Source organism: Pseudomonas sp. FG47 (assembly GCF_057809115.1).
Genome location: NZ_JBMDJI010000010.1, coordinates 54,940 through 110,460 on the forward strand (window position 1 = coordinate 54,940; position 55,521 = coordinate 110,460).

Annotated in this window: 55 protein-coding genes (2 of these 55 cut by a window edge); 26 read left to right on the plus strand and 29 right to left on the minus strand. The window is 64.3% G+C overall.

Annotated features, from left to right (window positions below):
- A protein-coding gene (locus ACODS5_RS10710) for an EAL domain-containing protein (protein WP_489108633.1) crosses the window boundary here: on the minus strand, positions 1-1,153 show its 5' portion. The gene continues 434 nt to the left of window position 1, outside the view; 1,153 of the gene's 1,587 nt are visible here — the first part of the coding sequence; it begins with the start codon at positions 1,151-1,153; the stop codon falls past the left edge of the window.
- Positions 1,154-1,467: 314 nt separating this feature from the next.
- On the opposite strand from ACODS5_RS10710, the gene hppD reads away from it, so the two are divergent.
- A complete protein-coding gene (hppD, locus tag ACODS5_RS10715) occupies positions 1,468-2,544 on the plus strand; it encodes a 4-hydroxyphenylpyruvate dioxygenase (protein ID WP_489108634.1) in 1,077 nt (358 codons plus the stop codon).
- An 87-nt stretch (positions 2,545-2,631) separates the two neighbouring features.
- Here the strand turns inward: hppD and ACODS5_RS10720 are convergent, their stop codons facing one another.
- Positions 2,632-3,318, minus strand: a complete 687-nt coding sequence (locus ACODS5_RS10720; protein ID WP_489108635.1) for a type 1 glutamine amidotransferase domain-containing protein — start codon at positions 3,316-3,318, stop codon at positions 2,632-2,634.
- A gap of 126 nt (positions 3,319-3,444) precedes the next feature.
- On the opposite strand from ACODS5_RS10720, the gene ACODS5_RS10725 reads away from it, so the two are divergent.
- A complete protein-coding gene (locus ACODS5_RS10725) occupies positions 3,445-3,894 on the plus strand; it encodes a nucleoside deaminase (protein ID WP_134691999.1) in 450 nt (149 codons plus the stop codon).
- Positions 3,884-5,935 (plus strand): hybrid sensor histidine kinase/response regulator, encoded by a 2,052-nt coding sequence (locus ACODS5_RS10730; RefSeq protein ID WP_489108636.1) that lies wholly within the window; start codon positions 3,884-3,886, stop codon positions 5,933-5,935. Before ACODS5_RS10725 ends, ACODS5_RS10730 begins: the two co-directional genes overlap by 11 nt.
- Before the next feature lie 12 nt (positions 5,936-5,947).
- On the opposite strand, the gene ACODS5_RS10735 is transcribed toward ACODS5_RS10730, so the two are convergent.
- The 6 genes from ACODS5_RS10735 to ACODS5_RS10760 all read right to left on the minus strand — a co-directional run bounded on the left by ACODS5_RS10735 (position 5,948) and on the right by ACODS5_RS10760 (position 14,408).
- Positions 5,948-7,003 carry a tetratricopeptide repeat protein gene (locus ACODS5_RS10735; RefSeq protein WP_134692000.1) on the minus strand — a complete coding sequence of 352 codons (1,056 nt, stop codon included), beginning with the start codon at positions 7,001-7,003 and terminating at the stop codon, positions 5,948-5,950.
- Between the two features lie 243 nt (positions 7,004-7,246).
- Entirely contained in the window at positions 7,247-8,662 is a 1,416-nt protein-coding gene (locus tag ACODS5_RS10740) for an efflux transporter outer membrane subunit (RefSeq protein ID WP_489108637.1), read from the minus strand.
- Entirely contained in the window at positions 8,659-11,838 is a 3,180-nt protein-coding gene (locus ACODS5_RS10745) for an efflux RND transporter permease subunit (RefSeq protein ID WP_489108638.1), read from the minus strand. Before ACODS5_RS10745 ends, ACODS5_RS10740 begins: the two co-directional genes overlap by 4 nt.
- Before the next feature lie 12 nt (positions 11,839-11,850).
- On the minus strand, positions 11,851-13,092 hold the full coding sequence (mexE, locus tag ACODS5_RS10750; RefSeq protein ID WP_134692003.1) for a multidrug efflux RND transporter periplasmic adaptor subunit MexE: 1,242 nt from the start codon (positions 13,090-13,092) through the stop codon (positions 11,851-11,853).
- Positions 13,093-13,264: 172 nt separating this feature from the next.
- A complete protein-coding gene (locus ACODS5_RS10755; RefSeq protein WP_489108639.1) occupies positions 13,265-13,858 on the minus strand; it encodes an eCIS core domain-containing protein in 594 nt (197 codons plus the stop codon).
- On the minus strand, positions 13,845-14,408 hold the full coding sequence (locus ACODS5_RS10760) for a TetR/AcrR family transcriptional regulator (protein WP_489108640.1): 564 nt from the start codon (positions 14,406-14,408) through the stop codon (positions 13,845-13,847). The genes ACODS5_RS10755 and ACODS5_RS10760 overlap by 14 nt, the downstream gene beginning before the upstream one ends.
- Before the next feature lie 89 nt (positions 14,409-14,497).
- Between ACODS5_RS10760 and ACODS5_RS10765 the strand changes: the two genes are divergently transcribed.
- Both ACODS5_RS10765 and ACODS5_RS10770 read left to right on the plus strand, forming a co-directional pair.
- On the plus strand, positions 14,498-15,229 hold the full coding sequence (locus tag ACODS5_RS10765; protein ID WP_489108641.1) for an SDR family oxidoreductase: 732 nt from the start codon (positions 14,498-14,500) through the stop codon (positions 15,227-15,229).
- Positions 15,230-15,253: 24 nt separating this feature from the next.
- Entirely contained in the window at positions 15,254-15,853 is a 600-nt protein-coding gene (locus ACODS5_RS10770; protein ID WP_134692007.1) for a 2-hydroxychromene-2-carboxylate isomerase, read from the plus strand.
- Between the two features lie 33 nt (positions 15,854-15,886).
- Here the strand turns inward: ACODS5_RS10770 and ACODS5_RS10775 are convergent, their stop codons facing one another.
- From ACODS5_RS10775 to ACODS5_RS10795, 5 genes are all read right to left on the minus strand, one after another.
- Positions 15,887-16,174 (minus strand): DUF7693 family protein, encoded by a 288-nt coding sequence (locus tag ACODS5_RS10775; RefSeq protein ID WP_134692008.1) that lies wholly within the window; start codon positions 16,172-16,174, stop codon positions 15,887-15,889.
- A gap of 7 nt (positions 16,175-16,181) precedes the next feature.
- A complete protein-coding gene (locus ACODS5_RS10780) occupies positions 16,182-16,727 on the minus strand; it encodes a cupin domain-containing protein (protein ID WP_134692009.1) in 546 nt (181 codons plus the stop codon).
- Positions 16,728-16,806: 79 nt separating this feature from the next.
- Entirely contained in the window at positions 16,807-18,012 is a 1,206-nt protein-coding gene (locus tag ACODS5_RS10785; RefSeq protein WP_489108642.1) for an MFS transporter, read from the minus strand.
- 78 nt (positions 18,013-18,090) lie between these two features.
- Positions 18,091-18,624: a cytochrome b gene (locus ACODS5_RS10790; RefSeq protein WP_489108643.1), complete on the minus strand. Its 534-nt coding sequence runs from the start codon at positions 18,622-18,624 to the stop codon at positions 18,091-18,093.
- Complete coding sequence (locus ACODS5_RS10795) at positions 18,621-19,667, minus strand: catalase family peroxidase (protein WP_489108644.1); 1,047 nt, start codon at positions 19,665-19,667, stop codon at positions 18,621-18,623. Before ACODS5_RS10795 ends, ACODS5_RS10790 begins: the two co-directional genes overlap by 4 nt.
- Positions 19,668-19,907: 240 nt before the next feature.
- On the opposite strand from ACODS5_RS10795, the gene ACODS5_RS10800 reads away from it, so the two are divergent.
- Positions 19,908-20,426, plus strand: a complete 519-nt coding sequence (locus ACODS5_RS10800) for a sigma-70 family RNA polymerase sigma factor (protein ID WP_134692013.1) — start codon at positions 19,908-19,910, stop codon at positions 20,424-20,426.
- Positions 20,423-21,175, plus strand: a complete 753-nt coding sequence (locus ACODS5_RS10805; RefSeq protein WP_489108645.1) for an anti-sigma factor family protein — start codon at positions 20,423-20,425, stop codon at positions 21,173-21,175. Before ACODS5_RS10800 ends, ACODS5_RS10805 begins: the two co-directional genes overlap by 4 nt.
- A gap of 12 nt (positions 21,176-21,187) precedes the next feature.
- On the opposite strand, the gene ACODS5_RS10810 is transcribed toward ACODS5_RS10805, so the two are convergent.
- Positions 21,188-23,623, minus strand: coding sequence for a hypothetical protein (locus tag ACODS5_RS10810; protein WP_489108646.1), 2,436 nt, complete (start codon positions 23,621-23,623; stop codon positions 21,188-21,190).
- A gap of 107 nt (positions 23,624-23,730) precedes the next feature.
- Positions 23,731-24,543 (minus strand): exodeoxyribonuclease III, encoded by an 813-nt coding sequence (xthA, locus tag ACODS5_RS10815; protein WP_489108647.1) that lies wholly within the window; start codon positions 24,541-24,543, stop codon positions 23,731-23,733.
- A gap of 166 nt (positions 24,544-24,709) precedes the next feature.
- On the opposite strand from xthA, the gene ACODS5_RS10820 reads away from it, so the two are divergent.
- The 3 genes from ACODS5_RS10820 to ACODS5_RS10830 are packed head-to-tail and all read left to right on the plus strand — an operon-like array spanning position 24,710 to position 30,827.
- Positions 24,710-25,360: a GNAT family N-acetyltransferase gene (locus ACODS5_RS10820; RefSeq protein WP_134692017.1), complete on the plus strand. Its 651-nt coding sequence runs from the start codon at positions 24,710-24,712 to the stop codon at positions 25,358-25,360.
- Positions 25,361-25,413: 53 nt separating this feature from the next.
- Positions 25,414-27,156 (plus strand): autotransporter assembly complex protein TamA, encoded by a 1,743-nt coding sequence (locus tag ACODS5_RS10825; RefSeq protein ID WP_489108648.1) that lies wholly within the window; start codon positions 25,414-25,416, stop codon positions 27,154-27,156.
- A complete protein-coding gene (locus ACODS5_RS10830; RefSeq protein ID WP_489108649.1) occupies positions 27,153-30,827 on the plus strand; it encodes a translocation/assembly module TamB domain-containing protein in 3,675 nt (1,224 codons plus the stop codon). The genes ACODS5_RS10825 and ACODS5_RS10830 overlap by 4 nt, the downstream gene beginning before the upstream one ends.
- 122 nt (positions 30,828-30,949) lie before the next feature.
- Here ACODS5_RS10830 and ACODS5_RS10835 read toward each other — a convergent pair whose 3' ends face one another.
- Positions 30,950-31,330, minus strand: a complete 381-nt coding sequence (locus ACODS5_RS10835; RefSeq protein ID WP_134692020.1) for a Mor transcription activator family protein — start codon at positions 31,328-31,330, stop codon at positions 30,950-30,952.
- Between the two features lie 396 nt (positions 31,331-31,726).
- Here ACODS5_RS10835 and ACODS5_RS10840 point away from each other — a divergent pair, with 396 nt between their 5' ends.
- Entirely contained in the window at positions 31,727-31,915 is a 189-nt protein-coding gene (locus tag ACODS5_RS10840) for a hypothetical protein (RefSeq protein ID WP_011533313.1), read from the plus strand.
- Between the two features lie 35 nt (positions 31,916-31,950).
- On the opposite strand, the gene ACODS5_RS10845 is transcribed toward ACODS5_RS10840, so the two are convergent.
- Positions 31,951-32,313 (minus strand): fe2+ zn2+ uptake regulation protein, encoded by a 363-nt coding sequence (locus tag ACODS5_RS10845; protein ID WP_134692021.1) that lies wholly within the window; start codon positions 32,311-32,313, stop codon positions 31,951-31,953.
- Positions 32,314-32,512: 199 nt separating this feature from the next.
- Here ACODS5_RS10845 and pvdQ point away from each other — a divergent pair, with 199 nt between their 5' ends.
- Entirely contained in the window at positions 32,513-34,819 is a 2,307-nt protein-coding gene (gene pvdQ, locus ACODS5_RS10850; RefSeq protein WP_489108650.1) for a bifunctional acylase PvdQ, read from the plus strand.
- 140 nt (positions 34,820-34,959) lie between these two features.
- Here the strand turns inward: pvdQ and ACODS5_RS10855 are convergent, their stop codons facing one another.
- Positions 34,960-35,682, minus strand: a complete 723-nt coding sequence (locus tag ACODS5_RS10855; RefSeq protein WP_489108651.1) for a UDP-2,3-diacylglucosamine diphosphatase — start codon at positions 35,680-35,682, stop codon at positions 34,960-34,962.
- A complete protein-coding gene (locus tag ACODS5_RS10860) occupies positions 35,679-36,179 on the minus strand; it encodes a peptidylprolyl isomerase (RefSeq protein ID WP_489108652.1) in 501 nt (166 codons plus the stop codon). Before ACODS5_RS10860 ends, ACODS5_RS10855 begins: the two co-directional genes overlap by 4 nt.
- A 248-nt stretch (positions 36,180-36,427) precedes the next feature.
- Between ACODS5_RS10860 and ACODS5_RS10865 the strand changes: the two genes are divergently transcribed.
- Together ACODS5_RS10865 and cysS are read left to right on the plus strand one after the other, a co-directional pair.
- Positions 36,428-38,131, plus strand: coding sequence for a glutamine--tRNA ligase/YqeY domain fusion protein (locus tag ACODS5_RS10865; RefSeq protein WP_489108653.1), 1,704 nt, complete (start codon positions 36,428-36,430; stop codon positions 38,129-38,131).
- A gap of 9 nt (positions 38,132-38,140) precedes the next feature.
- The gene (gene cysS / locus ACODS5_RS10870) at positions 38,141-39,523 is read left to right on the plus strand and encodes a cysteine--tRNA ligase (protein ID WP_489108654.1); all 1,383 of its coding nucleotides are present in this window, start codon (positions 38,141-38,143) and stop codon (positions 39,521-39,523) included.
- Positions 39,524-39,587: 64 nt separating this feature from the next.
- Here cysS and ACODS5_RS10875 read toward each other — a convergent pair whose 3' ends face one another.
- From ACODS5_RS10875 to ACODS5_RS10915, 9 genes are all read right to left on the minus strand, one after another.
- Positions 39,588-40,979, minus strand: a complete 1,392-nt coding sequence (locus ACODS5_RS10875; protein WP_489108655.1) for a sensor histidine kinase — start codon at positions 40,977-40,979, stop codon at positions 39,588-39,590.
- On the minus strand, positions 40,957-41,637 hold the full coding sequence (locus tag ACODS5_RS10880) for a response regulator transcription factor (protein WP_134692028.1): 681 nt from the start codon (positions 41,635-41,637) through the stop codon (positions 40,957-40,959). The genes ACODS5_RS10875 and ACODS5_RS10880 overlap by 23 nt, the downstream gene beginning before the upstream one ends.
- A gap of 159 nt (positions 41,638-41,796) precedes the next feature.
- Positions 41,797-42,816, minus strand: a complete 1,020-nt coding sequence (locus ACODS5_RS10885) for a branched-chain amino acid aminotransferase (RefSeq protein WP_134692029.1) — start codon at positions 42,814-42,816, stop codon at positions 41,797-41,799.
- A gap of 125 nt (positions 42,817-42,941) precedes the next feature.
- A complete protein-coding gene (locus ACODS5_RS10890) occupies positions 42,942-43,184 on the minus strand; it encodes a hypothetical protein (RefSeq protein WP_134692030.1) in 243 nt (80 codons plus the stop codon).
- Positions 43,181-43,660, minus strand: coding sequence for a hypothetical protein (locus tag ACODS5_RS10895; RefSeq protein WP_489108656.1), 480 nt, complete (start codon positions 43,658-43,660; stop codon positions 43,181-43,183). Before ACODS5_RS10895 ends, ACODS5_RS10890 begins: the two co-directional genes overlap by 4 nt.
- 135 nt (positions 43,661-43,795) lie before the next feature.
- Complete coding sequence (locus tag ACODS5_RS10900; RefSeq protein WP_489108657.1) at positions 43,796-44,146, minus strand: hypothetical protein; 351 nt, start codon at positions 44,144-44,146, stop codon at positions 43,796-43,798.
- Positions 44,146-44,511: a glyoxalase superfamily protein gene (locus ACODS5_RS10905; protein WP_134692033.1), complete on the minus strand. Its 366-nt coding sequence runs from the start codon at positions 44,509-44,511 to the stop codon at positions 44,146-44,148. Before ACODS5_RS10905 ends, ACODS5_RS10900 begins: the two co-directional genes overlap by 1 nt.
- A gap of 8 nt (positions 44,512-44,519) precedes the next feature.
- Positions 44,520-45,107, minus strand: coding sequence for an HD domain-containing protein (locus ACODS5_RS10910; protein WP_489108658.1), 588 nt, complete (start codon positions 45,105-45,107; stop codon positions 44,520-44,522).
- 80 nt (positions 45,108-45,187) lie between these two features.
- A complete protein-coding gene (locus tag ACODS5_RS10915; RefSeq protein WP_489108659.1) occupies positions 45,188-45,751 on the minus strand; it encodes a helix-turn-helix domain-containing protein in 564 nt (187 codons plus the stop codon).
- A 235-nt stretch (positions 45,752-45,986) separates the two neighbouring features.
- Between ACODS5_RS10915 and ACODS5_RS10920 the strand changes: the two genes are divergently transcribed.
- From ACODS5_RS10920 to ACODS5_RS10975, 12 genes are all read left to right on the plus strand, one after another.
- Positions 45,987-46,820 (plus strand): urease accessory protein UreD, encoded by an 834-nt coding sequence (locus tag ACODS5_RS10920; RefSeq protein ID WP_134692036.1) that lies wholly within the window; start codon positions 45,987-45,989, stop codon positions 46,818-46,820.
- 10 nt (positions 46,821-46,830) lie between these two features.
- The gene (locus ACODS5_RS10925) at positions 46,831-47,133 is read left to right on the plus strand and encodes an urease subunit gamma (RefSeq protein ID WP_011533326.1); all 303 of its coding nucleotides are present in this window, start codon (positions 46,831-46,833) and stop codon (positions 47,131-47,133) included.
- Between the two features lie 10 nt (positions 47,134-47,143).
- A complete protein-coding gene (locus ACODS5_RS10930) occupies positions 47,144-47,461 on the plus strand; it encodes an urease subunit beta (protein WP_134692103.1) in 318 nt (105 codons plus the stop codon).
- The gene (gene ureC, locus ACODS5_RS10935) at positions 47,458-49,161 is read left to right on the plus strand and encodes an urease subunit alpha (protein ID WP_489108660.1); all 1,704 of its coding nucleotides are present in this window, start codon (positions 47,458-47,460) and stop codon (positions 49,159-49,161) included. The genes ACODS5_RS10930 and ureC overlap by 4 nt, the downstream gene beginning before the upstream one ends.
- 52 nt (positions 49,162-49,213) lie before the next feature.
- A complete protein-coding gene (gene ureE / locus ACODS5_RS10940) occupies positions 49,214-49,687 on the plus strand; it encodes an urease accessory protein UreE (protein WP_489108661.1) in 474 nt (157 codons plus the stop codon).
- Positions 49,688-49,702: 15 nt separating this feature from the next.
- Complete coding sequence (locus ACODS5_RS10945) at positions 49,703-50,248, plus strand: HupE/UreJ family protein (RefSeq protein ID WP_489108662.1); 546 nt, start codon at positions 49,703-49,705, stop codon at positions 50,246-50,248.
- Positions 50,248-50,922: an urease accessory protein UreF gene (locus ACODS5_RS10950; RefSeq protein ID WP_489108663.1), complete on the plus strand. Its 675-nt coding sequence runs from the start codon at positions 50,248-50,250 to the stop codon at positions 50,920-50,922. Before ACODS5_RS10945 ends, ACODS5_RS10950 begins: the two co-directional genes overlap by 1 nt.
- 10 nt (positions 50,923-50,932) lie before the next feature.
- Positions 50,933-51,574: an urease accessory protein UreG gene (gene ureG, locus ACODS5_RS10955; protein WP_134692041.1), complete on the plus strand. Its 642-nt coding sequence runs from the start codon at positions 50,933-50,935 to the stop codon at positions 51,572-51,574.
- Positions 51,575-51,726: 152 nt separating this feature from the next.
- The gene (locus ACODS5_RS10960) at positions 51,727-51,966 is read left to right on the plus strand and encodes a hypothetical protein (protein WP_489108664.1); all 240 of its coding nucleotides are present in this window, start codon (positions 51,727-51,729) and stop codon (positions 51,964-51,966) included.
- 829 nt (positions 51,967-52,795) lie between these two features.
- Positions 52,796-53,701 (plus strand): LysR family transcriptional regulator, encoded by a 906-nt coding sequence (locus tag ACODS5_RS10965; protein ID WP_134692043.1) that lies wholly within the window; start codon positions 52,796-52,798, stop codon positions 53,699-53,701.
- A gap of 42 nt (positions 53,702-53,743) precedes the next feature.
- Positions 53,744-54,679: a DNA-3-methyladenine glycosylase family protein gene (locus ACODS5_RS10970; protein WP_489108665.1), complete on the plus strand. Its 936-nt coding sequence runs from the start codon at positions 53,744-53,746 to the stop codon at positions 54,677-54,679.
- A gap of 175 nt (positions 54,680-54,854) precedes the next feature.
- Positions 54,855-55,115: a DUF1652 domain-containing protein gene (locus ACODS5_RS10975; RefSeq protein ID WP_489108666.1), complete on the plus strand. Its 261-nt coding sequence runs from the start codon at positions 54,855-54,857 to the stop codon at positions 55,113-55,115.
- 15 nt (positions 55,116-55,130) lie between these two features.
- Here ACODS5_RS10975 and ACODS5_RS10980 read toward each other — a convergent pair whose 3' ends face one another.
- On the minus strand, positions 55,131-55,521 hold the 3' portion of the coding sequence (locus tag ACODS5_RS10980) for a Yip1 family protein (RefSeq protein ID WP_489108667.1). The gene runs 224 nt beyond the window's last position; the window shows 391 of its 615 coding nt (coding positions 225-615); its start codon lies off the right edge, out of view; the stop codon is at positions 55,131-55,133.

Consider the following 55,521-nt stretch of genomic DNA (forward strand, 5'->3'; position numbering starts at 1 on the left):
GCTCCAGGGTCAGCACCACCCGCCCTGGGGGAAAGTGCTGGAGAAAGGTCTGGCAGTCGTCGAGCAGGCTCAGGTCGCGGCAATGGTCGGCGGTGATGTTGACGCCGACATGAAAGCCGTCCTCCAACAGTATGACGTGAGGGGCCAGGGCCTGGGCAGTGGCCAGCATCAGGCTACGGGTCATGGCGACGATCTGGCCACTGTGCTCGGCATAGGGAATGAACAGGTCGGGGCGTACCAGGCCTTCGCGTGGGTGTTGCCAGCGCATCAGTACTTCGATGCCGGCCCAATGGTAGTCGCCGTTGCGCACCACGGGCTGGAAGTAGGGCACGAACTCGTTGGCCTCCAGCGCCCGCTCCAGTTCGGCGCGTGGGGAGCTGGCCCTACGCAGTTGCCAGCGGCAGGCAGCGCCGGCGACCACGCCCAGCACCAGCAGCAGGCTCAGCAGCGCCGGGTAGCGCGCGCGCATCACCTCGCCAGGTTTGCTGGCGGCATAGCCGCCGTGCACGCTGAACGGATAGCGGGTGGAGGAGAAGGTCACCGCAGCGCTGGCGGCTATCGGCGGGGTACCTGGTAGAACCTTGCCATTTGCGCCCATCCAGTGGTTGCCTACCTGCACTTGCAGTTCGTCGTCCTCGCCGATCAGGCGCAGGGCGGTGAGCAGGTGGCCGCCGTCCACGGTGCTGATTGCCCCGCGGCCATCCTCGCTCACCCGGTAGACCAGCAGTGGGTGGCCCGGGGTGACTGAATTGCCGTCCATCAGCCACAGTTGCCCGCCGGTATAGTCACGGACATCCACCGGCTCGTCGAAATCGCCGAACAAGGACGAGCAATAAAGGGTGTCGCGGTCGAACAGGTTGGTCGAGCGCACGAAGGCGTTGCGGGTGACCTCCACGCGCAGCGCCAATTGCACCTGTTCGCAGGGCAGGCCGGCCATGGGCAGCAGGTGGTTGGCGGCGCTGGAGAGGCTGTCGAGGATCTGCTCGATATGCCCGACCACCTCTTTGGCGGTGGTCTGGCTGCTGACGCGCAGGTCGTGTTCGGTCTGCCAGCGCATCACCAATAGCCCGCAGAGCAGCGGTAGCACGCCCACCACCCATGGCAGCAACGAGCGCCAGTTCCAGCGGGCAGGGCGTTTGGCGGTCAGTGGCATGGGCAGGTAAACCTTGTGGTTCGCGGGCGTGATGAAGCGAAGGATAGCCGTTTGTCGACACAGGCTGCGAACTAAAGCGCGACAAAGCTATTTACGCCCTGTAGAATCGGTTTACGAATAAAACAATAAGGTTCTCCGCTTTCCGGGGAATCAAGCCCGCTGAGAATGGGTCCATATGACATACCATGGGTTCAAGCTGATCATTGGTGACTTCCTTGCCCGTAGCGTGCGCGGCATTCCCTGTTCACCTCCACTGCTGTTCGACATCCAAAGCAACTAATCAACCGTTATTCGCTGCAGATGAGGACACGAACATGGCAGATATCTTCGAAAACCCGATGGGCCTGGAAGGCTTCGAATTCATCGAGCTCGCCTCGCCGACCCCAGGCGTGCTGGAGCCGGTGTTCCAGATACTCGGTTTCACCAAGGTGGCGAGCCACCGTTCCAAGGATGTGCACCTGTACCGCCAGGGCGGCATAAACCTGATTCTCAACAACGAACCCAACAGCATCGCCTCGTACTTCGCCGCCGAGCACGGCCCGTCGGTGTGCGGCATGGCGTTCCGCGTGCGCAACGCCCATGAGGCCTACGCCCGCGCCCTGGAGCTGGGTGCTCAGCCGGTAGAGATCGAAACCGGCCCGATGGAGCTGCGCCTGCCGGCAATCAAGGGCATCGGTGGCGCGCCGCTGTACCTGATCGACCGTTATGAAGAAGGCAGCTCGATCTACGACATCGACTTCAAGTTCATCGAAGGCGTCGACCGCAACCCGGTCGGTGCTGGCCTGAAGATCATCGACCACCTGACCCACAACGTCTATCGCGGGCGCATGGCCTATTGGGCCGGTTTCTACGAGAAGCTGTTCAACTTCCGCGAAATCCGTTACTTCGACATCAAGGGCGAGTATACCGGCCTGACCTCCAAGGCCATGACCGCCCCGGATGGCATGATCCGCATCCCGCTGAACGAGGAATCGTCCAAGGGCGCTGGGCAGATCGAAGAGTTCCTGATGCAGTTCAACGGTGAAGGCATCCAGCATGTGGCCTTCCTCACCGACGACCTGCTCAAGACCTGGGATGCCCTCAAGGCGTGCGGCATGCGCTTCATGACCGCGCCACCGCAAACCTACTACGAAATGCTCGAAGAGCGCCTGCCCGGTCACGGTGAGCCGGTTGACCAGCTGCAAGCCCGCGGCATCCTGCTGGATGGCGCGTCCGAGGCCAACGACAAGCGTCTGCTGCTGCAGATCTTCTCGGAAACCCTGTTGGGCCCAGTCTTCTTCGAGTTCATCCAGCGCAAGGGTGACGATGGCTTCGGTGAAGGCAACTTCAAGGCGCTGTTCGAGTCGATCGAGCGCGACCAGGTGCGCCGTGGCGTGCTGAGCGTCGAGTAAGCCGTTTCAGGCCACAAGCTATCACGGGGCAAGCCCGCTCCCACATTCACGTGGGAGCGGGCTTGCCCCGTGATGCTTTTGTGCTGGTTATCGGTTGTCCAGGAAGCGCATGACGGCGTCAGCGACCTGGCTGGTTGAGGCGGGGTTCTGCCCGGTAATCAGGCTGCCATCCTCCACCACAAAGGGTGCCCAGGGGTCATCGGCCTTGCTGTACTCACCGCCGCGGGCAATGAGCTCGTTTTCGGTCAGAAACGGCACCACCTTATCCAGCTCGGCCAGTTTCTCTTCAGTGTTGGAGAAGCCGGTTACCTTGCGCCCCTTGAGCAGTAGGCTGTTGTCGCTGAGCTTGATGTTGAGCAGCCCGGCCACGCCATGGCACACCGCCGCCACCGCGCCGCCCCGTTCATGGATACGCCGCGCCAGGTCCTGCAAGGGTTGGTTGTCGGGGAAGTCCCACATCACCCCATGCCCGCCGGTGTAGTAGATCGCACTGTAGTGCTCGGCCTTGGCCTGGCCTGGGTTCAGGGTGGCACCCAGGCGGTTCATGAAGGCCCTGTCGTTGTACCACTGCCAGTCCAGCTCCGGCGCCATCTGCAAACTGTGCGGGTCGATCGGCACGTAGCCACCGGCCGGGCTGACATAGTCGACGCTATAGCCGGCTTGCTGCACCTTGTCGACGAAGTGCACGGCTTCACCCAGCCACAGCCCTGTGGCGCGCTTCAATTCTGGATATTTGGCGGTGTTGGTCAGCACGACCAGGATCTTCTTGTTCATGTGTGCATACCCGTCGAACCCATGGGAAACGGATGGCCAAGCCAGCGAGAGCCTATAGAGCATAGCCGTGCTGCGGCGAGTGTTGTGCTAGTCTGCTGCAAAACAATTGCACCCCAGGGAAAGACCATGGACCAGGCAACTTGTGCCTTCATGCAGGCCGCTATCGACGAGGCCCGCAAAGGGTTGGAAGAGGGCGGTATACCGATCGGATCGGTGCTGGTGCACGATGGCAAGATCATCGGTCGCGGACACAATCGACGAGTACAGCAAGGCAGCGCCATCCTGCATGGTGAAATGGATGCCCTGGAAAATGCCGGGCGCCAGCCCGCAAGCGTCTACCAGCAGGCCACGCTGTATACCACCCTGTCGCCCTGCGCCATGTGCAGCGGGGCCATCCTCTTGTACGGCATCAAGCAGGTGGTTATCGGCGAGCATGACACCTTCATGGGTGAAGAGCAGTTGCTGAGCGGCCGTGGGGTGACGCTCGAGATACGCCATGACCAGACCTGCAAGACGCTGATGCGCGAGTTCATCGCCAGCAAGCCTGAGCTTTGGGACGAAGACATTGGCCGCTGAGCAGGACCCATTTGCCGAGCCAGTCATCCAATTGCGGCGCTCTGCGGCGACGGTGGCCGGGCCGAACGAAGTAGTCACCGGTTTCGACTGGGGCACTACCCCCCTAGGGCCCCTGGTACTGTGGCCTGCGGCCTTGCGTATCGCCGTCGACATGCTGTTGTTGTCGCCGTTTCCCTGCGCGTTGATATGGGGGCCGGAGCTGACCTTGGTTCACAACCAGGGTTACAAGCTACTGCTGGGCGAAGTCGCGGACATTCAGGGCCAGCGCTTCGATCAGCTGTGGGCGCATGCCTGGGAGAGCCTGGGTCCATCGGTGTTCATGGCCCTCGAAGGGCGCGGCAGCCTGCTGGCGGATGCGCCGTTGCCGATCGAGCGCCAAGGCGGCGCGGCAACGGTCTGGGTCACGGGTAGTTTTTCACCTTTGCATGATGACCGCCAAGAGATAGCCGGATTCCTGCATACCTTGATCGAGACCACCGCCAGTGTCGAAACGACCCGGCAGTGGCGGGAACTGGCGCAGTCCTTCGAGGCCCGGCTGGCGCATCACCTGGCCAACCCCACGCCAACTTGGCCTTGGTCTGGCGACTTGATGCTGTTGCTCGATGCCGACTTCAGGATCCGCATGGCCAATCCGGCTTGGCAGCGTTTGTTGGGTTGGTCCGAGGACGAGTCGCGGGTGTTCGGGTTGCCGGAGCTGTTCCACCCCGCTGATCGTACTGAGGCCATGCTCGGGCTGAGCGCACTGCGCCAGGGCGCCGAAATGGACCACTTCGATGGCCGGGTGCGTCATCGCGACGGTCATTACCTGTGGTTTCGCTGGCGGGGTGCCTGCGACCAAGGTTTGCCCGCCCTGGTCGGGCGCAACCTCACCGAAGAGCGGCAATCCGTGCAACGCCTGGCCCAGGCCACGGTGCTCGACAGCCAGCGGATGGAGCCGCTGGTCAAGGTGGCCGCAGGCATGGGCCACGAGATGAACAACGTGCTTTCCGGGGTCAGCAGTAGCCTCGAGCTGCTGGACCGGCGTCTGGCCCAGGGCCGCTCGGAGAACCTGGACGCTTACGTGGCAATGGCCCGCGAGGCTGCCGAGCGGGCCATAGGCCTGACCCGCAACCTGTTGGCATTTGCCCGCAGCCAGCCGCTTTGCCCCAGGGCACTGGACATCAAGCGCGTGCTAGGTTCGATGGAACCATTGTTGCAACAGACGCTGGGTAGCGGCATACAACTGCGCTGGCAAGTGGACATGGCCCCCTGGACACTGAAACTTGATCCGGACCTGTTTCGCAACGCGTTGCTGCACCTTTGCAGTAACGCCCATGACGCCTGCCTCGGCCAGGGTAACGTGACGATCCGCATCGCCAATGAGCGGGTCGAGCAGGGCAATACCGGCCACGCCGAGTTGCTGGCAGGCGATTACGTCATGCTGCAGATCGAGGACGATGGGCAGGGCATGTCGGCGCAAGACGTGCAGCGTGCGTTCGACCCCTTCTTTACCAGTAAATCCCTCGGACAAGGGGCCGGCCTGGGTTTACCGATGGTTCATGGTTTTGTGCGTCAGTCGGGAGGGCAGGTCTGGCTTGACTCGAAGCTTGAGCAAGGTACGCGGGTCGTCCTGATGCTCCCGCGTTGTCTCGACAGCGTGCCCGAGCCGGAACTGCCCATAGATGCCCAGGTCACGGGCGCGCGGCTGCTGCTGGTGGATGACGAAGCCGGCCTGCGGCGGGTGATGACGGAAATACTGACCGATCGAGGCTTCGAGGTTTGCAGCGTTGCTGACGCCAACAGCGCCTTGGCTGAGTATCGACACCATGGCCCGTTCGACCTGGTGGTGACCGACATTGGATTACCGGGCGGTTTCAGCGGCCGGCAAGTCGCCAAGGCCTTGCGCTTGACGGATGCGGATCAGAAAATCCTGTTCATCACTGGTTTCAATGACGATCCAGTAGAACAGGCACTGCTCGATGAGCCAGGTATCGATCTATTGCTCAAGCCCTTTTCGCTGGCGACATTGGTTGAGCGGGTTCAGCGCTTGCTGCAGGCGTGAGCGTCTGTTCTGTCAAAGCCCTTGTTGCAGGTAAGGATCATCGGGGTTCTGGCGCTCCAGCTCGGCGAGCAGTACCTGAACATTCTGCAATTGCCCGGTTTCTTTCCAGTATTGGATCAGTAGCACCCGTGCCCGCCTATTGGCGGGCTCGCGGCTGAGCACTGTCTCCAGTTGCTTCTGCGCGGCATCCACTTGTTCGAGCTGGTGCAGGGTGGTGGCGAGGGTGTAGCGGTATTCGTTGTTCTCCGGCTCCAGCTCCACGGCGCGCGCGAGGGCCAGCAGGGCGTATTCCTGTTGCTGGTGGCGGCTTAACCACAACCCCAGTTCATATTGCAGGAACGCCGAATCCGGGCGCAGGGCCAAGGCCTTGGCCAGTACCGCGCGCGAAGCGTCGTGCTGCCCCTGGCGCTCCAACAGGCGCACCTGGGTGGCCAGGGCAGCGAGATTGTCGGGTGCCACCGCAAGACTGCGTTCCAGGGCCCGGGCAGCGGCATCGAACGCTTGCTCGTGCATGTACAGCCTGGCCAGGTGCACCTGCGCCGCGGCGTCATCGGGTTGTTGCTCCAAGGTTTGCTCGTATTGCTCCAGGTTGTCCTGCAAGGGCCCGAAGTACAGGCCGATGGCATCGGGATCGAGGCCGAGCAGGGCGTCCACTACGGCGAAGCGCACGCTTTGGTCGTCGTCTTCGAGCAAGGGACCGATCACCAGGCTTCGCTGGACGGCCGGCAACAGGCGACGGACGGCGGCGATTGCGGCGCGGCGCACCATAGGCTCATCGTGCTCGAGGTCCTGCTTGGCCAGTTTCAAGGCTTGTGGCGAGGGATAGTTGGGTAGCTCGGCGTACAGGGCGGCGCGGCGGATCGGCGCCAGGTCATCGCGCTGTAGCTGTTGGTACAACACTCGCGCGGCACCTGGCTGGCCATCATGGGCCTGGCGCAGGGCCTTGGCATAGCTGTGCGGGGGCAGGTTGGGCACGCTGGGTTGCGGGTCGCGCCACAGGTAGCCGAGCACGACGGGCACCAGTACCGCGAACAGCAGGGCGAGCAGGTAGCGGTGGCGTCTGGGCATCGTGCGCGGTGGTCCTTGGCGGGGGAAGGCAGAGCTTGGGGCAGAATGGCCTGTGCTGCAAGCGACACGCTAGCTGCCAGGCGCCACGGCGGCAGGCATCGGCCACACCGGTATCTCGGGGCAAGTCCGCTCCGACGTCCTGGCAGGTACTGGTTCATCCAAAAAAAGCCCCGCGGGCCAAGGCCAGCGGGGCAAACGGTTGGGGGAGGAACCAACCAAAGGAGTCTTTACATCACAAGCTAATCACTGCGTGGTGGCGACCACCTCCGGCTGCCAGCCGCCGCCGAGGGCCTTGTAGATCGCCACGATGCCGCTGTACAACTCGACCTCGCCCTGGGCCTGGGCGTCTTCGGCGCTCAGGCGCTCGCGTTCGGCGTCGAGCAGCACCAGGTAGTCCACCGTGCCTTCGCGGTAGCGCACCGAGGCCAGGTCCGCCGCCTTGCGGCTGGCGTCGCTCTGGCGCATCAGCGCCAGCAGGCGCTGCTGGCGCTTGCCGTAGTCGCTGAAGGCGTTGGAAGACTCTTCCAGGGCCAGCAGCACTTGCTGTTCGTAGTTGGCCAACGCCCCTTCGGCATCGGCCTTGGCGCCGCGCAGGCGGGCGCGCACGCTGCCCAGGTCGAAGGCCGCCCAGGTGATGCTCGGGCCCAGCGCCCAGGCATTGGCTGCCGAGGAGCCGATCTGCGAACCGCGGGCGGCGGTGAAACCGAGGAAACCACTGAGGCTGACCCGTGGGAACAGGTCGGCGGTGGCCACCCCAACCTTGGCCGTGGCCGCGGCCAGCTGGCGCTCGGCGCTGCGGATGTCCGGACGGCGGCGCAGCAACTCGCCGGGATCGCCCACCGGCAAGGCCTTGGCGATCGCCGGCAGGGCCTTGGGCGAGAGATCCACGGTCATGGCGTCAGGGCGCTGGCCGAGCAGGGTGGCGATGCGGTTCTTGGCCCGTACCTGTTCGGCCTGCAATTGCGGCACGCTGGCTTCGACACCCGCCAGGCGGGCGTCGGCGCGGACCACGTCGAGCTCGTTGCCGACCCCGGTGTCGCGCAGGGTCACGGTGATGTCCCGAGACTGCTGCTGAGTCTTGAGGTTGGCCAGGGCGATCTGCTCGCGCAGCTGCGCACCGCGCAATTGACCGTAGGCATCGACCAGCTCGGCGATCAGGCTTACCTGCAGCTGTTGCAGGTCGGCCTCGGCGGCTGCCTCCTGGGCTTCGCTGGCTTCGATCTGGCGCTGGATGCGGCCGAACAGGTCAAGCTCCCAGGCCATGTCCAGGCCCAGGTCATAACGCTCGCTGTTGACCCGGCGCTCGATCTGGCCGGGCACCTGGCCCTTGCCCAGGTCGCTGCTGGCGCGGCTGGTGACCACGGGGAGCTGGTCGTTGGACACGTCCTCGCGAATTGACCGCGCCGCTTTAAGGCGGGCAAAGGCCACGCGCAGGTCGCGGTTGCCGTCCAGCGATCCCTGTACCAGCTGGTTCAGCACCGGGTCGTCGAACTGTTTCCACCACAGGCTCTCGAAGCGGCTGCGGTCATAGGCTTTGGCTGCAAGGCCGGCGTCCAGCTTGGCCGGTTCGGTCCGCGGGGCCTGGTAGTCCGGGCCCACCGCGCAGGCCGCCAAGGCCAGTGCCAGCAGGCTCGGGGTCAGGGGTTTGAGCAACTTCATGCATGGTTCTCCAGTGCCACGACGTGTTCGGCCTTGCGGGCCTGGCGACGCTCGACGAAACGGCGGATCAGGAAGAAGAACACCGGGGTCAGGAACAGGCCGAACACGGTCACCCCGATCATCCCCGAGAACACCGCCACACCCATGGCGTGACGCATCTCGGCACCGGCGCCAGAGGAGAACACTAGCGGCACCACACCCATGATGAAGGCGATCGAGGTCATCAGGATCGGCCGCAGGCGCAGGCGGCAGGCTTCCAGTACCGCGGCCAGCGGGTCGAGGCCCTTGGCTTGTTCATCCTTGGCGAACTCGACGATCAGGATCGCGTTCTTGCACGCCAGGCCCACCAGTACGATCAGGCCGATCTGGGTGAAGATGTTGTTGTCGCCACCGGAGATGATCACCCCGGTGATGGCCGACAGCAGGGTCATCGGCACGATCAGGATCACCGCCAGCGGCAGGCTCCAGCTTTCGTACTGGGCGGCCAGCACCAGGAAGGCCAGCAGCACGCACAGCGGGAACACGAACAGTGCGGTATTGCCCGAAAGGATCTGCTGGTAGGTCAGGTCGGTCCACTCGAAGGTCATGCCGTTGGGCAGTTCCTCTTTCAGCAGTTTCTCTATGGCCGCCTCGGCCTGGCCGGAGCTGTAGCCGGGGGCTGCGGCGCCGTTGATTTCAGCGGTGATGAAGCCGTTGTAGTGCATCACGCGGTCAGGCCCCGAGGTGTCGCTGACCTTGAGGAAGGTCGCCAGCGGGATCATCTCGCCCAGGTTGTTGCGCACCTTCAGCTGGCCGATCTGTTCGGCATCGAGGCGGAACTGCTGCTCGGCCTGGACGTTGACCTGGTAGGTACGGCCAAAGCGGTTGAAGTCGTTGGTGTACAGCGAGCCCAGGTAGACCTGCAGGGTGTCGAAGATATCGTTGATCGCCACGCCGTGGGTCTTGGCCTTTTCCCGGTCGATGGCAGCATCGACCTGGGGCACGTTGACCTGGTAGCTGGTGAACAGACCGGCCAGCTCCGGCACGTTGTGGCTCTTGGCGATGATGTTCTGGGTTTCCTTGTACAGCGCCTCGTAACCCAGGTTGCCACGGTCCTCGATCTGCAGGCGGAAGCCGCCGATGGTGCCCAGCCCTTGGACCGGCGGTGGTGGGAAGATCGCGATGTAGGCGTCCTGAATGTCGGCGAACTGCGCGTTCAGCGCGGCGGCGATGGCACCGGCCGACTGGCTGGGGTCCTTGCGCTGGTCGAACGGCTTGAGCGGGGTGAACACGATGCCGCTGTTCGGGCTGTTGGTGAAACCGTTGATCGACAGGCCCGGGAAGGCCACCGAGTCGGCCACGCCCGGTTGTTTCAGGGCAATTTCGCTCATGCGCTTGATCACTGCCTCGGTACGGTCGAGGCTGGCGGCGTCAGGCAGTTGGGCGAAGGCCACCAGGTACTGCTTGTCCTGGGCCGGAACGAAGCCGGTCGGGGTGGACGAGAAGCCCAGGTAGGTCAGGCCCATCAGGCCGGCATAGACGAACAGGGCGATGCCGCTGGAGCGGATGACCCGGCGCACGCCGCCGACGTAGCGATGGCTGGCGCGGTCGAAGAAGCGGTTGAATGGCGCGAACAGCCAGTTGCCCAACAGCTTTTCCAGGATCCGCGAGAAACGGTCCTTGGGTGCGTGATGGTCCTTGAGCAGCACCGCGGCCAGAGCCGGCGACAGGGTCAGCGAGTTGAACGCCGAGATCACGGTGGAGATGGCGATGGTCAGGGCGAACTGCTTGTAGAACTGGCCGGTCAGGCCAGAGATGAATGCCGCCGGCACGAATACCGCGCACAGCACCAGGGCGGTGGCGATGATCGGCCCGGTCACCTCGCTCATGGCTTTTTGCGTGGCCTCGAGCGGCTTCAGGCCCAGGCCGATGTTGCGTTCGACGTTCTCCACCACGACGATGGCGTCGTCGACCACGATACCGATGGCCAGCACCAGGCCGAACAGCGACAGCGCGTTGAGCGAGAAGCCGAACAGGTGCATGACCGCGAAGGTGCCGATCAGCGACACCGGCACCGCCATCAGCGGGATGATCGAGGCGCGCCAGGTCTGCAGGAACAGGATCACCACCAGCACCACCAGGATCAACGCTTCGAACAGCGTGTGCACCACTGCCTCGATGGAGCCGCGGACGAACACGGTCGGGTCATAGACGATGCTGTAGTCCATGCCTTCGGGGAAGTCCTTCTTCAGTTCGGCCATTTTCGCCCGGACCTGGTCGGAGATCTCGATGGCGTTCGAACCTGGACGCTGGAAGATCGGCAGGGCTACCGCCGGCTGGTTGTTCAGCAGCGAGCGCAGGGCGTACTGGCTGGAGCCGAGCTCTACCCGGGCGATGTCCTTCAGGCGGGTGATCTCGCCGTCGGCACCGGCGCGGATGATGATGTTCTCGAACTCTTCCTCGTTGACCAGGCGGCCCTGGGTGTTGATCGACAGCTGGAAGCTGGTCGAGCCCGGGGCGGGCGGGGCGCCCAGCTGGCCGGCGGCGACCTGGCGGTTCTGCTCGCGGATCGCTGCCACTACGTCGCTGGCGGTGAGGTTGCGCGAGGCGGTCTTGTTCGGGTCGAGCCACACCCGCAGCGAGTAGTCGCCCATGCCGAACAGTTGCACATCGCCCACGCCGCCCAGGCGCGCCAGCTCGTCCTTGATGTTGAGAATGGCGTAGTTGGACAGGTAGAGCATGTCGTAGCGGTTATCCGGCGACGTCAGGTGCACGACCATGGTCAGGTCGGGCGAGGCCTTGTCGACGGTGATGCCGATGCGCGTCACTTCTTCGGGCAGCTTGGGCTGGGTGCGGGTCACGCGGTTCTGTACCTGCACCTGAGCGTTGTCCAGGTCGGTGCCCAGGGCGAAGGTGATGGTCAGGGTCAGCTTGCCGTCGGCGGTGGACTGCGAGGACATGTACAGCATGTTCTCGACACCAGTGATGGCCTGTTCAAGCGGCGCGGCGACGGTTTCGCCGATCACCTTGGGGTTGGCGCCGGGGAAGTTGGCGCGCACCACCACGGTGGGCGGCACCACTTCGGGGTATTCGCTGATCGGCAGCTGGAACAGCGAGATCGAACCCGCGATCAGCAGCACCAGCGACAGCACCGCGGCGAAGATCGGCCGGGTAATGAAGAATTTCGAAAAGTTCATCGGTGTGGTCCCTTAACCGCGCGGCGCTTGGGCGCTGGCGACTTTTACATTGGCCCCGGCCACTTTCGGCGTCGGGTTGCTGGCCTCCAGGGCCTGGCGCTGCTGGGCGAGGGCGGCGAGGGTCTGCTCGCTGGCCATTGGCGTTTCCTCCGGGGTGACCGGCGAGCCAGGGCGCACGCGTTGCAGGCCCTTGACCACGATGCGGTCGTCCTTGGCCAGGCCGCTGCGCACGATACGCAGGCCTTCGAGCTTGGGGCCCAGTTCCACGGCGCGGTAGGCGGCCTTGTTGTCCTTGTCCATGACCAGCACGAACTTCTTGCCAAGGTCGGTGCCGACCGCTTCGTCGTTGATCAGCACGGCGTCGTACTGGGCGCTGCCGACCAGCTTCAGGCGCGCATACAGGCCGGGGGTGAACTGGCCGTCGCGGTTGTCGAACACGGCGCGGCCACGGATGGTGCCGGTGCGCGGGTTGACCTGGTTGTCGACGAAGTTCATCTGGCCCAGGTGCGGGTTGCCGGTTTCGCTGGTCAGCCCCAGGTACACCGGGGTGCTCTGGCCGCGCTGGCCTTCGCGGGCCAGCTGGGTGTACTTGAGGTACACACGCTCGTCGGCGTCGAAGTAGGCGTAGACCTTGTCGGTGGAGACCACGCTGGTCAACGGGGTGACGTCGGCGGTGACGATGTTGCCGGCGGTGAACTGGGCACGGCTGACACGGCCGCTGATCGGCGCGCTGACCCGGGTGAAGCTCAGGTTCAAGCGAGCCAGGTCCAGTTGTGCCTGGATCGCATCGACCCCCGCGCGGGCTTCGGCGGCGCTGCTGCTGCGCGATTCGGCCAGTTCCGCGGAAATCGCATTGCTGTCACGCAGGCGCTCGCCACGGCGGGCCTCGTTGGCGCTGCGAATGGCGGTGGCCTTGGCTTGTTGCAGTTGGGCTTCGAGGCGGCGTACTTCGGCTTGGAACGGACGTGGGTCGATCTGGAACAGCAGGTCGCCTTTCTTTACCTGGGCACCCTCGGTGAAAGCCACCAGGTCGATCTGGCCGGACACGCGTGGGCGTATCTCTACGGTTTCCGGTGCTTCGAGGCGGCCGGTGAACTCGTCCCATTCATTGATCGGCTGTTCGATGACCTTGGCAACGCTGACTTTGGGCGCAGCGGGAGCCTGCACGGCGTCGGGTGTGCGGCCACAAGCGCTGAGCACCACCACTGCCAGGGCAGCGAGGGGAAAGCGCAAGGGTTTGAGTGAGTGGTCCATGGAGAACTCCGCCAAAGTATTAGTAGTGGGCGGAGTTTGAGTGTCTTGCGCGTGACGCACGAATCGAATGCAGCGAAGGTTATTATCACGGGCAATGATATGTCGGGTGCGATCATCGATCGTTACGCATGATTCCAGCACGGCTCCCACAGGGGGCGGTGTGGTACGGCAGTCAGCGTGGCCCGCCGGATGCCTTTTCGCGCAACGCCTTGGCCACCTGCGCCTCGATCTCGTAGGCCGGCCCTTCCAGCGCCTGATAGTCGCGGGTGTAGCGCCTGGCGAACTCCTCCACTCCCAGCTCCTGATACTGCTGCACGTGCTTGAGCTCATGGGCCCACAATGCCACGTTGTCCTCGGCATCGCCGGGGCGGCGGAAGATGACCGTGTCGATCAGGGTCACGGCGTTGACGTCCGGGTTCTGCAGTAGAGCGTTGGCGGCGCTGATCTGCTGTTCGCTACCGACCCGGTAACGTGCCGCGTCGAGCACGGCGAAGTCGTACCAGGGTTCGAGCTGGGCGCGGATATGCAGGGGAATCGGCTGCGTGCCGTTGGCGGTGGCTTCGTCGCGTGCCTGGCGCAGGGCGAACACCAGGCTGCCGCTGGCCATGCGCTCGACATCCTGCAGCACCTGGCCTCCTTGGTTGGGGTCGATGGGCGCGCAGAAGCACACCACCAGGCAGACCTGGTACTGCCCGGTCGGGCAGCTGTCTTGGGCGAGGGCGGGCAAGGCCAGCAGCAAGCCCAGCAGCGTGCTAGCGAACTTCATCGAAAACCCGCTCGACCAGCTTGCGGCTGGCGTCCAGCACCTGTGCCTGCACCGGTTCGCTGGCCAGCATGCGACCCACCACCAGCGCGCCGACACACTGGCTGAGCAAGGCCCAGGCCAGCTCCGGGTCGTCGAGCGTCTCGCCCCACGCCTGGTGCAGTGCCACCAGCCAGTGCTCGGCCTGCTCGCGCACCGGTTGCTCGGCGCGGGCGATCTCCACCCCCAGTGGCGGCAGCGGGCAGCCGCCTTCGGCGTTGTGCAGGTGGGCCAGGCTCAGGTACTGCTCGAGCAGGCGCTTGAGGCGCGCGCGGTCGACGCCATGCTCGGCCTGCCGGCCCAGGGGGCTGTTGCTCAGTTCGCGACGGACGATTTCGCTGAACAGGTCGTCCTTGGACGGGAAGTGGTTGTAGAAGGCCCCGCCGGTCAGGCCGATGGCCTTCATCAGCCCGGCCACGCCGGTGGCGGCGAAACCGCCGCGCTTGGCCAGCGCGCCGCTGCTGATCAGCAGTTTTTCGCGAGTCTGTTGTTTATGGTCGGTGGCGTAGCGCATGCGCGAAACCTCGTGGCGCGGGCTTGACGATGAGGGGATCGTAGCATAGCGTTCGTTTACTAAACGATCATTTACCAATGGGGAGATCCATGGCAGAACAACAAAAGGTCGTGCTGGTGATTGGTGCGGGCGACGCTACCGGTGGCGAGATCGCCAAGCGTTTTGCCCGTGAGGGCTACATCGCGTGTGTGACCCGGCGCCAGGCCGAGAAGCTGCAACCTTTGCTCGACCAGATCCGTGCCGAAGGCGGGCAGGCCCATGGCTTTGGCTCTGATGCACGCAAGGAAGAGGAGGTGGCCGAACTGGTGGAAACCATCGAGCGTGACATCGGCCCGATCGAGGCCCTTGTCTTCAACATTGGCGCCAATGTGCCCTGCAGCATCCTTGAGGAAACCCCGCGCAAGTACTTCAAGATCTGGGAGATGGCCTGCTTCGCCGGCTTTCTCACCGCCCAGGCGGTGGCCCGGCGCATGGTCACCCGCGAGCGCGGCACCATTCTGTTCACCGGCGCCACCGCCGGCACCCGTGGCGCGTCAGGGTTCGCGGCCTTCGCCGGGGCCAAGCACGGCCTGCGCGCCTTGGCCCAGAGCATGGCGCGGGAACTGGGGCCACGTAACATCCATGTCGCCCATGTGGTGGTCGATGGCGCCATCGACACCGCGTTCATCCGCGACAGCTTTCCTGAACGCTATGCGCTCAAGGACCAGGACGGCATCCTCGATCCTGCGCATATCGCCGACAGCTACTGGTTCCTGCACGCCCAGCCACGGGATGCCTGGACCTTCGAACTTGACCTGCGCCCGTGGCTGGAGCGCTGGTAAGCCCCCTCATACAAGGATCGAATCATGAGCAAGACCGTCGAGTTCTACCTGGACCTGGGCAGCCCGGCCACCTACCTGGCCTGGACCCAACTACCTGCCCTGTGCGCGCGCCACGCAGCGCAACTGGTGTACAAGCCGATTCTGCTGGGTGGTGTGTTCCAGGCTACTGGCAATGTTTCGCCGATCACGGTGCCGGCCAAGGGGCGTTACGTGTTCATCGACCTCGCGCGCTACGCCTCTCGCTACGGCGTGCCGCTGACCCTGCCACCAGGCTTTCCGGTCAACACCCTGACCCTGATGCGTGGGCTGACCGGCGTCCAGTTGTTTGCCAAAGAGCGTTTCGAGGCGCTGCTGAAGGTGCTGTTCACAGGGCTGTTCGAGCATGGACGCAATCTGGCAGATCCTGTGGTTTTGGAGCAAACCCTGGCTGACGGTGGCTTCGAGGCCGAGGAATTCCACGAGCTGGCCGCCCGGCCCGAGGTCAAGGACGCCTTGCGCAAAGCCACCGAGGAGGCGGTCGAGCGCGGCTTGTTCGGGGCGCCGACGTTCTTCGTCGACGGGCAGATGTTCTTCGGCCAGGACCGGCTGGATTTCGTCGAACAGGCGTTGGCTCGGCAGGCATGATGTCTGGGTCATGACAACCCCTGTAGGAGCGGGTCAGGCCAGCAGGCGTTCTACCTGACCTCGCTCCCAAATGCTCAGGTGATCGACCGGATTGGTGCCATAACGCTGCCAATCGTCCAGCGTGCCTTGGCGTCCATCCGGGCTCTGGCAGTGGCTGCAAAGGGCCAGGCCTTCGCTGTCACGCACCAGGGTCAGTCGCCAGCCTTCGATCAGCACGTCGATTTGCCCGCCGTTCAGGTGGGCGACGGTTACCAGTGGCCGGACGCCGAGGGCGGCGTCACGCAGGCACTGGTACGCCTCGCGGCTGGCGACGCTGGGCATGGGCAGGTTAGAAGTTCGCCGGGGTATTGGCGCTGATGATCTCGGCCTCGTCGGGGCCGATGTTCTTGAAGCTGTGAGGCAGGGTGGTGGGGATGTAGTAACCATCGCCGGCGTTGAGCACGCTGACCTGGCCGTCGACCCACAGCTCCAGGGTACCCCGGGTGACCAGGCCGCATTCCTCGCCTTCGGCATGCACGATCGGCTCGCCGGAATCGGCGCCGGGGGCATACAGTTCACGCAACATACGCATCTGCCGGCCTTCGACACTGGCGCCGACCAGCAGCATGCGCAGGCCGTTACGGCCCAGGTCCGGCTGTTCGCCGCCACGGAACACATAGCGCTCTTCGCGCACCGGCTCGTCGAAGCTGAAAAATTCCGCCAGGGACATGGGGATCCCTTCGAGCAATTTCTTCAGGGAACTGACCGAAGGGCTGACCCGGTTCTGCTCGATCTGTGAGATCGTCGAGTTGGTCAGGCCGCTGCGGCGGGCCAGTTCCCGCTGGGAGAGGTTGTTGCGTTCACGCACCAGTTTGAGTCGTGTCCCCGTGTCCATAGCCGCCTTGTTTGCAGAGGTGTCAAAAATAATGGGCGACGCATTAAAACACACTCTGCACGCTTGCGTGCTGTGTGCATCAGTGGCGTTGGTCGGCGACTGTCGGCCATAGCCCGACCACCAGCAACAGCAGGCCCACCGCCAGAAACGGCAAGCGCGGATCGAGGGCATAGACCAGGGTGCCGGCCAGTGGCCCGACCACCGCGCCCATGCCCTGCGCCGCGCCGATCGAACCTGCGGTGGCGCCTTGTTCGCTAGCCTGCATGGCATTGGCGGCCAGGGCAGAGAATGCCGGGAAGACGAAGCCCATGCCGAAGGCGGCGACGAAGAATGCGCCCCACAGCCAGGAAGCGTGGGTGGCCAGTGCCGCGGCAGCGAAACCCAGCCCGGAAACGCTGGCGCCGATGCGGATCATTTTTGCCGGTGGCCACTCCAGCTTGCGCAGGAACACCTGGGCCAGCATCAGCGCCACGCCCACGCAGGTCAGGGCGATACCGGCAGCCTGGGCGGCGGCTCCTGCCTCCAATTGCAAGCGGTCGAGGGCGAAGAAACCCACGGCGATTTGTGACACGGTGATGCTGAGCATGGCACTGAACGCCACCAGCAATGGGCGACGCAAGCGTGGATCGGACAACCGCACAGGATTAGGCGCATGGGTCTGCGCCAGTGGTTGTGGCTTGAGCTTGAACAGCAGCACCAGAAACGCCGTGGCCGGCAGCAGCGACATGGCATAGAACGGCAGGCTCAGGCTGTAGCGCGACAGCAGCGCGGCCAGCGCCGGGCCTACCACCAGGCCGACGGCGTTGGCCACGCCCAACGATGCCATTGCCCGGGCCCGGCGTTGCGGTTCCACATGGTCGGCGATCAACGCATTGCCGCCGACCGGCAGGGCGGCATAGAAAGCGCCGATCATACCGCGGGCCAGCATCAGGCCAAGGAACGCCAGGGTCGCTCCCGGCAGCCAACGCAATGCGCCGTCGATGAACAGGCACAGCACCCAGTAGGCCAGGGTGAAACCACCGCTGCCGAGCAGCAGCACGCGGCGCCGGCCATAACGGTCGGCCAGGCGGCCCCAAGGCCGCGCCAGGATCACCCAGACCACGCCGGCCACGGTCACCGCCGCGCCGGCCTGCCAGGTGGCCATGCCCAGCAGGCGGGCGATGGGGCCGATCAGGGCGACGAAGGCCATCATCGACATGGTACAGGCCATGTTGACCAGCATCAGCGGACGCAAGTCCAGGGTGCTGGCTGGGGTGAATGCGGCAGGGTCCTTTGCGACGTTCATGGGGCAGTCCGGAGCAGTTCGACAAAATGAGCGCCGATGTTAGTAATAATTATTTACGCTTGTCGACCCCGGTAGTGCTCATTCACCACCACGCAACGGGCCTGGCCACATGCTACGCAAGACGCCGTCGCGGTGCACCAGGGCGTGCAGCAATGCCGCGCCCAAATGCAGCAGCACGGTGGCGAACAGCAGGTAGCCGGCCCAACCGTGGGCCTGGCGCAGCACGGCATACAACTGTAGATCGTGTGGCGCGATGGCAGGCAATTGCAGCGGGCGTGGATAGCCGCCGGCCGAGAGCATGGCCCAGCCCAACAGCGGCATACCCAGCATCAGGGCGTAGAGCAACAGGTGCGATGCCCCGGCGGCCAGGCGCTGCGCGGTCGGCAGTTGGCGTGGCAGCGGTGGGTGCGCCAGGGTCAGGCGCAGGGCGATGCGCAGGATCACCAGCACCAGCAGGGCCAGGCCAGTGGCCTTGTGCAGTTCGACCAGCAGCGGGTGGCGGGGCGAGAGGTCGGCAACCATGTAGACGCCGATGAACAACATGGCCAGGATCAGCAGCGCCATCAGCCAGTGCAGCAGGCGCGCCAGGGAGTGGAAGGTGGTGACGCTCATGGCTGGGCTCCTTCGCTCAGCGATTCGTGGCTGCGGCGGTTGAATGACACTGAATAGGCGGCTGAGCGGGCCGCGAGGATCGGGTCGGCAGAGGGCTCGATACCCTGGGGCAGGATCAGTGGATCGAAGTTAAGGTCGCGGCAAGCGCCTTGTTCGGGGCCATCGACCTGTTCCAGGACCAGGGTGCCGGCATCCAGGCTGCGACGTTCGGCAGGCCAGGGACGTGCCGGGTCGTCCACCGGGTCACCGGGCTCTGCCAGGGTCAGGCGCAGGGTCCAGCGCAAGGGACCTTGGGCTAGCCGTTGCTGCAGGTCGTGCTGGAGGAATTGCTTGTCGTCGATTTGGGCGGGCAGGGCGGCGAAGGGGGCCTGAGGCTCCAGGGCCCAACGCACCGGTTGTGCCTTGCCATCGGCGGCAATCAGGCGAAAGGCGTTGATGCTGTGGTAGGCGGTGTTGGCGAAGCTGTCGCTGGGCGTGTAGCTGGCCGCCCACTGGCGAAATGCCGCGCTCTCGGGATGGCTGGCGAAGAAGGCTTGCAGTTTTGCCGGGTCGGGCTTGCCGGTGGCCGAGTCGGGGGCGCCGGCCAGAACCTGGGCGTAGAACCCTTCGGGTGTGCTGACCGCCAGTACCGGTGGGTTGTTCATACCGGTGCGCCAGATCTGGCCATCGTCGCTGGTCAGCTGCAGCGCCAGGCTGCGCACCGGTATCGCGGTATCGGGTGCGAACTGGTTGGCGCCGCCGATGGCGAAGCGGCCGATCACCGGCACCCGCTGTTGGCTGAAGACCCGCGCGCTGGAAAGCGCCGCGGCCTGGCCGCTGCTCTGGAAGTAGCCGCTGACGCACAGCCCCTTGGCGTGGTTCTTGCGAAAGCCTGGGTGATGGCCGGCCTGGGCCTCGAAGGTGTCGATGATGCGTTGCGGTGTCAGTTTGGCGCTGCCGATCCAGCCGGCGGCATAGGCGAAGCCTGCGCCCAGCGCCGCGAGGGTGGCGCCGATGGCGGCCAGGCGCAAGGCTCTGGCGGGGCCGGGCAAGGGGGTATTCATGGGGCGGTCCCTGTTGTTGGAATGAGCCAGTACGACGCGCGAGGCAATGATTTATTCCTCGGTTGTGCTGGGCGTCGGCTTGTCGACGAACAGCGGCAAGGCCGGTGTCATCCACCGCGGCGCCTGGTTCGCCAGCAAGGCTGGCTCTTACGCTTGGGATTGCTCGATGACAGGGAATAAATTTCATGCGAGTGCGTCAGCCTCTTACACTGACCGCCCACAGGGGCCCGGAACCCGACCATGCACGACCTGGATGAGCAACAATGGCGCGAACTGCTGCAACGCCTACGGCGCTTCGCTCTGTGGCTGACCCGTGAGCCCGGCAGCGCCGACGACCTGGTCCAGGCCACGGTCGAACGAGCCCTGAGCCGCCGTGGCCAGCAGCGCGAACGCGAAGGCCTGCGGCCTTGGCTGTTCACCATCCTGTACCGCTTGTTTCTGGACACCAAGCGCCGCGAGCGCCTGCATGCGCGCTGGTTGTCCTGGTTTGGCCAGGGCCTTGCCGAGGACACGGCAAACGACGAAACCGAGCGCATCGTCCTGGCCCAGGCCGACCTGCAAGCGTTCGCGCGCCTGCCCACCGAGCAGCGGGCCTTGCTGTTGCTGGTCAGCGTCGAGGGCCTGAGCTACAAGCAAACCGCCGAAACCCTTGGTATCCCCATCGGCACCGTGATGTCGCGGCTGTCGCGGGCCCGCGCCGCCCTGCGTCAACTGACCGAGGACGACCCTGCGCCCTCGGTCTTGCGGAGACTCAAATGACACGCCTGATCCCCACCGAACACGAACTGCACGCCTATATCGACGAGCGCCTGGCCCCTACGCGCCGGGCCGAGGTCGAGGCCTGGCTGGCGGCCAACCCGCAGGAGGCGGCGCGGATCGAGGCCTGGCAAGTGGATGCCAGGCGCTTGCGCGCGGCCCTGGCGGGGTTTGGCGAGCGGCCGCTCGACCCGGCTCTGGAATTGGCGCCATTGCGCAAGCGCTTGCGCCAACGCCGGCAACGGCGCCTGGCCGCGGCGGCCGTGCTGCTGCTGGCCGTGGGCCTGGGCGGGCTAGGGGGCTGGCAGGCGCGGGAGGCGACGCTGTTCGCCGGCATGTTGCCGATGGCCGATGCCGTGCAAGCCCACCGGATGTTCGCCCAGGCCAGCGCACTGGATATCCAGGCCAGTGATCCGGCGCGTTTGCAAGCGTGGCTGGGCCGCCACTTCAACCGGGTCGGCCAGTTGCCGGACCTGGCCGGCTTCGGTTTCCAGCCGGTGGGCGCGCGCTTGCTGAGCAACGAAGCGGGGCCTGCGGCCTTGCTGGTGTTCGAGGACGGCCAGGGTCAACGCATCAGCCTGTTCCTGCGCTCGCCCGGCGAGCATTTCGAACGCATGCCCACCGGCCAGCGTACCGAGGGCCAGCTGGCGGCGCGGTACTGGTCGCATGGCGACTACAACTTTGCCTTGGTCAGCGCCGCCGATGATGCGCGCGTCGAACCGCTGCGCAAGGCGTTGGGCGTCAGCCTGTAGGTCGGGCAGCGTTCATTCGGTCTTGCGCGCCAGGCCCGAAATGATCGCCGCGGCCAACAGGCCGATGCCCCAGCCGATCAAGGTCTGCAGCCAGATCACCAGACGCACGGCATGTTGCGCCGTGAGCGCCTGGAACTCCTGGCTGGGATCGGCCTTGGGCGTGGGAACCAGCGGCGCCCAGTCGGTTTCCTGCTTGAGGTCGACAAAAGGCATCAGCACATCCAGCGAATAGGCCAGGGGGCTGAACCCTGTGTACTCGGCGGGTAGCTCGGCGCACAGGTACCAGTTTTCCTTGAGCCTTGGTTTGATCGGCGGCCAGGCCTCGCTACTGTTGGGACGGCAGGCCTGATAGGCAGGGTTCTGATAGATGCGTGGGTCGGTTGGGGCGAAGATCCCCACCAGCGCGGCGGCCCAGTAGATCGCTGCACACGCCAGCCAAGTGCCCACGAAGTAGTGCAGCAGCTTGATAGGCCGGTAACCGTAGTCGGTGAATTGCCCGTACGCCCAATGCAGGCAACGGCTCACCAGGCGGCTGACCAGGCCTCGATGTTGGTGCTCGGGATCGAGCGGTTGGTCGATAAGGCCGAGTTTGCGTCTTTCCTTTTCCAACTCGATGCCAACCCGCCGTGCCTCGGCAAAATGCGCAGAGTCCTCAAGCACTTGCTTGAGTTGCCACCAGGGTTGAGGACGAAAATCCTCGGCCCGCCGCGCATTGAAGCGGCATACCCCCGGCCAGCGCTTGTGCAGCCAGCACTTGAACCGTTGGGACCAGCTTGATGGTTTGGCTGGAGGGGGCGCAGCCAGTAGCGCGACCTGCGATTGCAACCACTTGAGTCGCCTGGCCAGGCTCAACGGCGGATTGGCGGCCAGTGCGTCGTACTTGAAACCATTGAGGACAATCCGTTCTCCCCAGGTGCCTTCATCGTCATCCAGGCGCCCTACCTGGGCATGTTCGAACGAGGCCCTGCTCAATGGCCTGGCGAACTTGAGAAGCGAGAGCGTGCCCTGGATCCGGGCCTTTTTCAGGCTGAGGGTTTCAGTCGCGTCGGTGGCGAATGTACTGCGATCGCAGCGCAACTCTCCTTCGATGCAGGCATCGTTGAATGCAACACTGCCATTGGCCTGAATATTAAGTACGACCTTGCCTAGGATTTTCGATTGGTTGGCATTGAGCGATCGACTGCCAGCATCGCCCTCGAACCGTGCATGGTTGAAGATCAAGTCGCCTTCGAACGTCGTGCACAGCAGTCTTACGGTGCCTTTGGCGTAGAAATCGGCAATGAAATGCGCATCTCTGCCGATGGTCGCGGCATCGGCGCTCAGGGCAGTGCCATTGTCTCCATGCAGCCGAGCCGCTGAGCAGACCAATTGTCCACTGATTCGGGTTGTTATCAGCCGCACCTCGCCAAACACCTCGATTTGAGCCAGATTGAGGCTGCCGTCAATCGTTGCCCCATCGAACGTGATGGCTTGTCCGCTCGCTTCGAAGCGACCTTCTAACATGACGTTGTCTTTGATTTGCGCTTTGCTGAATCTGACCAGGCCTTTGGCGTTGAAACCTTTGCGCAGGTACAGCCCACCTTGGAGAGTGCAGCCATTGGCGTTAATTGCCGCTCGGCTTCCCCCATCGAATGTGCCGTGGAGGTCGAGGGTGGCACCGATCTGTGCTCTATCGAGCTTGAGTTGGCCTTGCACCTGCGCTTCATGCATTTGCAGGCTGTGCGTTACCCGGCTCCCAAACAAGTCAAGCGCCAACCCCTCATGGCTCATGAATGTGGAGTTGGAAAAGCGTAAAGCGCCACCGATCCTGGCATGCTGGCAACGGATGCTGTCGAGCGTTGAATTGTCAATGACGACGTTGGAACCGGTGGTGATGTTGTTGAGAATCAGCGCAGGTTCAGCCCTGGCGTGCAGTGAACACTCCAGGCAATAAAGTACGCCGTTGATCTGTGTACCGGGAAGTGCCAGAGCCTCGCCGCTTCGCACCTTCTGAAGCAGGAGGTTGCCTTGGATGTTGGCATTCCAGGCTTTCAGACCTTTGGCTAGCGAAGTGTCGACGAGGTGAAGATCGCTCTGCAAGGTGCAGCGATTGGCAACGATCGCGGGTAACCGGCAACCACGCAGGCGGAACGCGCCTGCGACCTGGGCTTCGCTGAGCATAAGTTGTTCTTCGAAGGTGCAGTCTTGCAACTCGAAGGGCGCTGTGGTGGTCGTCTTGCGCAGATCGAGACGCCCTGAAATATAAGCCCCGCGCAATAGAATGCCGCGCTCATGGATGGCCGTGGTGTCATCACCGCCGAGGATCAGAAACCTGAGAAACGACCCTCGGACAGTGCGTACAGGGTAGGGCACATGAGGCCTGTCCCGGCCGATACTGATCGGCTCACCAGTGTTGCAACCGCGTAACACCAGTTCTTCCGCAGTGTTGAGCGGCTCGAAGTCACGCAACGACCTTCCTTTGATTCCTTTCTTGCTCACAGCGATCTCGATGACAGGCGCAGGCCCCGCTCATTGGGGCCTGGTGATTCAGATGGGGACGGGTGGAATGTCAGGATTCAGGCCAGCTCAAGCCAGATCGGTGCATGATCCGAGGGTTTCTCCATGCCACGCAGATCATAGTCGACCCCGGCCGCCTTCAGCCGCGGCAGCAGCCCCTGCGATGCCATGATCAGATCGATGCGCAGCCCGCGCTTGGGCTCGTCCTCGAACCCGCGGCTGCGGTAGTCGAACCAGCTGAAACGGTCGGCGACCTCCGGGTGCAGGTGGCGGAAGCTATCGACCAGCCCCCAGCCCTTGAGCCGCTCCATCCATTCACGCTCCTCGGGCAGGAAGCTGCACTTGCCGGTCTTGAGCCAGCGCTTGGCATTGTCCGGGCCGATGCCGATGTCGCAGTCCTGGGGCGAGATGTTCACATCGCCCATCACCACTAAAGGCTGATCGTTCTTGAACTGCCCTTCGAGCAGTGCCTGCAGGTCGCTGTAGAAACGCTGCTTGGCCGGGAACTTGGTGGGGTGGTCGCGGCTTTCGCCCTGGGGGAAGTAACCGTTCATGATGGTGATTGGCGTGCCGTCGGTGTCGGAGAAGGTGCCCCAGATGAAGCGGCGCTGGGCGTCTTCCTCGTCAGTGGTGAAACCCTTGGACAGCGATAACGGCGCCTGCTTCGAGAGCAAGGCCACACCGTAGTGGCCTTTCTGGCCATGGAAATGCACGTGATAGCCAAGTGCCTTGACCTCGGCCAGCGGGAACTGATCGTCGCTGACCTTGGTTTCCTGCAGGCCGATCACGTCCGGCTGGTGCTTGTCGATCAGTGCCGCCAACTGGTGGGGGCGGGCGCGCAGGCCATTGATGTTGAACGAGACGATCTTCATGGCAAGACGATCCTGGTAAAAGCCACGGATGCTAGCCGACAACGGCGCTCACGGCCAGCGTGGCGCGGTGTCGGCGGCGCTGCTAACGTGCTGGGAGAAGAGCTGAACCACACGCCGTGAAACGGCTCCAAGGCACTGTATGCCCATTCCAGGAGGACCGCCCGCAATGCCTGAGACCATCGCCACCACGGCGCGCACCTGTGTGCTCGATGAGGGCTACGCCCGCGAGGTGCGTTCGCTGCTCTACCATGCCTATCGTCACGAGCCGACCTTCGCCTGGTTGTTTGAAGCCCAGCGCCCGGGCTACGAGCGGCGCCTGCGGGTGATGGTACGTGAATGGGTGCGCCAGCATTTCTACCTGCAACTGCCTGCCATTGGCCTGTTGCACGACGATCGTCTGATCGGCGTGGCGTTGATCGTGCCACCGCAGCGGCGCCTGGGCGTGGCGGACAGTTGGGCCTGGCGCCTGCGCATGATCCTCGGCACCGGCCTGCGCTGTACCCGCCGCTATCTGGACTACCAGGCGGCGTTGGCCGGCTGTCTGCCCAGCGAGCAGGTGCATGTGCTGCCGTTGTCCGGGGTGCATCCGCAATTTCAGGGGCAGCAGCACGGCGAGCAGCTGCTGCAGGCAGTGCATGACTGGTGCGCCGAGGACCTGAGCAGCGACGGCGTGGTGCTCGATACAGGCAATGCCCACTACCTGGCGTTCTACCAGCGACAGGGCTACCAGGAAATCGGTGAAATTGCAGTAGGACCAATCCGTGAGCGCGTGTTCTTTCACCCTAATCCCGTATCATCCAAGTCTGCAAACCTGTGACAGGTATTTACCGGCGGGCCCTTTGACCGTTGCGCTCTGGTAGCATGCGCCCCATGACGTATTCAGGAAGACTTGGCTGGGGCCTGCTTTTGTTGGCCGCCAGCTCCATGGCATGGGCGCAGAGCGAATTGCTGGTGCGGGTCAAACCCGCCAACAAGATGCTCAAGTCCAATATCGAAGGTTATATCGGCAGCCTGGGTGACCGCGACGAAGAAGCGCTGCTGCGTTTCAGTCGGGGCGCCGAGGAGCAGGCGCGCAAGGCGGCCCAGGCCCTGGGCTACTACCAGGCGCATGTCGACAGCGAGGTCAAGGCGCCTGGCGACAAGGACAAACCCGCGCAATTGATTCTGCGGGTCGAGCCGGGGGAACCTGTGCACCTGCGCAACGTCACTGTGCGCATCGAGGGGCCGGCCAGCGAACTCAAGGCCTTTCGCATCCCCGACAGCAAGGCCCTGCGACCGGGCGAGCAACTCAACCATGGCACCTACGAGGATGCCAAGCGCCTGATCCAGAACCAGGCCTCGCGCTATGGATTCTTCAATGGCCGTTTCGAGCGCCAGCGCCTGGCGGTCGATCCCCAGGCCGGGGTGGCCGACATCGAACTCATCTACCAGAGCGGCCCACGCTATCGCCTGGGCGCGGTGAACTTCGGCGGCGATACGCCACTGGACAACGACCTGTTGCAACGCATGGTCTCGTTCAAGCCCGGCACCCCCTACGATTCCGAGCTGATCGCCGAACTCAACAACGATCTGCAATCGAGCGGCTACTTCGAGGGCGTGCGGGTGGACGCCGCGCCCACCGCCGCGGTGGGCGAGGAGATCCCCGTGGAGGTGCGCCTCGATACCCGCAAGCCGCGGACCATGGGCCTGGGTCTGGGCTTCTCGACCGACGTTGGTCCGCGCGGCAAGGCCAACTGGACCCGGCATTGGGTCAACCCGCAAGGCCATAGTTATGGCTGGGAGACCGAGCTCTCGGCGCCGCGGCAGAACGTCGGCCTGTGGTACGACATTCCGCTGGACCCGCCACTCACCGACAAGCTGCGCTTCGCCGGTGGCTACCAGAACGAGGATATCTCTGGCACCGACACTCTCAGCAAGCTGCTGACGGTCGGGCCGGAATGGCACAGCAAGCTGCCCAGCGGCTGGCAGCGGGTGGTTTCGCTGAAGTACCAGCGTGAAGAATACCGCCTGGGCGACGACTCGGGCCTGAGCAACCTGCTCATGCCGGGTGTCAGCTTTTCCTACCTGCGCAGCGACAACCGCATCGACCCGCACAATGGTTATCGCCTGCAGTTCGACCTGCAGGCGGCCAAGGAAGGGTTGGGCTCGGACACCAACCTGGTGCATGGCAACGTGCTGCTCAAGGGGCTGACCACCCTTGGCCAGAACCACCGCTTCCTCGGCCGGGTGCAGTTCGGCGGCAGCGCGACCAATGGCTATCAGCAGAATATTCCACCCTCGCTGCGGTTCTTCGCCGGTGGTGACCAGAGCGTACGGGGCTATGACTACCAGTCGCTGTCGCCGAAGAACAACAAGGGCGACCGCATTGGTGGTCGCTACCTGGTCGCGGGCAGCGCCGAGTACCAGTATTCGATTGCGGAAAAATGGCGCCTGGCAACCTTCATCGACCAGGGCAACTCCTTCAACTCGCTGGAGCTGCCTAGCCTCAAGACAGGCGTCGGTTTCGGCGTGCGCTGGGTGTCGCCGGTTGGGCCGTTGCGCCTGGACCTGGCGCGCGCGCTGGATGACGATGGCGGTCTGCGCCTGCACTTTTCCATGGGGCCTGAGCTGTGATGCGTGTATTCAAAACCTGCCTGCTGGTGCTGCTGGGCCTGTTGCTGCTGATCGGACTTGCCCTGGGCCTGGTGCTCGGTACCGACGCCGGCAGCCGCTGGCTGCTGGAGCGAGTGCCGGGGCTCGAGGTCAGTGCTTTCAGTGGTCGCCTGGGCGGCCAATGGCAGGCCAGCCAACTGCGCTGGGTCGAGGGTGACAACCGAGTCGAGCTGCAAGCCGCGCAAATGAACTGGTCACCGGCTTGCCTGCTGCGTGCCACCCTGTGTATCGAGCGCCTGCAAGCCGAGCGTATCGACATGGCATTTGCCCCGGGCGAGCAACAGGCCGATAGCGGCCCATTACAGTTGCCAACCCTGCGCCTGCCGTTGGCGATCGAGTTGGGTGAGGTCAAGGTGGGCCAATTGCGTCTGGACGGCAGCGATTTGCTCGGCGACCTGCAACTGGCGGCGCACTGGACCGCCAGCGGTTTGCGGGTCGACAGCCTGCGTTTACGTCGCGACGACCTGCGCTTGGACATTGCTGGCGATGTGCAACCGCAGGGCGACTGGCCACTGCAACTGCAAGGCACGCTGCAACTGCCGGCGGTTGATGGCAAGCCCTGGCAACTAGCGTTGAACGCCAGGGGCGAGTTGCACAAGACGCTTACCTTGCAGGCCGATAGCACGGGTTACCTGGATGCACGCCTGACCGGTGAGCTACAAGCGCTAGCCGAGCACCTGCCGGCGCGCTTGAGCATTCGTAGCGATGGGTTCAAGCCTGCTGGCAGCCTGCCCGACACCTTGCAACTGGAGCAATTGAAGCTCGATGCCCAGGGGAATTTGCTCAAGGGCTACCTGCTGTCCGGCAGCGCCACCTTGCCGGCGGAGCAGGGCCCCGTGGGGCTGATGCTCGCGGGCAAGGTCGATGCCAAGGGGGCTCGACTCGATGCCCTGGACCTCAAGGCCAGCGACAGCCAGCACCTGAAGTTGCAGGCCAGTGCCGACTGGCAGCAGGGCCTGAGTGCCGAGGCGAGACTGGATTGGCTGGACTTCCCATGGCTGCGTCTGTATCCGCTGGAGCCCGCGCCCCAGGTCAGCCTCAAGCGCCTTGACGCTCAGGTGCAATACCGCGACGGCAACTACCAGGGCGCCTTCAAGGGCGACCTCGATGGGCCGGCAGGTGCCTTCAGCCTGGCCAGCCCGTTCGAAGGCGACCTCGCTCAGGTGCGCTTGCCGCAACTGGCGTTGAGCGCGGGGCAGGGCAAGGCGGCAGGCAGCATTGCCCTGCGTTTTGCCGATAGCCTGGCGTGGGATGTCGATCTGCAACTGTCGGCCCTGGACCCGGCCTACTGGTTGTCCGAGCTGCCGGGCAGCCTGGCCGGCCCCTTGCGCAGTCAGGGGGAATGGAAGAACGAACAACTCAGGCTCGAGGCGCGACTCGACCTCAAGGGCCGCTTGCGCGGCCAGCCAGCCTTGCTCAAGGTCGACGCCGAGGGCGCGGGCGATCACTGGACCTTGGGCAGCCTGGCAGTACAACTGGGGGAAAACCGCATCCATGGCAGTGGCAGCCTGCAGCAGCGCCTGGCCGGGCGCGTCGACCTGGAGCTGCCGCGGCTCGGCCAGCTGTGGCCACAGTTGCAAGGGCAGGCCAAGGGCCGCCTGGATTTAGCAGGCACCTTGGCAGCCCCGCAGGGTACGTTCACTTTGCAAGGCCAGCAACTCGGGCAGGCCGACAACCGTCTGCAGAGCCTTGATCTGGATGCACGCCTGGACAGCGCCCAGCGCGCGCAGCTAGCGCTCAAGGTTGGCGGTATACGCCTGGGTGAGACTGCCTTGGGCGATCTCCAGGTGCAAGGCAAGGGCGATATCCGCGAGCAGGCCGCCACGCTCGCCCTCGTGGGGCCCCAGCTCAAGCTCGACCTGGCCCTGGATGGCGCATTGAGCAAAGGTGACTGGCGTGGCCGCCTGGCCAGTGGACGTATCCAGGCCGGGGGCCAGGACTGGCAACTGCAGGCGCCGACGAAGCTGCAGCGCCTGGCCAGCGGGCAGCTGGATTTTGCTGCCCACTGCTGGCGTTCCGGCCAGGCCAGCTTGTGTGGCGAGGACCAGCGCCTGGCCCCTGAGCCGCGCCTGCGTTATCACCTCAAGCAGTTTCCGCTGGACAGCCTGGCGCAATGGCTGCCCAAGGACTTCGCCTGGCAGGGCCTGCTCAACGCCGATATCAACCTCGATATCCCGGCCAGCGGCCCCAAGGGCACAGTGCGCATCGATGCCAGCAAGGGGACCTTGCGGGTGCGTGACAAAGGGCGTTGGGTCGATTTCCCGTATCAGATGCTGCGCCTGGACAGCAACCTGGCGCCCCGGCGGGTCGACACGCGTCTGGATTTCCAGGGCGAGCGGCTTGGTGAGCTAAGCCTGAACACACGGCTCGACCCGCTGGGTCGCAACAAGCCGCTGTCTGGCGACTTTCGCCTGGCCGGGCTCGACCTGTCGATTGCCAGGCCCTTCCTGCCGATGGTCGAGCGCCTGGCCGGTCAGCTCAATGGCAGTGGCCGTCTGTCCGGCAGCCTGCTAGCGCCGCAAGTCAATGGCAGCCTGGCCTTGAGCGGTGGAGAGGTCAGTGGCGCCGAGCTGCCGATCAGCCTCGAGGCGTTGTCGTTGCAAGCGCTCATCGCTGGCGAACAGGTGCAGCTCAAGGGCGATTGGCGTAGTGGTGAGGGTGGGCGAGGGCAGTTGGCCGGGCAGATGACCTGGGGCCAGGCATTGGCCATGGACCTGCGTCTGCAGGGCCAGCAGCTGCCCGTCAACGTGGAACCCTACGCCGCCCTGGAAGTGGCTCCCGACCTGGTGATCCGCCTGGTCGACGATCGGCTGGCGGTCACCGGTAAGGTTCACGTGCCCAAGGGCAAGATCACCGTGCGGGAGCTGCCACCTTCAACTGTGAAGGTTTCCGACGACACGGTGATCGTCGGCCACCAGAATGAAGCCGGTAAGCCGCCAATGGCCGTGGCCATGGATATCGACGTCGATGTCGGCAGTGAAAAATTGTCGTTCAGTGGCTTTGGCCTGAGCGCCAACTTGCTCGGCCACGTGCACATCGGCGACAACCTCGACACCCGTGGCGAGCTCAGCCTGGCCGACGGTCGTTACCGCGCCTACGGGCAGCGCCTGACCATTCGCCGTGCACGCCTGTTGTTCGCCGGGCCCATCGACCAGCCATACCTGGATATCGAGGCCATTCGCCAAGTCGATGATGTGATTGCCGGTATCCGCCTCAGCGGCAGCGCCGAGCAGCCCACTACCAAGGTGTTCTCGGAGCCGGCGATGAGCCAGGAGCAAGCCTTGTCCTACCTGGTTCTGGGCAGGCCATTGGGCAGCTCTGGCGAGGACAGTAACATGCTTGCCGAGGCCGCCCTGGGCCTGGGCTTGATGGGCAGTGCTGGCCTGACCGGCGGCCTGGCGTCGAACCTGGGTATCGAGGACTTTCAGCTCGATACCCAAGGCTCGGGTAACAGTACCAGCGTGGTGGCCAGCGGTAACCTGACCGAGCGCCTGAGCCTGCGCTATGGGGTTGGCGTGTTCGAGCCGGCCAATACCATCGCGCTGCGCTACAAACTGAGTAAAAAGGTCTATCTCGAGGCCGCCAGCGGCTTGGCCAGTTCGCTGGATATCTTCTACAAGCGCGATTTCTAAGCGCTGTCCCTGACCCGCGCCGGCCATCCCTGGTCGGCTGCGGCTGCTGTTGACCCCATTAAACACTGACGGTTCTGACCTGGCGTGGTGTCGGACGCCGGGTACGTGGTGTGCGGGAATGTTCAACGGGTGTGACAGTCCTGGCGACGGATGTTGCCGATCTGGCGCAGACTCAGCCCGTATTTGTCGGCCAGCAGGCTGCGGGACAGGCCATCGGCGCTTTCTTTCTGGATCTGCTGGTTGCGCAATTGCCGCTGGAAGTGGTCGGCCTTGGGAATTTCCAGGGCCAGGCCGGCAAAGCGCTCGATCAGCGCGTCGAGCGCCTGGGGTGGCAGGACGTCCGCCAGCTTGGTGCGATCGCGATGCTTGGGGATGTACTTAGGGCGCCCGCCGAAGGCGCTGGTCAGACGATAGGCGTTTTGCAAACCGATGCATTCGATCAGTGCTTGCAACGATTGTGGGAGTTGGTTGGTTTCTATGTTGTTCAGATCTGGCATTTCCACGTGAAGCTTCCTTTTGCTGTATGGATTTTTCAGGGCACTTGCCGCTCGAGGCATGCGCCGTGAATGGATTCTTGATCAGCTCAGGAAAGTGTCGCTAGGCGCGAAGCGGACCAGGACCTGTAGCCTTTACGGCTCATCAATTGAAGGCAGCAATACAGCTTTGCGTAGGAAATGCCTTCACCCATACGCTGTACGCCCCAAACCTCGGGGAGAATGGCTTCCATGATGGCATTTTGGGTGCATTACCCGGCGCGGTTGCAGGGGAAAGCCTCCCAAGGCTGCTGGGTGTGAGATCTCGAGGGAAAGGCAGGAAACTCAACATAGGAAAAAGCAGCGAGGTATCATGGCGTCGGCTCCCCGGGAGCCCCATGTCCCTGATGTCGCAAGGAACCTCCGATGACACACGTGCAGCGCCTGAAATATTCGATCCTGATCATCCTGGTGGTGCTGGGCATCATGCTCGGCCTAAGTTATCTGCAAAAGCAGGGCACCATCAGCGAGCAGACCTTCCAGTACATCGCCATCGCCATCGCGGTGGTCGTGGTGGTGATCAACGGGATCCTGCGGCGCAAGGTAAAACCTTGACGGGGCGGGCCGGCTTTTGTTTGCCGGCCATGCGCTCAGCGTGCGCTGTGCTGTTCGAGCACGGCGCGGGCCTGCGGGTTGAGGCTGTAGCATTTGTCGTGGCCAATGCTGATCACGCCTTCGCTGCATAAGCGCTTGAGCACTTCGCGCACGCTCAGGAACGACAGCGGAATGTCCAGTTGCTCGAGTTGCGCGTGGACCCCACGCACACCAATGCTGCGGCCATTGCGGTCGGCGGCGTGCAAGGCGTCGATGACCTTGAGGCGAATCAGGCTGGTGCGTAGGCCATAGCTGCGCAGCAGTTCGCGAATCTGCTCGTTGCCCAGGCGCTCTTCCGGTGCGGCCGGTGGCTGGCCCGGGCTGGGGGCGACCGGCAGCGCGCGTTGTGGGTTGTACATGTGAATGCTCCTTTTCGTGAACTGTCCCGAAATCATGGGTGCCTCACTTATAAAGACGAACGAGATCGACAAAACTGCAACTCCTCGGTAAAAAAATCCGACAACCTCTGTAGAAAACGTTACGGCACGCCGTTAACCGTAAAATTTTCATGTGGCTGCTCGTCTGTTCGGGATAACCCGAGTTGCATGAGGAATGCCCGTGACTGCCCGTCCCCTGTTCCACCTTGGCCTTGCCGTCGCGCTGACGGGGGCCTGCCTGGTCGCCCAAGCCCGCGAAGCGGTGGGTGATGCCTCCGCGCAAATTCGCCGGACCAGCTTCGGCGTGCCGCACATCCTGGCCAAGGATGAACGCGGCCTGGGCTATGGCATCGGTTATGCCTATGCCCAGGACAACCTGTGCCTGCTGGCGGGCGAGGTGCTGACGGTCAATGGCGAGCGCTCGCGCTACTTCGGTGGCGAAGGCAAGACCGTCGAGCAGCGCGAAAACCTGGCCAGCGATGTGTTCTTCACCTGGCTCAACGCACCCGCGGCCGTTGATGGTTTTCTAAAGGCGCAACCGGTGGCGGTGCGTGAGCTGCTGGAGGGTTACGCCAGCGGCTACAACCGTGCCCTGGCCGAGCGTCGCAGCCAGGGGCTGCCGGCTGAGTGCGGGGCGGGGGACTGGCTGCGTCCGATCACCAGTCGCGACCTGGTCAAGTTGACCCGGCGGCTGTTGGCCGAGGGCGGGGTAGGGCAGTTCGCTGAAGCGCTGGTGGCCGCGACCCCGCCGAAGCTGGCCGCGCAGCGGCCGCCGGTCGACTACAGCGTGGCTCTGGCCCGCCAGGCAAGCTTTGCCGCGGAACGCGGCAGCAATGCGGTTGCCGTGGGCGCGGAACGTTCGGCCAATGGCCGCGGCCTGCTGCTGGCCAATCCACATTTCCCCTGGGTCGGCGGCCTGCGTTTCTACCAGATGCAACTGACCATCCCCGGCCAGCTGGACGTGATGGGCGCGGCCCTACCGGGCCTGCCGGTGGTGAATATCGGCTTCAACCGTCACCTGGCCTGGACTCACACCGTCGACACCTCGAAGCACTTCACCCTGTATCGCCTGCAACTGGACCCGAAGGACGCCACCCGCTACCTGCTGGACGGCCAGTCGTTGCCGCTGGAGCGCCAGATGCTGAGTGTCACGGTCAAGGCTAAGGACGGCAGCCTGAGCCAGGTGGAGCGTCCGGTCTATGTGTCGAAGTTCGGCCCCGTGGTGCAGTGGCCGGGCCGTCTGGACTGGGACACCCACGCGGCCTACAGCCTGCGCGATGCCAACCTGGACAACACCCGGGTATTGCAGCAGTGGTACCGGATCAACCGTGCCGACAGCCTGGCGGCATTGAAGGACTCGGTGGCACGACTGCAAGGCATCCCGTGGGTCAACACCCTCGCGGTGGACGAGGCTGGCCAGGCGCTGTACCTGAACCAGTCGGTGGTGCCCTATGTCGACCAGGCGCTGCTCGAGCAATGCGGCAATCCCAAGGCTGCGAGCCCGCTGGTGGTGCTCGACGGCTCTCGCAGCGCCTGCCAGTGGAAGGTCGATGCGCAGGCGGCCCAGCCGGGGATATTCCCCGCGCACCTGCAGCCGAGCCTGGCGCGTCGCGACTTCGTGCAGCATGCCAACGACTCGGCGTGGATGGCCAACCCGGCGCAGCCGCTCACCGGTTTCTCGCCGCTTGTCAGTCGCGCCGACCAGCCCCTGGGCATGCGCAGCCGTTTCGCCCTGCAGCGTCTGCAAGGCAAGGGCAAGCTGGGTGTCGAAGAGTTGCGGCGCATGGTGTTCGATGACGAGGTCTACCAGGCCAGCCTGCTGAAACCTGACCTGCTGCAGTGGTGCCAGGGTGTCGAGGCCGACCTCAAGGCAGTGTGCGACAGCCTGCAGGCCTGGGATGGCAAGGCCGACCTGGACAGCGGCGTTGGCCTGCTCCACTTCATGAACATCCTCACTGCGTTGTCGGAGCATCCCGACACCTGGCGGGTGCCGTTCGATCCGGCCGATCCGCTGCATACCCCGCGTGGCCTGGCGGTAGAGCAGGCGGCGGTCGGCAAGCTGCTGCGCGAGGCCGCCCTGGCTTCCCAGGCGCAGCTCGCCAAGGCCGGTATCGCCGCCGACCAGCGCTGGGGGCAGATCCAGCAGGCCGCCGATGGTACGCCGGTGCCGGGTGGTCCGCAGGCGCTGGGCGTGTACAACGCGATGGTCAGCGTGCCGGTGGGGCCGGGCAAGCGCCTGGTGGTCAGTGGTTCGAGCTATCTGCAGGTGGTCAGCTTCACCGAGCATGGGCCGCAGGCCCAGGGTTTGCTGGCGTTCTCGCTGTCGAGCGAGCAGGCTTCGGCGCATGCCGCCGACCAGACGCGGGCCTTCTCGGCCAAGCAACTGGCGCCGATTCCATTCACCGAGGCGCAGATCAAGGCCGACCCGCAGTATCGCCAGTATGTGATCAGCGAGCGGGACAAGGGGCAGGTGGTCACCACCCAGTAAGGGGCGGCTTTTTGTAGGTGCGGCCTGGTGTCGCGAAAGGGGCGCGCAGCGGCCCCGGGCTTCAGCGTTTATGCAGTAATCGCCGGGGCCGCTTTGCGGCCCATTCGCGACACAAGGCCGCTCCTACAAGGGCCTGGTGCTCAGGCGAATTCGAACGGGGCCAGCTGGAAGCCCTGTTCGTCCACCTGCAACGCCCAGCCGCGGCGATCCCAGTCACCCAGCACGATACGCCGCGCCGGCTGGCCATCGACCACCAGCTTGTGCAGCGCCGGGCGGTGGGTATGGCCGTGCACCAGGGTGCGCACACCGTGCGCCGCCATCACCTTCGGCACTTCCTCCGGGGTGACATCGACGATTTCGGTGTTCTTCATCCGCGTCTGAGATTGGCTCTCGCTGCGCAGCTTGCGCGCCAGCTTGTGCCGCGTGGACAGCGGCAGGTGCCGCAAGATCCAAAGGCTAAGCGGGTTGCGCAGGTAGCGACGCAGCTTCATGTAGCCGACATCGCGGGTGCACAGGGTGTCGCCATGCATCAGCAGCACCGGCTCGCCGCCCAGCTCGACCACGCAAGGGTCGTCCAGCAGGGTGCAGCCGGCCGCTTCGCAGAACGCCTGGCCGATGAGAAAGTCGCGGTTGCCATGCATCAGGTAGATCGCCGTCCCGCTGTCGGCCAGCCGGCGCAGGGCCTGGCAGATCGACTGCTGGAACGGGGTCATGGCATCGTCGCCGATCCAGGCCTCGAAGAAGTCGCCAAGGATGTACAACGCCTTGGCATGCCGCGCGCGGCCTTCGAGCAGATCAACAAACGCCCGGGTAATATCCGGGCGTTCTTCTTGCAGGTGCAGATCGGAGATCAGCAGGATCACTCAATGATCTCGGCTTTCTCGATGACCACGTCGTCTTTCGGTACGTCCTGGTGACCGGCCTTGGAACCGGTGGCGACTTTCTCGATGGCGTCGACCACTTCCTTGCCTTCGATCACTTCACCGAACACCGCGTAGCCCCAACCCTGCACGTTCTTGCCGCTGTGGTTGAGGAAGTCGTTGTCGGAGGCGTTGATGAAGAACTGCGCCGAGGCCGAGTGCGGCTCCATGGTACGGGCCATGGCGATGCTGTACTTGGTGTTCTTCAGGCCGTTGTCGGCTTCGTTCTGGATGCTGGCGCGGGTCTTCTTCTGGCTCATGCTAGCCTCGAAACCGCCGCCCTGGATCATGAAGCCCTTGATCACGCGATGGAACACGGTGCCGTCGTAGTGGCCTTCCTTGACGTACTGCACGAAGTTCTCGGTGGTCAGCGGGGCTTTTTCGGCATCCAGTTGCAGGACGATATCGCCGTGGTTGGTGCTCAGTTTGACTTTGGACATGCTGAAATTCGCTCTTTCAAGGCATACGGGAAATTAGGGTGCGCGCTGCGCTCGGTTAACCTGACGCAGCATCAGGCGACCGCGACACACGCCACTGGGTGGTGATTCTGCCGGATTGTAGACCGTTGCGGCGACAAAACGCGCCACTTTGTCAGTGCTCCGGCTGTCAGCAGCTTGACTGCTTCGGCTATGATAGGCGCTTTGATTCAATCGGCCTACCCGGCCGGCTACCTGCATTCAAGGACACTATGAGCAAGCCCACTGCCGACAACGCGCCAACCGCCGCTGCCAAAGGCGCCCCCGCCGTCCCTGTGAACTTCCTGCGGCCGATCGTCCAGGCCGACCTGGACGCGGGCAAGCACCAGAGCATCGTCACCCGTTTCCCGCCGGAGCCCAACGGTTACCTGCACATTGGTCACGCCAAGTCGATCTGCGTCAACTTCGGCCTGGCCAAGGAATTCGGCGGTGCCTGCCACCTGCGTTTCGACGACACCAACCCGGCCAAGGAAGACCAGGAGTACATCGACTCCATCCAGCGTGACGTCAAGTGGCTGGGCTTCGAGTGGGCAGGCCCGGTGCGCTACGCCTCGGACTACTTCGAGCAGTTGCACGACTGGGCGGTGGACCTGATCAAGTCGGGCAATGCCTATGTCTGTGACCTGACCCCCGAGCAAGCCAAGGAATACCGCGGCAGCCTGACCGAGCCGGGCAAGAACAGCCCGTTCCGCGAGCGCGGCGTCGAGGAAAACCTCGACCTGTTCGCGCGCATGAAGGCCGGTGAGTTCAAGGATGGCGAGCGGGTGTTGCGGGCCAAGATCGACATGGCCTCGCCGAACATGAACCTGCGCGACCCGATCCTGTACCGCATCCGCCATGCCCACCACCACCAGACCGGTGACAAGTGGTGCATCTACCCCAACTATGACTTCACCCACGGTCAGTCGGACGCCATCGAGGGCATCACCCACTCGATCTGCACGCTCGAGTTCGAAAGCCACCGTCCGCTGTACGAGTGGTTCCTCGACAAACTGCCGGTGCCGGCGCATCCGCGCCAGTACGAGTTCAGCCGCCTGAACCTGAACTACACCATCACCTCCAAGCGCAAGCTCAAGCAACTGGTGGACGAAGGCCACGTCGAGGCCTGGGACGACCCGCGCATGTCGACCCTGTCGGGCTACCGTCGCCGTGGCTACACCCCGGCCTCGATCCGCAACTTCTGCGAGATGATCGGCACCAACCGTTCCGACGGCGTGGTCGACATGTCGATGCTCGAGTTCAGCATTCGCGACGACCTCGACCGTACCGCGCCGCGCGCCATGTGTGTGCTGCGTCCGCTGAAGGTGGTCATCACCAACTACCCTGAGGGCCAGGTCGAGCAGCTCGAACTGCCGCGCCACCCGAAAGAGGACATGGGTGTGCGCGTGCTGCCATTCGCCCGTGAGCTGTACATCGACCGCGACGACTTCATGGAAGAGCCGCCAAAAGGCTATAAACGCCTGGAGCCGGCCGGTGAAGTGCGCCTGCGCGGCAGCTACGTGATCCGCGCCGATGAGGCGATCAAGGATGCCGATGGCAACATCGTCGAGCTGCGCTGCTCGTACGACCCGGACACCCTGGGCAGGAACCCCGAGGGCCGCAAGGTCAAGGGCGTGATCCACTGGGTGCCGGCCGCTGGTAGCGTCGAGTGCGAAGTGCGCCTGTACGACCGCCTGTTCCGCTCTGCCAACCCGGAGAAGACCGAGGATGGCGGCAGCTTCCTCGACAACATCAACCCGGACTCGCTGCAGGTGCTCAGCGGCTGCCGCGCCGAGCCTTCGCTGGGTCAGGCCCAGGCCGAGGACCGTTTCCAGTTCGAGCGCGAAGGCTACTTCTGCGCCGACCTGAAAGACAGCCAGCCGGGTCGCCCGGTGTTCAACCGCACCGTCACCCTGCGTGACTCCTGGGGCAGCTGAGGAAACGCCGTGCTTTCGATCTACAACACCTTGAGCAAGACCAAGGAAGCCTTCAAGCCGCTCGATGGCAACAAGGTGCGCATGTACGTGTGCGGCATGACCGTGTATGACTACTGCCACCTTGGCCACGGCCGCAGCATGGTGGCCTTCGACCTGGTCACCCGCTGGCTGCGCAAGAGTGGCTATGAACTCACCTATGTGCGCAACATCACCGACATCGACGACAAGATCATCAACCGCGCCAACGAGAACGGCGAGTCGTTCGACGCGCTGACCGCGCGCATGATCGACGCGATGCACGAGGACGAGCGCCGCCTGAGCATCCTCAAGCCCGACCTGGAACCCCGTGCCACCGACCATATCCCCGGCATGCACGCGATGATCCAGACCCTGATCGACAAGGGTTACGCCTACGCCCCGGGCAATGGCGACGTGTACTACCGCGTCGGCAAGTTCGCCGGCTACGGCAAACTGTCGCGCAAGAAGATCGAAGACCTGCGCATCGGCGCGCGCATCGAGGTCGACGAAGCCAAGCAGGACCCACTCGATTTTGTCCTGTGGAAGGGCGTCAAGCCGGGTGAGCCGTACTGGGATTCGCCATGGGGGCCGGGCCGTCCGGGCTGGCACATCGAGTGCTCGGTGATGTCCACCTGCTGCCTGGGCGAGAGCTTCGACATCCACGGTGGCGGCAGCGACCTGGAGTTCCCGCACCACGAGAACGAGATCGCCCAGAGCGAGGCCGCTACCGGCAAGCAATATGCCAACGCCTGGATGCATTGCGGCATGATTCGCATCAATGGCGAGAAGATGTCCAAGTCGTTGAACAACTTCTTCACCATCCGCGATGTGCTCGACAAGTACCACCCGGAAGTGGTGCGTTACCTGCTGGTGGCCAGCCACTACCGCAGCGCGATCAACTACTCCGAAGACAGCCTGCGCGACGCCAAGGGCGCGCTCGAGCGCTTCTATCATGCGCTGCGTGGCCTGCCGCGGGTGGCTGCCCAGGGTGGCGAGGCGTTCGTCGAGCGCTTCACCGTGGCGATGAACGACGACTTCGGCACGCCTGAAGCCTGCGCCGTGCTGTTCGACCTGGTGCGCGAGATCAACCGCCTGCGTGACAGCGACCCCGAGGCCGCTGCCGGCCTGGCAGGTCGTCTGCGCGAGTTGGGGGATGTGCTGGGCGTGCTGCAACTGGAAGCCGATGACTTCCTGCGCGCCGGCGCCGAGGGCAAGGTCGATGCCGCTGAAGTGGAGGCGTTGATCCAGGCGCGTCTGCAGGCGCGCAGCGACAAGAACTGGGCCGAATCCGACCGCATCCGCGACCAGCTGGCCGCCATGGGCGTGGTGCTGGAAGACAGCAAGGGCACCACTACCTGGCGCCTGGCTGACTGATACTGCAACCGGGGCCGCTGTGCGGCCCAATCGCGGGGCAAGCCCCGCGATGCTTTTCAGGCTGCTACTTTGCCGGCCCCGCCAATGGGCAATGCAACGCCAGCTTTGCCCCACCCAGCGCACTGCTGGCCACCTCCAGCCCGAACCCATGCAGGTCGACGATCGCCGCGACGATCGACAGCCCCAGCCCGAACCCCGCATGACGATGGCCTTCCTCGCTGCGGTAGAAGCGCTTCAACACTGCCTCGCGCTCATCCGCCGGAATCCCCGGCCCACTGTCCTCGACTGCAATATGCACGCCGGCTTCGTCCTCGCTGGCGACGATACGCACCTGTCCGCCCTCGGGGGTGAACTTGATCGCGTTGCCCACCAGGTTGGCCAGTGCCTCGAACAGCAACTCCCGGTCGCCATGCAGCGCCGCAAGCTGCGCAGGCTGCTCCAGGTGTAGGCGAATGCCGCCATCCTCGGCCAGCGGCAGGTAGAAGTCATGAAGCTCCACCAGCAACGCCTGCGGGTCGAGCCGGACAAAGCCGGCGCGGCGCTGGCGGTCTTCCAGCTCGCTGATGCGCAGCAGGCCGCGAAAGCGCGCCATCAGCGTGTCGGTCTCGCCGATTGCCTGGTCCAGCGCCGCGCCTTCGGCGGAGTCGCTGCCGCTTTGCTGGCGGATGCGGTAGAGCTGGGCACGCAGGCGCGTCAGCGGCGTGCGCAGGTCGTGGGCGATGTTGTCGCATACCCCTTTGACCTCGTGCATCAGCCGCTCGATGCGGTCGAGCATGGCGTTGACGATGGCCGCCAGCATGTCCAGCTCGTCACGTCGGGCCGACAGCGGCAGGCGGTGGGTGAGGTCGCCGGCAACGATCAGGTCGGCTTGGTCCTGGATGGCGCGGATGCGCTTGAGTGGCCGGCGGCGCAACAGGTACCAGCCGGCAAAGCCGGGAATCAGGGTCAGCGAGATCCCCCAGAGCAGGGCATGCAGGATGATCCGGGTCACCACGAACAACGAGCCGTTGTCGCGCACCAGCACCAGCCAGCGGCCGTCCTGCACCTTGATCGCCACCGCGTCGCAGCTGTCGCGGGGCAGGTGCGGGTCGTCGGCGTCCAGGCAACGCTTGAGTTCATGGACCTTGCCATCGAGCCCTAACTCCGCGGGGATGTTGCGGATGCGTCCGCCAATGGGGTTGAGCTGGCGATCGAACAGGCCGTAGGCATCGAAGCTGCGTTCTTCGAAGGCTTGGCTGGCGATCAGTGCATCGTCCAGCTGCTTGCCGCTCATGTGGGCGAACAGGTGCTGGCGTTGCAGCATGGAGTGGCGGGTGAGCTTGTTCAGGTAGCTGGTGACCTCGAAGTACAGCACCCCCATGAGGATGCTGCTCCAGGCCACGAACAGGAAACTGTACAGCGCCAGCAGGCGGCTGGTGGAAGAACTCCAGCCTTTAGACGGGTTCGGCAATGGCATAGCCGGAGCCCCGCACGGTACGAATCAGCGGGTTCTGGCCGGGCGAGTCGATCTTCTTGCGCAGGCGGCCGATGTGCACGTCGATCAGGTTGGTGCCAGGGTCGAAGTGGTAGCCCCAGACCTCTTCGAAGATCATCATCCGGGTGATCACCTGGCCGGAGTGGCGCATCAGGTATTCGAGCAGCTTGTACTCGGTGGGCAGCAGGTTCAGCGCCTGTTCGCCGCGGCGGGCTTCGTGGCTGATCAGGTCCAGCTCGAGGTCGGCGACCTGTAGGCGGGTCTGGGTCATCGGCACGCTGTTGCGGCGCAGCAGCACCTCGACCCGGGCGGCCATCTCGTCGGAGGCGAACGGTTTGGTCAGGTAGTCGTCACCACCGGCGCGCAGGCCGCGCACGCGCTCGTCGACGTCCGACAACGCGCTGATCATCAGGATCGGCGTGGCGATCTTCAGGCTGCGCAGGGTGGTGACGATGGTCAGGCCGTCGACCTCGGGCAGCATGCGGTCGAGGGTGATCAGGTCGTAGCCGCCGGCGATGGCCTTGGCCAGGCCCTCGCGGCCGTTGTCGGCCCAGTCGACTTCCAGCCCGTGGCTGGACAGTTCGGCGACGATTTCCTGGGCGGTGACGGCGTCGTCTTCGATGGTCAGTACGCGAGGCATGCTGGTTCCTGGGCGGCGAGTGGAGACCTGATTGTGCCAAAGAATAGACAAGCGGCGATTTAAGAAAAATTCATCTGGGAGCATGGAACGGTAGGTGCCATAAGCAAAGGGGGCATGCCATCGCTGGCATGCCCCCTTTGTTCACTGCAGGCGCATGCCTCAGGCGACCTTGACGATCCAGCCCGCTGGCGCTTCTACGTCACCGCTCTGGATGCCGGTCAGCTCGGCGTAGAGCTTCTGGGTGACCGGGCCGACCTTCTCCAGGTCGTGGAACACGTGCAGCTTGCCGTTGTACTCGATACCGCCGATTGGGGTAATTACCGCGGCGGTGCCACAGGCGCCGGCCTCGATGAAGCGGTCGAGCTGGTTGATCTCGACATCGCCTTCGATCACGGTCAGGCCCAGGCGCGATTGCGCCAGTTCCATCAGCGACAGACGGGTGATGCCCGGCAGCACCGAGGCCGATTTCGGGGTGACGAACTCGTTGTTGGCCGTGATGCCGAAGAAGTTGGCCGAACCGACTTCCTCGATCTTGCTGTGGGTCAGCGGGTCCAGGTAGATGGCGTCGGCGAAGTTGGCTTTTTTCGCCTCGGCGCCTGGCTGCAGGCTGGCGGCATAGTTGCCACCGACCTTGGCCGCGCCGGTGCCTTGTGGCGCGGCGCGGTCGAAGCTGGAAATCTGGAAGTTGTGCGGCTTCATGCCGCCTTTGAAGTACGAACCCACCGGGATGGCGAAGATCGAGAAGATGAACTCGGGCGCGGTGCGCACGCCGATGTTGTCACCGGTGCCGATCACGAATGGGCGCAGGTACAGGGCGCCTTTGCCGTGGGGCGGCACGAACTTCTCGTTGGCCTTGACCACTTGCTTGCAGGCTTCGATGAATACATCGGTGGGCACCTGCGGCATCAGCAGGCGAGCGCAGCTGCGTTGCATGCGCGCGGCATTCTGGTCAGGACGGAACAGGTTGATCGAGCCGTCCTTGCAACGGTAGGCCTTCAGGCCCTCGAAGCACTGCTGGCCATAGTGCAGGGCAGTGGAGCCTTCACTGATGTGTAGCACGTTGTCTTCGGTCAGGGTGCCCTTGTCCCACTCGCCGTCACGCCATACGGACAGGTAACGTTTGTCGGTCTTGATGTAGTCGAAACCCAGCTTGTCCCAGTTAATGCTTTCGTTACTCATGACACCCTCATTGCTCTTGCCCGAACACGGCGGGCTGCTTTTATATGCGCACCCCGCCACCATAATACATCCGGCGCGGATCGGGAACGGCCAGTCACACAATCCGCCGGGCGCGTACGTTCGGGTCAGTCGCTGTCGCGATGACGATTACGATGAACGAACAACCCTGAGCCTGTGCAGAGCAGAAATGTCACCCACATGACCCAATCCACGCCCAGGTACAGGCCCTGAGGAAGGAACCGCCAAATCAGCACACCTGCGCCAAGCAGAGACAGCCCAGCCCATTTGCGTACCTTTGCAGCGCGAAGGTTGTGGTAGAGCACGGCTGCTGCAAGTATGAGCAGCGCCGCGGCGATGAAGGCATTCATGGGTGCGCCTGGATAATAAGCGATTGGCTTGACCGTTGCGGTCCGATTCCTCCGCTGACACTCGCCTCTACGTGGACCATCCTGTCGCCCATGTGGTAAGTCGGCAACCTGCTGCTTGCCAGTGGGCCGATGGCCACCCCCAGCGCGGCGCCGGTTATTGGCGCGACCAGGCCCACAGGTACGCCAATAGCTGTGCTGATTAGCGCACTGACGTGCCCGCGTTGGTCATTCAGTGCATCGGCTTGTTCTCTGGTGAGCGCCATGGAGATCGATACCCGAACTTGGCAGGGGCCTTTCGCCTGCGTACGGTCGTAGACCTGTATCAAGGTTTCTGTCACTCGATAGCTGGCCTGCCGAGCGCTCGTGAAATCAAGCATTGCAAGCTTTGCGCGGTCTGCTGGATGAATAGTCAGTTCATGAACATCAAGCACGATGCCGCGGTTGGCGATGACTTGATAGGTTTTCTCGAATTGCACTGTGACTTCCCTTTCGTTGCTGGGGCGTGTTTCCCAGGGCCTGACAGTGAAAGGTTTTTGCAGTTGAACGAAGCTCCGTTCTTCCGAATTGGTTGTGGGGCTTTTCTGTAATTTTGAGCCGTTCGAGGATCCGCCTCAGCGCAAGCGCCGGTTCCAGTCGCCGCCATGATCGCGCCAGCAGGCTTCTTCGCTGTCGAAGCCCACGTGCCAGGCCACATGGTCCAGCGCGACGCCTGCATCGCTCAGTGCCTGGGCAGTCAGCGCGATCATCCGCGCCTTGTCCGTGCCGGCCAGTGCGCGGGCCTTGTCGGTGTCGTCGGTGAACACCCAGGTGATGCGCAGGCTGGCAGGGAAGTCATCGAGGTCGACCTGATGGGTGAGCCAGGCAAAGCCGACGATCTCGGCCTGGGCAGTGGCGCAGGCTTCGGTCAGGCAGGCGACCATCTCGCGCTCCAGGCGCGCCAGCGTTCGGCGATTACCAGCCATCAGTCGTCGATCTGCTGGCAGAAGCGCAGACGGTTGCCGAACGGGTCGGCCACCTGCATCTCCAGGCCCCAGTCCACCTCCTCGGCCGTGGGGCGGGCGTAGCCATACTGCTTGGCCAGCAGTTCGCGCTCAAGGGCCTTGAGGTCGGCGACCCGGGCGAACACCGCCGAGCCTGGGGTGGCATCGCCATGGTGTTCGGACAGGTGCAGGACCAGCCCGTCGCGGTGAATCTGCATGTACAGCGGCAGGTCGGCGGCGAAGCGATGCTCCCAGTCGAGGGTGAAGCCGAGGAAGTCGAGGTAGAACTCCCGGGCCTTATCCACCGAGAAGATGCGCAGAATCGGAATGGCGGGGGCGAATTGCATATACAGGCTCACTGATTAGTGGGGGGCAGGGGCGCCGTCATGCGCTTGCGCGTGTCTTTGTCGATCTGCTCGCGAAGGGCTTGGAACAGCGGCGAGGCGTCAGTATAGCGGCGGCCATAGTCGAGGTTGAAGGCGTAGTCGAAGTCCGGCGGATTGGCCCCCTGGGTGTGCTGCAACAGGGTTTCCAGCTTGTCCAGGGCCTTCACTGCGCGGGCCTCGGCGCTGCGTGCCGCACTGTACTCCTGCCACAGGTCGAGGATGTCGGTGCGCAGCGGCTCGTCGAGCACCGCGCACAGTTGTCGCAGGTCGGCGAATTCCTGCTGGTCCTTGTCCTGGCCGGGGTGTTGGTCGACGGCGGGGATATCGCCGTGCAACGCCTCGCCCAGGTCGTGGATGACACACAGTTGCACGACCTTCAACAGGTCGAGGCCAGGCATCTGGTCGGCGAACACCAGGGCCATCAGGCACAGCCGCCAGCTGTGCTCGGCGGTGCTCTCGGTGCGGCCGGTGGCGGTGTGGGCACTGCGTAGCACGTCCTTGAGACGTTCGGCCTCGCGTAGAAAGGCCAGGCGGTTGGCCAGCAATTGATGATCCATTTCAGCTCCCCGGGTGGATACAACCCGTTAGCCTAGACGTGGGGCTGCCCGTGGACCACGGATAATTTATGCGCGCAGGCTCAAGCCAGGGTTTCGACCAGGCGCGCGGCGCTGCCGTCGGCCAGCAGCAGGCGGGTCCAGCGGCAGCGCCCGGCCGTGATCGGCACCACCCGCGAGCGGTTGTGGCCAGTGTCGAACTCCAGCGCTGGTGGCGCCAGCTGTTCGCGCCAGCCGAGGGCCTGCAGGCTGGCCTCGCGCTGCATGATCGCCTCGCTGCTGAAGCGCCAGAGCGAGTGCCCCAGCAAGTCTGACAGCGGCAGGGCGAACTCGGCGGCGCGGGAGGGCGAGCAGGCCAGCAGGCGGTGGCTGAGATCGCAGACCAGGTGCACCGGTCGCTGGTTGCCCTCCACCAACCGGGCCAACGCCCGGTCGGCGGCGGCACTCAGACGGGCGCCGAGCAGTTGCTCGAGCCGTGCCTGCTCCTGCGGGCTCATCAGCTGCTGGCCGCTCTCCCAGCGGGAAATGGTCGATTGCGCCACGCCGAACAGCTGGGCCGCGTGCGCTTGCTTGACCCGGTGCAGCAAGCGCCAGCGGCGCAGCGCGATACCCAGGCCGGCGGGTTGGGGCAGGGCGGTAGCGGGCATGGGCTGACCTGTCGGGCACTGGAACGGAGCGGCAGTGTCGCGCGGGCTCTACGGCAGGGCAAGGCGCACTGACCGGCGGTTCGCAAGTTTCATCTGCGTTCACCTGCGCAGTTGGCCCGCTCCCTGCTATATCCAGCCAGCGAATTTGATCGAGTGGTCAACCCGGCGCGCCAGCGCGCGACCGGCGCATGACCCTCCGGCCGGCCGCCAGGCCACGGATTTCAGGGGTAGCAGGATGACACTGGGGCAACGGATCGAAGCACCGCAGGCAGACCCAGGCTGGAGTGCCCACCTGCAGTTGCGCTTCAACCTGCGCGAGGGGGTGACCCGCCTTGGTGCGAAGCGCCATGTCGGACCTCTTTTGGTGCAGCGCCCGTTCCATCCCGAAGGCGCGCCGTGCCATGTGTATGTGCTGCACCCACCAGGCGGCATCGTTGCTGGTGACCGGCTGGACCTGGATATCCACCTCGAAACGGGCAGCCACGCGTTGTTGACCATGCCGGGAGCCAGCAAGTTCTACCGTAGCGTCGGCCCGACCGCGCGCCTGGCCCAACGTTTTCACCTGCAGGCCGGCAGCACCTTGGAGTGGCTGCCCCAGGACAGCATTTTCTTCAATGGCGCCCGCGCCAGCCTCGACAGCCGTTTCACCCTCGAGCCCGGTGCCCGCCTGCTGGCCTGGGAAACCCTGTGCCTGGGCCGTCCGGTGATCAACGAGGATTTCGCCCAGGGCGCGCTGGACAGCCGCTTGTGCATCGAGCTGCCCGACGAACCTGGCCTGCACGAGCGGCTGCGCATCGAGGGTGGCCACCTGGGCAAGCTCGCTGGCCACCCCTTGCTCGCCACCTTCTGCGCCACGCCCGCCGACCCAGACGTGCTGGAACGGGTCCGCCAGTTGCTCGATGGCTTGCCGACGCCGGCCGGGGCCACCTTGCTCGGCCCGCTGCTGGTGATCCGCCTGCTCGACCACGACAACCAACGCCTGCAACACAACCTGCAGCGCCTCTGGCACCTGCTGCGCCCGGCCGTGCTCGGCCTGGCGCCGTGCCCGCCGCGCATCTGGGCCACCTGAGAGAGCCGCCATGGAACTGACCCCAAGAGAGAAAGACAAACTGCTGTTGTTCACCGCCGCGCTGCTGGCCGAGCGTCGGTTGGCCCGTGGCCTGCGGCTCAATTACCCGGAAGCGGTGGCGTTGATCAGCGCCGCGGTGCTCGAAGGCGCTCGCGATGGCCGCACGGTGGCCGAGCTGATGAGCCTGGGCCGCGAAGTACTGGTGCGTGAGCAAGTGATGGACGGTGTGCCCGAGATGCTCCACGACGTTCAGGTCGAAGCGACGTTCCCTGACGGCACCAAGCTGGTGACCGTGCATGACCCCATCGTCTGAGGTGCTGCCCATGATTCCCGGAGAAATCCAGGTCGCCGCCGGCGACATCGAACTCAACGTCGGCCGCCAGACGCTCAGCGTCAGCGTGGCCAACCACGGCGACCGCCCGGTGCAGGTCGGTTCGCACTACCACTTCTTCGAGGTCAACCACACCCTGGTGTTCGAGCGTGCGCCGACCCGCGGCTTTCGCCTGGACATCCCGGCCGGCACCGCGGTGCGTTTCGAGCCGGGCCAGGCCCGTACCGTCAGGTTGGTGGCCTATGCTGGCAAACGTGTGGTGCATGGTTTTCAGGGCAAGGTGATGGGCGCGCTGGAGGGCAGGGCATGAGCCGTATTTCCCGGCAGGCCTACGCCGATATGTTCGGCCCCACCGTCGGCGATCGCGTGCGCCTGGCCGATACCGCGCTGTGGGTGGCGGTGGAGCAGGACTTCACGGTTTATGGCGAGGAGGTCAAGTTCGGCGGCGGCAAGGTGATTCGCGACGGCATGGGCCAGGGCCAGATGCTGGCCGCCGAGGCCATGGACCTGGTGCTGACCAACGCCCTGATCATCGACCACTGGGGCATCGTCAAGGCCGATATCGGTATCAAGCACGGGCGCATCGCCGCCATCGGCAAGGCCGGTAACCCTGATGTACAGCCATGCGTGACGATTGCAGTGGGGCCGGGCACCGAGATCATCGCCGCCGAAGGCAAGATCGTCACCGCCGGCGGCATCGACTCGCATATCCATTTCATCTGCCCGCAGCAGGTCGAGGAAGCGCTGACCAGCGGCATCACCACCTTCATCGGCGGTGGCACCGGGCCTGCCACTGGCACCAACGCCACCACCTGCACCCCTGGCCCCTGGTACCTGGCGCGCATGCTCCAGGCCGCCGACAGCCTGCCGATCAACATCGGCCTGCTGGGCAAGGGCAATGCCTCGCGGCCCGAGGCCCTGCGCGAGCAGATCGACGCCGGAGCCGTGGGCCTGAAGCTGCACGAGGATTGGGGCTCGACTCCAGCGGCCATCGACTGCTGCCTGGGCGTGGCCGAGGAAATGGACATCCAGGTGGCGATCCATACCGACACCCTCAACGAATCGGGCAGCATCGAGGACACCCTGGCCGCCATCGGCGAACGTACCATCCATACCTTCCACACCGAAGGTGCCGGTGGTGGTCACGCCCCGGACATCATCCGTGCGGCGGGGCAGGCCAACGTGTTGCCGTCATCGACCAATCCGACCCTGCCGTACACGGTCAATACCGTCGACGAGCACCTGGACATGCTCATGGTCTGCCATCACCTGGACCCGAGCATCGCCGAGGACGTGGCCTTTGCCGAGTCGCGCATCCGTCGCGAGACCATCGCCGCCGAGGACATCCTCCACGATATCGGCGCCTTCGCCATGACCTCCTCCGACTCGCAGGCGATGGGCCGGGTTGGCGAGGTGGTGCTGCGTACCTGGCAGGTGGCGCACCAGATGAAGCTGCGCCGCGGCCCGCTGGCGCCGGACAACGACTTTAGCGACAACTTCCGGGTCAAGCGCTACATCGCCAAGTACACGATCAACCCGGCGCTGACCCATGGCATCGCCCATGAAGTGGGTTCGGTGCAAGTGGGCAAGCTTGCCGACCTGGTGCTGTGGGCGCCGGCGTTCTTCGCGGTCAAGCCGGCGCTGGTGCTCAAGGGCGGGATGATCGCCAGCGCGCCGATGGGCGATATCAACGGCTCGATCCCCACGCCGCAGCCGGTGCACTACCGGCCGATGTTCGGCGCCCTGGGCGCGGCGCGCCATGCCACGCGCATGACGTTTTTACCCCAGGCCGCCATGGACCGTGGCCTGGCCGCAGAGCTGAACCTGCGCAGCCTGATCGGCGTGGTCCATGGCTGTCGGCGGGTACGCAAGGCCGACATGGTCCACAACAGCCTGCAACCGCGGATCGAAGTCGACGCGCAAACCTACCAGGTGCGCGCCGATGGCGAACTGCTGGTGTGCGAGCCGGCCCACGAACTGCCGCTGGCCCAGCGCTACTTCCTGTTCTGAGGGAGCTAGCTAATCAACGTTTCACGTTCTGGTTTGTTTTGAAGGAGTGAACATGATCGTACTGACCCAAAGGCTCAGCGCCGCTGCCGGGGTGACCGGCAGCGTCACCCTGAGTGTCGACAGCCGTATCAAGAGCCGCCTGCGCGTGACCCTCGACGATGGCCGCGAAGCCGGCCTGATGCTCGAACGCGGCCACCTGTTGCGCGGCGGCGAACTGCTCGCCGATGCCGATGGCCTCCAGGTGATTCGCGTGCTGGCGGCGCCCGAAGCGGTGTCGACAGTGCGCTGCGCCGACCCACACCTGCTGGCGCGCGCCGCCTATCACCTGGGCAATCGCCATGTGCCGCTGCAGATCGAGCCGGGCTTGCTGCGCTACCAGCACGACCATGTACTCGACGACATGCTGCGTGGCCTAGGCCTGAGCGTCGCCGCCGAACAGGCGCCGTTCGAGCCCGAGGCTGGCGCCTACCAGAGCACCGCGCACAACCACGACCACCCGTTCGTGCGCCTGAATGCACCTGCCTGACTTTTGGAGCTTGCAATGAAAAAGACCTTGGCCTTTTTGCTGTTGATGGTGGCCCTGCCGGCCTTCGCCCACCCAGGGCACGATGCCAACCCGTTGCAGGATGGCTTGTTGCACCCGCTCACTGGCCTTGATCATCTGCTGATGCTGCTGGGCACCGGCGCGCTCGCCGCCCTGACCAGGCGCCCCCTGAGCTTGCCGCTGGCGACCCTGGCGGCGATGTTCGGCGGCGCCGTGTGCGGCCACCTGTTCGGCAACGTGATCGGCATGGAGCAGATGATTGTCAGTTCGCTGCTGGTGGCCGCCGCCGCCCTGTTGTTGCCCAGCCGCCAGTGGCTGTTGTCGCTGATCATGCCGGTGTTCGCCCTGTTCCACGGCTGGGCCCATGGCGTGGAGGCCACCCCGAGTGCGTTCTGGCTGTTCAGCGCCGGCTTCGTCACCGTCAGTGGCCTGTTGCTGGCGGCAGGTTTCGCTGGCGGTTGCCTGTTGCGGCGTCACCCGGGGTTGCAGAAAGCCTTCGGTGGCGGCCTGCTGGCCGGTGCCGCGCTGGTGCTGGCCGGTTGATGCACAGCGACCTGGCGCTGCTGCGCCTGCTGCAACTGGCCAGCCCAGGGCTGCCGGTGGGCGGTTTTACCTATTCGCAAGGCCTGGAGTGGGCCGTCGAGGCCGGTTGGGTGAGCGACGCCGTGGGCTTTGCCGCCTGGCAGCGTGAGCAATTACGCGACACCCTGGGCTGTCTCGATTGGCCGGTGCTGGCCCGCCTCTACCAAGCCTGCCAGGCGCATGATGCACAAGCGTTCGCCTACTGGACGCGCTTTCTGTTGGCCAACCGTGAAACCGCCGAGCTGCGCCTGGAAGAGTGCCAGCGCGGCAGCGCCCTGGCGCGGCTGCTCGAAGGCTGGCAGTTGGCTCAGGAGCCGGCCTGGCGCTCCAGTCTCGAACTCAGCCAGCTCGGTGGCATGGCCTGGCTGGGCGCGCATTGGGCGATTCCGCTGCGCCAGCTTGCCCTCGGCCATGGCTATGCCTGGTTGGAAGGGGCGGTGATGGCTGGGGTCAAGCTGGTGCCGTTCGGCCAGCAAGCCGCCCAGACGCTGTTGCGCGATTTGGGCGCGGAACTGCCCGGCGTGCTCGATCAAGCCTTGATGCTGCAGGACGGCCAGCTCGGTGGTGGCCTGCCACTGCTGGCGATTGCCTCGTCACGCCACGAAACCCAATACACCCGTTTGTTCCGTTCCTGAGGATTGCCCCATGCAAAACTACCAGCAACCCCTGCGTGTCGGCGTCGGCGGCCCGGTCGGCTCCGGCAAGACCGCACTGCTCGAAGCCCTGTGCAAGGCCATGCGCGATGAGTACCAGATCGCCGTGGTGACCAATGACATCTACACCAAGGAAGACCAGCGCATCCTCACTGAGGCTGGCGCCCTGGAGCCCGAGCGCATAGTGGGCGTCGAAACCGGCGGCTGTCCGCACACCGCGATCCGCGAGGATGCTTCGATGAACCTGGCCGCGGTCGAAGCCCTGGCGCGAAAATTTGGCAACCTCGAGGTGATTTTTGTCGAGAGTGGCGGCGACAACCTCAGTGCCACCTTCAGTCCGGAATTGGCCGACCTGACGGTGTATGTGATCGATGTCGCCGAGGGCGAGAAAATTCCGCGCAAGGGTGGGCCGGGCATCACCAAATCGGATTTCCTGGTGATCAACAAGACCGACCTGGCGCCCTACGTAGGGGCCTCGCTGGAGGTGATGGCGCGCGACACACGACGCATGCGCCCTGAACGGCCGTGGACCTTCAGCAATTTGAAGCAGGGTGAAGGCTTGCAAGCCGTGATCGATTTTATCGTTGAGCGAGGGATGCTCGGGGTAGGGCGTCGTCGGCGCGAAGGCGCTTAGGTCAAGCGATCGGGGTGTTGCCCACGCGATCGTGCGTAAACGGCGGCCCGCTTGAGGGCGCAGGGCCAGCTTCATAGGTTTGGCTGAGGAGGTAGAGTCATCGGGGGTGGCGGCGTACCTTGCCGCCAGTTCACTGACTCAAGGACGCTAACATGAATACCATGGCATTGATCGCCCTATGGATTGTCGCAAACTCAGCTCAGGTACAGCCTGATGACTGCGCCCCGCAGGCAATTCTCCCTTCACCCTTTACCCCGCCTGCGTCGGCGAGTGGCAATGCCGCGCAGGTAGCGGGGCTCGGGCACTACGGTGGTGTGACCGCGATGGACTGTCCGGACGATACCTTGCGCACATCGGTTGGGCATTGCCAGCCATTCTTCGAGTTCGACTGAGCCTTGTGACAATGCTGTGCCGCAGGCGAGGCTCTTCGCCTGCGTTCCCTTCGTCAGGTTGGGTTCGAGTACGCCCAACCTGAGCCCTTCGGTGTTCCACACGCGCATGCGCGAAGCACCTAAGCATTGAGCCTGTCAGCTGCCCTGAATGCGTTTTCCGGTGTCTGGAACGCCTCGCTCAATGCGCTCCCTGGCCCGCGTTGTAGGAAACTTCACAGCGTTGCGGTAGACCAGTGCAGGACTAAAACACCATCGCCATTGAATTGAACGGGCTTCGTGCACGACAGAGGAAGATATCCAGTCGTTGCACCAGGCTTTGGCGAAGGAATGTAGTCGGTGATGTAAGTAAAGTTTGTCGGGCTGACGGCGGAAAGGATTGAGAAAATTCATCTGCAGCAGCCCCAACAAATACTACAGAAGGATTACATGATGAAACGCCTTGCACTGATCGCATTTCTGGCCACTGCTGGTCTGACCCAAGTCGCCCTGGCGGGTGATTGGCCAGACAATTGCCCGGAAGGTACCTACCCGACGCCAGTGGGCCATTGCCAGCCTGCCTGGGATTTTGACTGATCGTTAACGATCGACTAGCGCCCTAGGTGGATTAACCCCCGTCCGTATCGCCACGGACGGGGTCTTTTGTGCAAGGCCGTCCTGTCGAGCGCCGGGTTGGCAGTTGACGGAGCTGCTCGGTGGGCGGCAACCGAGGGACAGCGCAAATGTGCTCAAGGCATAGGCAAATCCTTGGTCGCGTGATCTGCCTCAGGTTTAGGCGTCGAGGTAAAGTGACAGAAAAACCGATGCCGTGCCCCGCGCCAGAGAGGTATCCATGGCCTCCTATACCTTGCGTCAACTCAAGTACTTCGTCACTACCGTCGAGGCTGGCAGCGTGGCCGAGGCTTCCCGTCAGCTTTATATCGCCCAGCCATCGATTTCCACCGCGATCAAGAGCCTGGAGGAAAGCTTTGGCGTGCAACTGTTCATCCGCCATCATGCCCAGGGCGTCTCATTGACCCCAGGTGGCAAGCGTTTCTATGCCAAGACCCGGGCGTTGCTGCAGATGGCCCATGAATTCGAGCAGAACGCCCTGGCCGACAACGACACCGTAGCTGGACAGATCGATATCGGCTGCTTCGAGACCGTGGCACCGCTATACCTGCCGCGGCTGATCGCCGGTTTTCGTGAACGTTACCCGGGAGTCGACATCCGCCTGCGCGACGGTGAGCAGCAGGACCTGATTCAGGGTTTGACGGCCGGCACCTTCGACCTGGCCTTTCTCTATGATCATGACCTGGACGGCACCATCGAGACCGAACCGCTCATGCCGCCCCAGAAGCCCTACGTGCTGCTGCCCGAGAAGCATCGTTTCGCCGGCCAGGCCCAGGTGTCACTACGCGACCTGTGCCCGGAACCGATGATCCTGCTCGACGTGGCGCCGAGCCGTACCTACTTCGTCAGCCTGTTCAATGACCTTGGGTTGACGCCGAACATCGTCTTCAGCTCACCGTCGATCGAAATGGTGCGCGGGATGGTTGGTCAAGGCTTTGGGTTTTCGCTGTTGGTCACCCGGCCTCATTCTGAATTCACCTATGACGGGCAGCGCCTGGTGACCCTCGATATTGCCGAGCCGGTGGCCTTGTCGGGGTTGGCTGCGGCCCATCTGAAGCGATTGCAATTGACCAAGCCGGCGCAGTTGTTCGTGGCTTTTTGTCGGGAGCAACTGGCCAGTGGGTAGCGCAGGCTTGCCGGGAACAGAATCAGCCGAGATGATGCGCCCATGACTCGATTCACCGGTTTGCATGCCGTCCGGCGTAGCCTGTCTGCGCAGGGGCCGCAGTGGCTCTGGCTGCGCTACCAGCGACCCTATCATTGGCCGTCGACCTTGGCGTTCTTCGCCGCGAGGTGTATTCCCGGTATCGAGAGCTGCCTGGAGGGTGTCTATCGGCGCAGTTTCGTCTGGGCGGGGCGCCATGGCGTGCTCGAGGCCAAGCCGGGGGTGTGCCTTCGGGTGCGTCTGAGCGGGGTGGCTCCGGCGCAAGTTCCTGGGTTGATTGCTCGCTTGCGCCGCGTGTTCGACCTGGATGCCCAGCCCGCGCGGATCGCCGCGGCGCTCTGCGCCGACCCGTTGATGGCACGCTTGCTGGCCGCCCGCCCGGGCCTGCGTGTGCCCAAGGGCTGGGAGCCCTGCGAGCAGGCGATGCGCACTGTGCTGGGGCAGCAGATCAGTGTCGCCGGCGCCATGACCCTGGCCGGCCGGCTGGTGGCTCGACATGGGCAGCCATTGCGCGCCGCCGAGCCGTGCTTGAGCCATGTGTTTCCCGGCGTCGAAGCACTGGCGGTGGCTGAGTTGACCGGACTGGGCATGCCCCAGGCGCGAGCAATGACCTTATCGACCCTGGCCAGGGCCTTGCTCGTTCAGCCCGACTTGCTGCGGTCGGGCCAACCGCTTGAGCGCGCTATCAATCGCTTGTGCCTGCTCAAGGGTATCGGCCCGTGGAGCGCGCATTACCTGGCTTTGCGCCAGCTGGGCGATAGCGATGCGCTGCCCCTGGGGGACGTGGCGCTGGTCAAGGCCCTGCGCCTGCATGAGGGCCCGTTGGCACAACTGGCCGAACGCGCCCAGGCCTGGCGCCCTTGGCGTGCCTATGCGGCGCAGCACTTGTGGGCCTCGTTGGCCGACTTTCCCCCGGCAAGCGGTCGCCAGGGCAGGTAAGCGGTCGGGTTTGGACCACCTGTCGGATCAGCGGGACTGTCGGTCGAACGAGCTGCCTGCGACCAGGATCTTCCACTAAGGTGCAAGAGGATTGCGCTGCTCTTCATAGCCTGGGCGAAGGGACCGTCGCCGGGGCGTAATCACCCACAACAGGCCAGACAGAGAGGGACGTACCATGTCGTTGATTGGCGTTTCGATGCTTGAAATGCGGCAGATGATCGAACAGGCCTGCCTGCCCGATCGCTGCGAGGTGAGCTGCCCGGATGGCGAATACCTCACTATCCGCCTGGGCCAGGGCCAGAGCCTGGACGATTGCCTGACTGTCACCGGGGTGCCGGTGACCAGCCTCAACAGTTGCCGCGACCTGGTTGGCCTGGTGACCCAGCTCAAGGAGCAGCGTCACGGCCAGCCGCAGCCGCTCAAGGCGATTGCCTGAGCGGCGACAGCCCGGTCAGCCGAGGCTGGCCGGGCGCACATATTCAGGCATCAGGCCGTTGAACCAGAACAGGATCATCGACACCAGCAGGGTGACCAGCAGCAACAGCCCCACCCCCCAGATGCAGGTGGCGAACAGCATGGCTTGCTCCTTGCGTAGCCGCAGGAAGGTTTGCAGGCCGCCATACAGCAGCACGCTGGCATAGGCCGACGCCGCCAGCAACGCCACCACCGCCACCCAACGCACCGGGACCAGGCCCACCACCCCGGCGAAGAACCAGGGCGTGGCGCAATAGGCGGCAAAGCCGATGCATTGATTGAGGTTCGGTTGCACATCGAAACCGCGCGACATCCAGCGGATCATCACCCCCATCAACATCACCCCGACCACGGTCGTGGCGTACAGC

Bases quoted from the DNA above. Each gene is read 5' to 3' on its own strand.
- hppD (WP_489108634.1), top strand. From the start codon at position 1,468: ATGGCAGATATCTTCGAAAACCCGATGGGCCTGGAAGGCTTCGAATTC.
- ACODS5_RS10720 (WP_489108635.1), bottom strand. From the start codon at position 3,318: ATGAACAAGAAGATCCTGGTCGTGCTGACCAACACCGCCAAATATCCA.
- ACODS5_RS10725 (WP_134691999.1), top strand. From the start codon at position 3,445: ATGGACCAGGCAACTTGTGCCTTCATGCAGGCCGCTATCGACGAGGCC.
- ACODS5_RS10735 (WP_134692000.1), bottom strand. From the start codon at position 7,003: ATGCCCAGACGCCACCGCTACCTGCTCGCCCTGCTGTTCGCGGTACTG.
- ACODS5_RS10740 (WP_489108637.1), bottom strand. From the start codon at position 8,662: ATGAAGTTGCTCAAACCCCTGACCCCGAGCCTGCTGGCACTGGCCTTG.
- ACODS5_RS10745 (WP_489108638.1), bottom strand. From the start codon at position 11,838: ATGAACTTTTCGAAATTCTTCATTACCCGGCCGATCTTCGCCGCGGTG.
- mexE (WP_134692003.1), bottom strand. From the start codon at position 13,092: ATGGACCACTCACTCAAACCCTTGCGCTTTCCCCTCGCTGCCCTGGCA.
- ACODS5_RS10755 (WP_489108639.1), bottom strand. From the start codon at position 13,858: ATGAAGTTCGCTAGCACGCTGCTGGGCTTGCTGCTGGCCTTGCCCGCC.
- ACODS5_RS10760 (WP_489108640.1), bottom strand. From the start codon at position 14,408: ATGCGCTACGCCACCGACCATAAACAACAGACTCGCGAAAAACTGCTG.
- ACODS5_RS10765 (WP_489108641.1), top strand. From the start codon at position 14,498: ATGGCAGAACAACAAAAGGTCGTGCTGGTGATTGGTGCGGGCGACGCT.
- ACODS5_RS10770 (WP_134692007.1), top strand. From the start codon at position 15,254: ATGAGCAAGACCGTCGAGTTCTACCTGGACCTGGGCAGCCCGGCCACC.
- ACODS5_RS10775 (WP_134692008.1), bottom strand. From the start codon at position 16,174: ATGCCCAGCGTCGCCAGCCGCGAGGCGTACCAGTGCCTGCGTGACGCC.
- ACODS5_RS10780 (WP_134692009.1), bottom strand. From the start codon at position 16,727: ATGGACACGGGGACACGACTCAAACTGGTGCGTGAACGCAACAACCTC.
- ACODS5_RS10785 (WP_489108642.1), bottom strand. From the start codon at position 18,012: ATGAACGTCGCAAAGGACCCTGCCGCATTCACCCCAGCCAGCACCCTG.
- ACODS5_RS10790 (WP_489108643.1), bottom strand. From the start codon at position 18,624: ATGAGCGTCACCACCTTCCACTCCCTGGCGCGCCTGCTGCACTGGCTG.
- ACODS5_RS10795 (WP_489108644.1), bottom strand. From the start codon at position 19,667: ATGAATACCCCCTTGCCCGGCCCCGCCAGAGCCTTGCGCCTGGCCGCC.
- ACODS5_RS10800 (WP_134692013.1), top strand. From the start codon at position 19,908: ATGCACGACCTGGATGAGCAACAATGGCGCGAACTGCTGCAACGCCTA.
- ACODS5_RS10805 (WP_489108645.1), top strand. From the start codon at position 20,423: ATGACACGCCTGATCCCCACCGAACACGAACTGCACGCCTATATCGAC.
- xthA (WP_489108647.1), bottom strand. From the start codon at position 24,543: ATGAAGATCGTCTCGTTCAACATCAATGGCCTGCGCGCCCGCCCCCAC.
- ACODS5_RS10820 (WP_134692017.1), top strand. From the start codon at position 24,710: ATGCCTGAGACCATCGCCACCACGGCGCGCACCTGTGTGCTCGATGAG.
- ACODS5_RS10825 (WP_489108648.1), top strand. From the start codon at position 25,414: ATGACGTATTCAGGAAGACTTGGCTGGGGCCTGCTTTTGTTGGCCGCC.
- ACODS5_RS10840 (WP_011533313.1), top strand. From the start codon at position 31,727: ATGACACACGTGCAGCGCCTGAAATATTCGATCCTGATCATCCTGGTG.
- ACODS5_RS10845 (WP_134692021.1), bottom strand. From the start codon at position 32,313: ATGTACAACCCACAACGCGCGCTGCCGGTCGCCCCCAGCCCGGGCCAG.
- ACODS5_RS10860 (WP_489108652.1), bottom strand. From the start codon at position 36,179: ATGTCCAAAGTCAAACTGAGCACCAACCACGGCGATATCGTCCTGCAA.
- ACODS5_RS10865 (WP_489108653.1), top strand. From the start codon at position 36,428: ATGAGCAAGCCCACTGCCGACAACGCGCCAACCGCCGCTGCCAAAGGC.
- ACODS5_RS10875 (WP_489108655.1), bottom strand. From the start codon at position 40,979: ATGCCATTGCCGAACCCGTCTAAAGGCTGGAGTTCTTCCACCAGCCGC.
- ACODS5_RS10880 (WP_134692028.1), bottom strand. From the start codon at position 41,637: ATGCCTCGCGTACTGACCATCGAAGACGACGCCGTCACCGCCCAGGAA.
- ACODS5_RS10885 (WP_134692029.1), bottom strand. From the start codon at position 42,816: ATGAGTAACGAAAGCATTAACTGGGACAAGCTGGGTTTCGACTACATC.
- ACODS5_RS10890 (WP_134692030.1), bottom strand. From the start codon at position 43,184: ATGAATGCCTTCATCGCCGCGGCGCTGCTCATACTTGCAGCAGCCGTG.
- ACODS5_RS10900 (WP_489108657.1), bottom strand. From the start codon at position 44,146: ATGGCTGGTAATCGCCGAACGCTGGCGCGCCTGGAGCGCGAGATGGTC.
- ACODS5_RS10905 (WP_134692033.1), bottom strand. From the start codon at position 44,511: ATGCAATTCGCCCCCGCCATTCCGATTCTGCGCATCTTCTCGGTGGAT.
- ACODS5_RS10910 (WP_489108658.1), bottom strand. From the start codon at position 45,107: ATGGATCATCAATTGCTGGCCAACCGCCTGGCCTTTCTACGCGAGGCC.
- ACODS5_RS10915 (WP_489108659.1), bottom strand. From the start codon at position 45,751: ATGCCCGCTACCGCCCTGCCCCAACCCGCCGGCCTGGGTATCGCGCTG.
- ACODS5_RS10920 (WP_134692036.1), top strand. From the start codon at position 45,987: ATGACACTGGGGCAACGGATCGAAGCACCGCAGGCAGACCCAGGCTGG.
- ACODS5_RS10925 (WP_011533326.1), top strand. From the start codon at position 46,831: ATGGAACTGACCCCAAGAGAGAAAGACAAACTGCTGTTGTTCACCGCC.
- ACODS5_RS10930 (WP_134692103.1), top strand. From the start codon at position 47,144: ATGATTCCCGGAGAAATCCAGGTCGCCGCCGGCGACATCGAACTCAAC.
- ureC (WP_489108660.1), top strand. From the start codon at position 47,458: ATGAGCCGTATTTCCCGGCAGGCCTACGCCGATATGTTCGGCCCCACC.
- ureE (WP_489108661.1), top strand. From the start codon at position 49,214: ATGATCGTACTGACCCAAAGGCTCAGCGCCGCTGCCGGGGTGACCGGC.
- ACODS5_RS10945 (WP_489108662.1), top strand. From the start codon at position 49,703: ATGAAAAAGACCTTGGCCTTTTTGCTGTTGATGGTGGCCCTGCCGGCC.
- ACODS5_RS10950 (WP_489108663.1), top strand. From the start codon at position 50,248: ATGCACAGCGACCTGGCGCTGCTGCGCCTGCTGCAACTGGCCAGCCCA.
- ureG (WP_134692041.1), top strand. From the start codon at position 50,933: ATGCAAAACTACCAGCAACCCCTGCGTGTCGGCGTCGGCGGCCCGGTC.
- ACODS5_RS10960 (WP_489108664.1), top strand. From the start codon at position 51,727: ATGAATACCATGGCATTGATCGCCCTATGGATTGTCGCAAACTCAGCT.
- ACODS5_RS10965 (WP_134692043.1), top strand. From the start codon at position 52,796: ATGGCCTCCTATACCTTGCGTCAACTCAAGTACTTCGTCACTACCGTC.
- ACODS5_RS10970 (WP_489108665.1), top strand. From the start codon at position 53,744: ATGACTCGATTCACCGGTTTGCATGCCGTCCGGCGTAGCCTGTCTGCG.
- ACODS5_RS10975 (WP_489108666.1), top strand. From the start codon at position 54,855: ATGTCGTTGATTGGCGTTTCGATGCTTGAAATGCGGCAGATGATCGAA.